The sequence below is a fragment of the Paraburkholderia sp. ZP32-5 genome, assembly GCF_021390495.1.
Taxonomy (GTDB): domain Bacteria; phylum Pseudomonadota; class Gammaproteobacteria; order Burkholderiales; family Burkholderiaceae; genus Paraburkholderia.
This window is the reverse complement of the sequence record NZ_JAJEJP010000003.1, coordinates 1320235-1377905: the sequence shown is the minus strand read 5'-3', so window position 1 is coordinate 1377905 and position 57671 is coordinate 1320235. Positions and strand designations below refer to the sequence as shown.

Annotated in this window: 47 protein-coding genes and 2 pseudogenes (2 of these 49 only partly in view); 29 read left to right on the top strand and 20 right to left on the bottom strand. The window is 62.4% G+C overall.

Annotation, left to right across the window (positions count from 1 at the left end; translation table 11 throughout):
* On the top strand, positions 1-2565 hold the final stretch of the coding sequence (locus tag L0U82_RS38640) for a filamentous haemagglutinin family protein (RefSeq protein ID WP_233839096.1). The gene continues 9975 nt to the left of window position 1, outside the view; only the last 2565 of its 12540 coding nucleotides appear in the window; its start codon lies off the left edge, out of view; it ends in the stop codon at positions 2563-2565.
* A 100-nt stretch (positions 2566-2665) separates the two neighbouring features.
* On the opposite strand, the gene L0U82_RS38635 is transcribed toward L0U82_RS38640, so the two are convergent.
* From L0U82_RS38635 to L0U82_RS38605, 7 genes are all read right to left on the bottom strand, one after another.
* Positions 2666-3472, bottom strand: coding sequence for an isocitrate lyase/PEP mutase family protein (locus L0U82_RS38635; RefSeq protein WP_233839095.1), 807 nt, complete (start codon positions 3470-3472; stop codon positions 2666-2668).
* A gap of 54 nt (positions 3473-3526) precedes the next feature.
* Complete coding sequence (locus L0U82_RS38630) at positions 3527-3886, bottom strand: hypothetical protein (RefSeq protein ID WP_233839094.1); 360 nt, start codon at positions 3884-3886, stop codon at positions 3527-3529.
* A 53-nt stretch (positions 3887-3939) separates the two neighbouring features.
* Positions 3940-5409 carry an efflux transporter outer membrane subunit gene (locus L0U82_RS38625; RefSeq protein WP_233839093.1) on the bottom strand — a complete coding sequence of 490 codons (1470 nt, stop codon included), beginning with the start codon at positions 5407-5409 and terminating at the stop codon, positions 3940-3942.
* Positions 5406-8594, bottom strand: coding sequence for an efflux RND transporter permease subunit (locus L0U82_RS38620; RefSeq protein WP_233839092.1), 3189 nt, complete (start codon positions 8592-8594; stop codon positions 5406-5408). Before L0U82_RS38620 ends, L0U82_RS38625 begins: the two co-directional genes overlap by 4 nt.
* Positions 8591-9841 carry an efflux RND transporter periplasmic adaptor subunit gene (locus L0U82_RS38615; RefSeq protein WP_233839091.1) on the bottom strand — a complete coding sequence of 417 codons (1251 nt, stop codon included), beginning with the start codon at positions 9839-9841 and terminating at the stop codon, positions 8591-8593. The genes L0U82_RS38620 and L0U82_RS38615 overlap by 4 nt, the downstream gene beginning before the upstream one ends.
* Before the next feature lie 50 nt (positions 9842-9891).
* Positions 9892-10629 (bottom strand): 3-oxoacyl-ACP reductase family protein, encoded by a 738-nt coding sequence (locus tag L0U82_RS38610; protein WP_233839090.1) that lies wholly within the window; start codon positions 10627-10629, stop codon positions 9892-9894.
* 446 nt (positions 10630-11075) lie between these two features.
* Positions 11076-11987 carry a LysR family transcriptional regulator gene (locus tag L0U82_RS38605; RefSeq protein ID WP_233839089.1) on the bottom strand — a complete coding sequence of 304 codons (912 nt, stop codon included), beginning with the start codon at positions 11985-11987 and terminating at the stop codon, positions 11076-11078.
* A 346-nt stretch (positions 11988-12333) separates the two neighbouring features.
* On the opposite strand from L0U82_RS38605, the gene L0U82_RS38600 reads away from it, so the two are divergent.
* From L0U82_RS38600 to L0U82_RS38580, 5 genes are all read left to right on the top strand, one after another.
* Complete coding sequence (locus L0U82_RS38600; RefSeq protein ID WP_233839088.1) at positions 12334-14364, top strand: PAS domain-containing sensor histidine kinase; 2031 nt, start codon at positions 12334-12336, stop codon at positions 14362-14364.
* A gap of 126 nt (positions 14365-14490) precedes the next feature.
* Positions 14491-14868, top strand: a complete 378-nt coding sequence (locus L0U82_RS38595) for a response regulator (protein ID WP_233839087.1) — start codon at positions 14491-14493, stop codon at positions 14866-14868.
* 14 nt (positions 14869-14882) lie between these two features.
* Positions 14883-15539 (top strand): response regulator transcription factor, encoded by a 657-nt coding sequence (locus L0U82_RS38590; protein ID WP_233839086.1) that lies wholly within the window; start codon positions 14883-14885, stop codon positions 15537-15539.
* A gap of 226 nt (positions 15540-15765) precedes the next feature.
* The gene (locus tag L0U82_RS38585; RefSeq protein WP_233839085.1) at positions 15766-16989 is read left to right on the top strand and encodes an MFS transporter; all 1224 of its coding nucleotides are present in this window, start codon (positions 15766-15768) and stop codon (positions 16987-16989) included.
* A complete protein-coding gene (locus tag L0U82_RS38580) occupies positions 16986-17786 on the top strand; it encodes an SDR family NAD(P)-dependent oxidoreductase (RefSeq protein ID WP_233839084.1) in 801 nt (266 codons plus the stop codon). The genes L0U82_RS38585 and L0U82_RS38580 overlap by 4 nt, the downstream gene beginning before the upstream one ends.
* Before the next feature lie 49 nt (positions 17787-17835).
* Here the strand turns inward: L0U82_RS38580 and L0U82_RS38575 are convergent, their stop codons facing one another.
* Positions 17836-18837 carry a zinc-dependent alcohol dehydrogenase family protein gene (locus tag L0U82_RS38575; RefSeq protein WP_233839083.1) on the bottom strand — a complete coding sequence of 334 codons (1002 nt, stop codon included), beginning with the start codon at positions 18835-18837 and terminating at the stop codon, positions 17836-17838.
* A 74-nt stretch (positions 18838-18911) separates the two neighbouring features.
* Entirely contained in the window at positions 18912-19610 is a 699-nt protein-coding gene (locus L0U82_RS38570; protein WP_233839082.1) for a cysteine hydrolase family protein, read from the bottom strand.
* Positions 19611-19974: 364 nt separating this feature from the next.
* Between L0U82_RS38570 and L0U82_RS38565 the strand changes: the two genes are divergently transcribed.
* Positions 19975-20778 (top strand): class I SAM-dependent methyltransferase, encoded by an 804-nt coding sequence (locus L0U82_RS38565; RefSeq protein ID WP_233839081.1) that lies wholly within the window; start codon positions 19975-19977, stop codon positions 20776-20778.
* 69 nt (positions 20779-20847) lie between these two features.
* Here L0U82_RS38565 and L0U82_RS38560 read toward each other — a convergent pair whose 3' ends face one another.
* The 4 genes and pseudogenes from L0U82_RS38560 to L0U82_RS38545 form a co-directional block, all read right to left on the bottom strand.
* Positions 20848-21846 (bottom strand): LOG family protein, encoded by a 999-nt coding sequence (locus tag L0U82_RS38560; RefSeq protein WP_233839080.1) that lies wholly within the window; start codon positions 21844-21846, stop codon positions 20848-20850.
* A gap of 100 nt (positions 21847-21946) precedes the next feature.
* Positions 21947-23449, bottom strand: coding sequence for a hybrid sensor histidine kinase/response regulator (locus tag L0U82_RS38555; protein ID WP_233839403.1), 1503 nt, complete (start codon positions 23447-23449; stop codon positions 21947-21949).
* Entirely contained in the window at positions 23446-23898 is a 453-nt protein-coding gene (locus L0U82_RS38550) for a response regulator (RefSeq protein WP_233839079.1), read from the bottom strand. Before L0U82_RS38550 ends, L0U82_RS38555 begins: the two co-directional genes overlap by 4 nt.
* 21 nt (positions 23899-23919) lie before the next feature.
* Positions 23920-25014 (bottom strand): annotated as a pseudogene (locus L0U82_RS38545) (sensor histidine kinase); the annotation flags it as partial.
* A gap of 484 nt (positions 25015-25498) precedes the next feature.
* Between L0U82_RS38545 and L0U82_RS38540 the strand changes: the two are divergent.
* The 4 genes from L0U82_RS38540 to L0U82_RS38525 all read left to right on the top strand — a co-directional run bounded on the left by L0U82_RS38540 (position 25499) and on the right by L0U82_RS38525 (position 30180).
* Complete coding sequence (locus L0U82_RS38540; RefSeq protein ID WP_233839078.1) at positions 25499-25972, top strand: hypothetical protein; 474 nt, start codon at positions 25499-25501, stop codon at positions 25970-25972.
* A gap of 86 nt (positions 25973-26058) precedes the next feature.
* The gene (ppsA, locus tag L0U82_RS38535) at positions 26059-28467 is read left to right on the top strand and encodes a phosphoenolpyruvate synthase (protein ID WP_233839077.1); all 2409 of its coding nucleotides are present in this window, start codon (positions 26059-26061) and stop codon (positions 28465-28467) included.
* A 38-nt stretch (positions 28468-28505) separates the two neighbouring features.
* The gene (locus L0U82_RS38530) at positions 28506-29537 is read left to right on the top strand and encodes a 1-phosphofructokinase family hexose kinase (protein WP_326489798.1); all 1032 of its coding nucleotides are present in this window, start codon (positions 28506-28508) and stop codon (positions 29535-29537) included.
* 193 nt (positions 29538-29730) lie between these two features.
* Entirely contained in the window at positions 29731-30180 is a 450-nt protein-coding gene (locus L0U82_RS38525) for a CBS domain-containing protein (protein WP_233839076.1), read from the top strand.
* A gap of 74 nt (positions 30181-30254) precedes the next feature.
* Here L0U82_RS38525 and L0U82_RS38520 read toward each other — a convergent pair whose 3' ends face one another.
* The 4 genes and pseudogenes from L0U82_RS38520 to L0U82_RS38505 all read right to left on the bottom strand — a co-directional run.
* Complete coding sequence (locus L0U82_RS38520) at positions 30255-31499, bottom strand: ABC transporter ATP-binding protein (protein WP_233839400.1); 1245 nt, start codon at positions 31497-31499, stop codon at positions 30255-30257.
* 115 nt (positions 31500-31614) lie between these two features.
* Positions 31615-33348, bottom strand: coding sequence for an ABC transporter permease (locus tag L0U82_RS38515; RefSeq protein ID WP_233839075.1), 1734 nt, complete (start codon positions 33346-33348; stop codon positions 31615-31617).
* Positions 33349-33363: 15 nt separating this feature from the next.
* On the bottom strand, positions 33364-34470 hold the full coding sequence (locus L0U82_RS38510; RefSeq protein WP_233839074.1) for a lysylphosphatidylglycerol synthase transmembrane domain-containing protein: 1107 nt from the start codon (positions 34468-34470) through the stop codon (positions 33364-33366).
* Between the two features lie 246 nt (positions 34471-34716).
* Positions 34717-34800: pseudogene (locus tag L0U82_RS38505) on the bottom strand (lecithin retinol acyltransferase family protein); the annotation flags it as partial.
* 267 nt (positions 34801-35067) lie between these two features.
* Between L0U82_RS38505 and L0U82_RS38500 the strand changes: the two are divergent.
* The 3 genes from L0U82_RS38500 (at position 35068) to L0U82_RS38490 (ending at position 38446) form a co-directional block, all read left to right on the top strand.
* Positions 35068-37368, top strand: a complete 2301-nt coding sequence (locus L0U82_RS38500; RefSeq protein WP_233839399.1) for an FAD-dependent oxidoreductase — start codon at positions 35068-35070, stop codon at positions 37366-37368.
* Between the two features lie 155 nt (positions 37369-37523).
* Entirely contained in the window at positions 37524-38168 is a 645-nt protein-coding gene (locus L0U82_RS38495) for an NAD(P)H-dependent oxidoreductase (protein ID WP_233839073.1), read from the top strand.
* Positions 38169-38215: 47 nt separating this feature from the next.
* Positions 38216-38446, top strand: coding sequence for a hypothetical protein (locus L0U82_RS38490; protein ID WP_233839072.1), 231 nt, complete (start codon positions 38216-38218; stop codon positions 38444-38446).
* Positions 38447-38676: 230 nt separating this feature from the next.
* Here the strand turns inward: L0U82_RS38490 and L0U82_RS39940 are convergent, their stop codons facing one another.
* Positions 38677-39717 (bottom strand): helix-turn-helix domain-containing protein, encoded by a 1041-nt coding sequence (locus L0U82_RS39940; protein WP_233839071.1) that lies wholly within the window; start codon positions 39715-39717, stop codon positions 38677-38679.
* Positions 39718-40222: 505 nt separating this feature from the next.
* Between L0U82_RS39940 and L0U82_RS38480 the strand changes: the two genes are divergently transcribed.
* On the top strand, positions 40223-40822 hold the full coding sequence (locus tag L0U82_RS38480; protein WP_233839070.1) for a recombinase family protein: 600 nt from the start codon (positions 40223-40225) through the stop codon (positions 40820-40822).
* A gap of 33 nt (positions 40823-40855) precedes the next feature.
* Here the strand turns inward: L0U82_RS38480 and L0U82_RS38475 are convergent, their stop codons facing one another.
* Entirely contained in the window at positions 40856-41440 is a 585-nt protein-coding gene (locus tag L0U82_RS38475; protein WP_233839069.1) for a recombinase family protein, read from the bottom strand.
* Positions 41441-41721: 281 nt separating this feature from the next.
* On the opposite strand from L0U82_RS38475, the gene L0U82_RS38470 reads away from it, so the two are divergent.
* The 14 genes from L0U82_RS38470 (at position 41722) to L0U82_RS38405 (ending at position 57375) form a co-directional block, all read left to right on the top strand.
* Complete coding sequence (locus L0U82_RS38470; protein WP_233839068.1) at positions 41722-42975, top strand: EAL domain-containing protein; 1254 nt, start codon at positions 41722-41724, stop codon at positions 42973-42975.
* A 69-nt stretch (positions 42976-43044) separates the two neighbouring features.
* Complete coding sequence (locus L0U82_RS38465) at positions 43045-43572, top strand: Csu type fimbrial protein (RefSeq protein WP_233839067.1); 528 nt, start codon at positions 43045-43047, stop codon at positions 43570-43572.
* Between the two features lie 9 nt (positions 43573-43581).
* Entirely contained in the window at positions 43582-44310 is a 729-nt protein-coding gene (locus tag L0U82_RS38460) for a fimbrial biogenesis chaperone (RefSeq protein ID WP_233839066.1), read from the top strand.
* 104 nt (positions 44311-44414) lie between these two features.
* Positions 44415-46604 carry a fimbria/pilus outer membrane usher protein gene (locus tag L0U82_RS38455; RefSeq protein WP_233839065.1) on the top strand — a complete coding sequence of 730 codons (2190 nt, stop codon included), beginning with the start codon at positions 44415-44417 and terminating at the stop codon, positions 46602-46604.
* On the top strand, positions 46601-47062 hold the full coding sequence (locus tag L0U82_RS38450; RefSeq protein WP_233839064.1) for a spore coat protein U domain-containing protein: 462 nt from the start codon (positions 46601-46603) through the stop codon (positions 47060-47062). Before L0U82_RS38455 ends, L0U82_RS38450 begins: the two co-directional genes overlap by 4 nt.
* Positions 47063-47689: 627 nt before the next feature.
* Positions 47690-48553: an ABC transporter permease gene (locus L0U82_RS38445; RefSeq protein WP_233839063.1), complete on the top strand. Its 864-nt coding sequence runs from the start codon at positions 47690-47692 to the stop codon at positions 48551-48553.
* A 2-nt stretch (positions 48554-48555) separates the two neighbouring features.
* Positions 48556-49608, top strand: coding sequence for an ABC transporter ATP-binding protein (locus tag L0U82_RS38440; protein ID WP_233839062.1), 1053 nt, complete (start codon positions 48556-48558; stop codon positions 49606-49608).
* A gap of 13 nt (positions 49609-49621) precedes the next feature.
* Positions 49622-50683: an extracellular solute-binding protein gene (locus tag L0U82_RS38435; protein WP_233839061.1), complete on the top strand. Its 1062-nt coding sequence runs from the start codon at positions 49622-49624 to the stop codon at positions 50681-50683.
* 3 nt (positions 50684-50686) lie between these two features.
* Positions 50687-51574, top strand: a complete 888-nt coding sequence (locus tag L0U82_RS38430) for an ABC transporter permease (RefSeq protein WP_233839060.1) — start codon at positions 50687-50689, stop codon at positions 51572-51574.
* An 82-nt stretch (positions 51575-51656) separates the two neighbouring features.
* Positions 51657-52847 (top strand): M24 family metallopeptidase, encoded by a 1191-nt coding sequence (locus tag L0U82_RS38425; protein ID WP_233839059.1) that lies wholly within the window; start codon positions 51657-51659, stop codon positions 52845-52847.
* Between the two features lie 63 nt (positions 52848-52910).
* Entirely contained in the window at positions 52911-54158 is a 1248-nt protein-coding gene (locus L0U82_RS38420; protein WP_233839398.1) for a metal-dependent hydrolase family protein, read from the top strand.
* Positions 54159-54220: 62 nt separating this feature from the next.
* On the top strand, positions 54221-55141 hold the full coding sequence (locus L0U82_RS38415; RefSeq protein ID WP_233839058.1) for a LysR substrate-binding domain-containing protein: 921 nt from the start codon (positions 54221-54223) through the stop codon (positions 55139-55141).
* A gap of 159 nt (positions 55142-55300) precedes the next feature.
* Positions 55301-56365: an ABC transporter substrate-binding protein gene (locus L0U82_RS38410; RefSeq protein ID WP_233839057.1), complete on the top strand. Its 1065-nt coding sequence runs from the start codon at positions 55301-55303 to the stop codon at positions 56363-56365.
* Positions 56366-56397: 32 nt separating this feature from the next.
* Positions 56398-57375, top strand: a complete 978-nt coding sequence (locus L0U82_RS38405) for a N(4)-(beta-N-acetylglucosaminyl)-L-asparaginase (protein ID WP_233839056.1) — start codon at positions 56398-56400, stop codon at positions 57373-57375.
* 123 nt (positions 57376-57498) lie between these two features.
* Here the strand turns inward: L0U82_RS38405 and L0U82_RS38400 are convergent, their stop codons facing one another.
* A protein-coding gene (locus L0U82_RS38400) for an ATP-dependent nuclease (protein WP_233839055.1) crosses the window boundary here: on the bottom strand, positions 57499-57671 show its 3' end. It continues 1429 nt past the right edge of the window; 173 of the gene's 1602 nt are visible here — the last part of the coding sequence; its start codon lies off the right edge, out of view; its stop codon occupies positions 57499-57501.

The following is a 57671-nucleotide window of genomic DNA, read 5'->3' as shown; positions in this document are numbered from 1 at the left end:
ATGAGCGCCGGCGGCAATGTGTCGGTGAATGCAGGGGGCGACATCTCGCAACTCGCGGTGTCGCTGCCGACCACGTGGTATTTGACGAACGCGCAAACAGGTAATCCGACCGTCAACACGGTGGGCGGCGGGAATCTGTCTGTCGCGGCCGGCGGCGATATTCTGAGTGGCGATTACTTCGTCGCAAAGGGTACGGTCAACGTGACGGCCGGCGGGGCGATTGAATCGGGCGTCGCCTTTGCGCCGCCACAGGGCTCGTCTGTTCCGGTCAGCGTTCCGACGCTATTCGCGATGCAGGACGCGACGCTGAATGTCACGGCCCGGCAAGGCGTCGATATCGGTGGCGTATTCGATCCGTCGTATCTGCAGGGCGGTGACATGCAGGGTTATTCGACGACGTCCGCGATCAACGTCGTATCGACCACAGGCGATGTGCAGTTCGGGACGCTGCCGGCCGGAGGCAATGCCCTCACGCTGGGCAGGCTCACCAATACGAGCGCGATCTTGCCCGCAACCGTACAACTGGTTGCGCTGACAGGCGGTATCGATATTGCGTCCGGCGGACAGCTGTTCCCATCCGCGACAGGTAATCTCACAGTCCTCGCGGATCAATCGATCAAGTTTTCCAGTGCCGACGGGCTGGTCGGTAGTGGGCAGCAGTCCGGTAACGTGCTCACCGGATCGGTATTCGGCATGCTGGACGTCGATCCGGCGTCGCTGCCGTCACCCGTGAATCCCAATGCGAACGTGCCGCGGGTGACGGATACGACGCATGCTGCGCACGACACAAGTGCGCTGCATGCGGACGATCTCGACCCCGCGCGCATCTATAGTCTGAACGGCAGCATCGTCGATGGCACGCTGGAGCCCGCGGGCCATCAGAGTGCCGGCTTTTACGACAATCTGGTGACCATCGGGCTGGATAAGCCCGCGCTGATCCAGGCGGGACAGGACATTTTGAACCTTGCATTTCAGGGGCAAAATCTCCGCGCCGCCGATTTCACGCGAATCATCGCGGGGCGGGACATTCTGGACACACCGCTTGTCGCCGGCGCGAGTGTGGTGCCGAGCCTCGTACTAGGTGGACCCGGCAGTTTCGACGTCGAAGCGGGACGCAACATCGGACCGTTGACCAGCCAGCAGCAGGCGTTCGATGCGAAGGGGAGCGGTTTCACTCCTGGCGCGACGGGCATCGAAGCGGTCGGCAACGCGAATAATCCGAACCTGCCGCACGAGAGCGCGGACGTTCAGGTGCTGTTCGGTATCGGGCCCGGCGTCGACTACGCGGCGTTTATCTCGGCATACGTGAACCCGGCCAGCTCGGTGCCGGGTGGATCGAATTCGGCGGATGCACTGGTCGCGTTCATACAGCAATACGACGCGGGACAGGTTGTCGATACCGGCCTGCAGTCCGACAGCAACGCGCTGCAAAACACCGTCAAGGACATGACGGTGCAGCAGGCATGGAAAGAATTCCAGGTACTTCCGTCATACGTGCAGCAGCAGTTCGCGCAGCAGGAACTGTTTAACGTGATGACCGCGGTCGGTAACGACTTCAACAATCCGGATAGTCCGTTTCATGGGCAGTATGCGCGCGGGTATCAGGCGATCAACACGTTGTTTCCAGCGTCGTTAGGTTATACGGCGAACAATCTGAACGGCGGCTCGAACGGCGCGAACCAGTTGCTCGACACCGGGGATCTGGATATTCGCAGTACCACCATTCAGACGCAGCAAGGCGGCAGCGTCACCATCCTCGGTCCGGGCGGTCAGGCGTTGATCGGCAGCACATCGGCGCCGCCCGAGATCGTCAACGGAAATGGCCTGGTCGTGGCAGGCCCGGGCACGCAAGGCATCCTGACGCTCGAGCAGGGTAACGTCGATATCTTTACCGACCGTAGCCTGTTGCTGGCGCAGAGTCGCGTGTTCACCGAGCAGGGGGGCGACATGACGATCTGGAGTTCGAACGGCGACATCAACGCGGGCAAGGGGACGAAGACCTCGGCCGATACGCCGACGCCGCAGTATGTGTGCGACCCGAACCACTACTGCACAGTCGACGCCCGCGGCGAAGTAACCGGCGCGGGCATCGCAACGCTGCAAAGCATCCCGGGCGTACCGCCAGGTACGGTCGATCTGATTGCACCGCGCGGTACGGTCGACGCAGGCGATGCGGGTATCCGGGCAGGCAACCTGAACGTCGCCGCGCTGCAGGTGTTGAACGCGGACAACATCCAGGTGACCGGCAAGTCGACGGGTATTCCGGCGGTGGCCGCGGTGGATACCGGCGCACTGACCGCAGCGGGCGCGGCAACTGCCGCAGTCACACAGATGGCGCAGAACCTGGTGCGCAACAACGCCTCGGGCGTCCCGCAACGCCACTGGACCATCTCCGTCCAGGTCGAAGGCTTCGGCGAATCGCTGGACAACAACGACGGTCGGAAGAAACGCAGGCCAGAAACGGTCAGCTACAACTCATCGAGTCCGGTGTCGGTACTGGGTTTCGGCGAACTCGGCGGCGTGCAGCGGGCTTATCTGACCCGCGATGAAAAAAGCAGGTTGTAAAACAGAATAAGCGCAGAATGAGCGGCCCGCGTACCAGGCCTCGTTGCCTGGCACGCGGGCCGCTTATGTTCGCTCCCGGCTACCGTTCTTCGTCATGAATTCAGCCGCCTGAATTCGCAAACAATCCCTGAATTTCCGAATACGCCATGCCGTTGCCGAGCGGCTCCGATTCGCCGTCATGCAGAAAGCGCTTCGCCAGCGTTCTGGTCTGATCAAAGACGAGTTGCGTGATCGCGCCGCCCGCGCTCAGCCGGCGTACACCGAGGCGGCCGAGCGTTTGCGCATCGGCGAGACCGGGCACGACCATCACGTTCAACGGCGCACGCACTGCCGCGACGATCTTCTCGATGTCGTGGGGTTCCGACAGTGCCGGCAGAAAGAGCCCGTCCGCGCCCGCCGACACATAGCGCTTGCCGCGCGCGATCGATTCGTCGACCTGCAGTGGTTTGTCGACGAGGCTCGCGAGAAATACATCGCAGCGCGCATTCACGTATAGATCATTGCCCGACTTCGCGAGCGCATCGCGGATCGCCGCGAGCTTCGCTTCGAGAAGTGCAGGATCGTCGGGGCCGTCTTCGATGTTGATGCCCGCGATGCCGAGATCGACGAGTTGCATGACGAAGCGCGCGACGCTCGCGGGATCGTCGGAATAGCCATTCTCGATGTCGACGGTAAGCGGCACTTTCAGCACGCGCATGATTCTGCGCACCTCGCCGACCACTTCGTCTGTCGGCAACTGGCGACCGTCAGCATAGCCGAGCGCCCAAGCGAAACCCGCGCTCGTCGTCGCAACCGCTTGTGCGCCGAGCGATTCGATCAAGCGCGCACTGCCCGCGTCCCACGCATTGGGCAAACGAAGTGGAACGACATTGTCATGTAGCTTGCGAAATGCGTCGACGCGCGACATGGTGTTCTCCAGTGAAAAGAAAATCAGACGTTTCTTGTCCGGCGATCTGAGCGCTCACGTCTGGCGCTGGCTGCGCAACGCCGGCGGCAACGGATGACGCTCGCTCGAAAAGCTCGGCGCTGTCAGAGCATTCGTGCCGCCCGCGGTCTGCGTCCATAGTTTCATTCGCTCGAGCGGATCGTCGCTTTCGACCACGTCGTAGCCCGCACTCGTCAACCGGTATTCGGCCGGCGTCGTGCATTCGGTGACGAGTCCCATGTCTTTCAGCAGCGCGAGATGCAGCCGCACTTCCGGCCACGTATGTCCCTCCGACTTACCCACGCCGGTCTCGATGTCTTTGCAGCACTGGGTCGGATCCTTGTCCTCCTGCATGAAAGACAGGATTGCTCGAAGCAGTTCGGTGTTTCTGCGCATGTCGACCTCCACGAAGCGTTGCGTATCAAATGGGCTTTATCAAACCGGCTTGATCAATTCGACTGTGCGACCTGTTGCGGCGCGTCCCAACCGCCGCCCAGCGCGCGATACGTTCTGACCGCCGCGCGCGCGGCGTCGGCTCGCGTCGCGTCGAGGTCGTCGCGAGCCGAAAGCAGTTGACGATCCGCGTCGAGCACGTCGGTCAGCGTGATCGATCCGGCGCGATACGCGCGCTCCGACAGATCGCGCGCGCTGACGAGCGCCGTGACTTCCTGCTGCAATTCCTGCGCGCGTAATTCCGTCTGCGCGAGCGTGACGAACGCATCTTCGACGTCCTCGGTTGCCTTCAGCGCGGCTTCCTTGTATTGCACGAGCGCTTCCGCGTATGCGCCGCGCGCCTGCTTGACCTCGGCATCGACCTTGCCGAAATCGAAGATCCTCCACCGCAGCGCGCCTGTGCCGAGCGGCTGGAACGATTTGGCGTTGAACAGATGATTGCTCGTGATGCTGTCGAAGCCAAGTGCACCAGACAGCGAAATCTTCGGATAGTAATCGGCGATCGCCACGCCGATCTGTTCGTTCGATGCCGCCAGATGGCGCTCCGCCGCGATGATGTCCGGGCGTCGCCGCAACACGTCGATCGGCTGATCGCCGGTGCCGATGGCAGGCACGTCGGGAATCGTTGCGGCGTTGACGCCGAGTTCGGTGGCATACGTGCCGGGCTGCGCACCCATCAGCACGTCGAGCCGATTCAGTTGTGCTTCGAGCGACACGCGCAGTGCCGGCATCGTCGCGCGCGCCTGGCGATACAGCGCTTCGGCCTGCGCGACTTCGCGTTCGGTCGCCGCGCCCGCATGCTTGCGCGCGTTCACGAGATCGAGCAGACGCGCGTCGGTGTCGATCTGATCCTGCGTCACGGCGATGCGCGCCTGCAAGCCGCGGATTTGCAGATACGCGTCCGCCGCATCGGCGACGACGGTCACGCGGGTGCCGAGTTGATCGGCTTCGGCGGCCTGTTCCTCCTCCAGTGCAGCGGCGTGCGCGCGACGCAACCCGCCCGCGAGATCGATTTCCCAGCTCGCGGTCGCGCCGACCACGTATTCGCGCTGATCGCGGCTGTAGTTCGGAAACGCGCTCGCCAACGTGCCGAGTGGGCTCGTCGTGCTTTGATGCAGGATCGTCGCCGACGCGTTCGCATCGATGGTCGGTAGAAGTTGCGCGCCGGCTGCCTGCGCCGCGGCACGTGCCTGTGCGACGCGCGCGATCGCGGCTTGCAGACCGAGGTTTTGATCGAGCGCGCGCTGCACGACTTTTTCCAACTCGGCATCGTGGAATCCAGTCCACCAATGGTCCAATGACGGCGCCGGCAGCGTGGTTTGCCGACTGGCGATCGCGCCGGCATTGTGGAACGGCGCGAGTTCCGTTTTCGGCGCGACGTAATTCGGGCCGACCATGCAACCGGAAATGGCTGCGCTGACGATCAGCGCCGCCACCGAAGCTTCCGATGTTCGCCGCAGGTTCATCGCGTGCCTCCGCTGCCGAGCTTGCGCGGCAAAGGCGTCGTATCGCGCACGCCGAGCTTGCGCACGAACGCGTAGAACGCGGGAGTAAAAGCGAGCCCGAAGATCGTCACGCCGAGCATGCCGAAAAAGACCGTCGTACCCAGCGATTGCCGCATCTCCGAGCCGGCGCCGCTGGCGATCGCGAGCGGTGCCACGCCGGCGATGAACGCAAACGACGTCATCAGGATCGGGCGCAGCCGCACGTGCGCCGCATGCACGGCCGCGTCTTCCGCGCTGACACCGTCTTCGTCCTGCCGCTGCTTCGCGAATTCGACGATCAGAATCGCGTTCTTCGCCGCCAGGCCGACCAGCACGACAAAACCGATCTGCGCGAGGATGTCGATCGGCATGCCGCGAATGTTCAGGCCGATCGCCGCGGCGAGCAGACACATCGGCACGATCAGCACGATCGCGAGCGGGGTCTTCCAGCTTTCGTACTGCGCGGCCAGCACAAGGAACACGAACAACGCGGACGCCGCGAAGATCATCAACGGCGATGTCGTTTGCTCTTTCTGTTGATGCGCCAGATCGGTCCATTCGAACGTGACGCCGTTCGGCAGCACCTGCGCCGCGAGTTTCTCCATGCGGTCCATCGCGTCGCCGGACGCGATGCCAGGCGCCGCCGAGCCCATGATTTCGGCGGCCGGGTACAGGTTGTAGCGCGGCACGCGATACGGCGTCGTCGTGCTCCTGAAAGTCGCAACCGTGCTGATCGGCACCATCTCGCCCGATGCATTGCGCGCTTTGAGGCGACCGAGATCATCGGGTGATTGGCGGAAATCTTCGTCGCCCTGCACGCGCACCTGATACGTGCGGCCGAGGTAGTTGAAGTCGTTCACGTACTGCGAGCCGAGATATAACTCCATCGTCTGAAACACATCGGTGGGCGTCAGGCCGACTTTCTCCGCTTTCAGTCGGTCGACGTCCGCGTAGACCGATGGCGACCCGGCGTTGTAGAGCGTGAACACACCGCCGAACGTCTTGTCCTTGTCCTTGTTCGCCGCCGCGACGAGCGCGTTGGCCGCTTGCGCAAGCGCCTGCGGACCGAGTCCACCGCGATCCTCGAGCATCAGCTTGAAGCCGCCCGCCGCGCCGAGACCTTGCACCGGCGGCGGATTGACGACGATCACGACGGCATCCTTGATGCCGGCGAGCCGCTTTCGCAACGTGACCAGCATGGTCGCCGCCGACACGCCGCGGATATGCTTGCCGTACAGCGACGGCAAGCCGATGAACACCGTGCCGACATTGGGCGCGATCGTGCCGGTCGTTACGTCGAGTCCCGACACCGGCGACGTGTGCTCGATCCCGGGCGTTTTCAGCACGATGTCGTTGATTTCGCGCACCACCGCGTCGGTGCGCTCGAGACTCGAACCCGGCGGCAGGAAGGCAATAATCGCCTGATAGCCGATGTCCTGATCCGGGATGAAGGCGGTCGGCATTCTCGACATCTGGAACGCCGTCGCGGCGATCAAACCCGCGTAGACGATCAGCATCACCGTGGTGGCACGCACGAAGCGTCCGGTCAGACTGCCGTAACGCGACGACAGCCACGCGAACGACGAGTTGAAGCCGTTGAACACGACGTCGTGCAAGCGGCCGAGCGCGCTCGACTTGCCGCTGTGCGCGTGTTCCTTGTCGTGCGGCTTCAGCAACGCGGCGCACAGCGCGGGACTCAACGTGAGCGACACGAAACACGAGATCACCGTCGATGCCGCGATCGTGATGGCGAATTGCTTGAAGAAGAGCCCCGTAATGCCCGACATCAACGCTGCCGGACCGAAGACCGCGCACAGCGTCAACGCGATCGCGATCAGCGCCGCCGACACTTCGTCCATCGTCTGATGCGCGGCTTCGCGCGGCGACATGCCGAGCGCCATATTGCGCTCGACGTTTTCCACCACGACGATCGCATCGTCGACGACGATACCGACCGCGAGCACCAGACCGAATAGCGACAGGTTGTTGATCGACGCGCCGAATGCCGAAAGAATCGAAAACGTGCCGACCAGCGAAACCGGAATCGCAACGACCGGAATGATGGTCGCGCGCCAGTTCTGCAGAAACAGATAGACCACGCCGACCACCAGCAGGATCGCGATGAAAATCGTCTTCACGACTTCTTCGATCGACTGGCCGACGAAGGTGGTCGGATCGTAGATGTCGATGTAATCGATGCCGGGCGGGAAGCTCTTTTTGAGCTCGGCCATCTTCGCCCAGATCGCATGCTCGAGTGCGACGACATTGGTGCCCGGCGTCGCGACGACGAACCACGGCGTGCCGACGAAGCGATCCGCGTACGCCTTCGAGCCGTAGTCGACCGAACCGAGTTCCACACGGCCGATGTCGCGAATGCGCGTGACGCGGCCATTCGGATCCGACTTCACGACGATGTCGCTGAACTGTTCGGGCGTGTCGAGACGGCCGAGCGTATCGACGTTGATCTGATACGCGGCGCCGTTGTTGGTGACGGGAGGCGCGTTCAACGTGCCCGCGGAAACCGGTGCATTCTGCGCGCGCAACGCACTGAGAATTTCGTTTGCGCTGATGTTGTACGCGGCGGCTTTGTCGGGATCGATCCAGATTCGCATCGCGTATTGACGATCGCCGTACAACTGGAAGTCGGCGACGCCTGGCAGCCGCGCGATTTCATCGCGGATACGCAGCATGTAGTTCGCCATGTATTCCGCGCTGCGCGATCCGTCCGGCGAATATACGTGCACGCCGAGCAGCAGCGCCTGAATCGTCTTCTTGACCTGCACGCCTTGCAATTGCACGGCTTCCGGCAGGCGCGACAGCGTATCTTCGACGCGATTGCGCGTGAGCATCAGATCGAGGTTCGCGTCCGTGCCGACCTTGAAGATCACCGTGATCGTCAGCAGGCCGTTGCCGGTCGACTGACTGGTGATGTAGTCCATGTTCTCGACACCGTTGATCGCCTGTTCCAGCGGCGTCGCGACGGTGCGCGCAATCGTGTCCGCCGACGCGCCGGGAAACGCGGTCGTAATCTGGATCGTCGGCGGCACGATGTTCGGATACTGTGCGATCGGCAGCGATACCATCGTCACCAGCCCGATCAGCACCGCGAAGATGTTGAGCACCGCCGCGAAGCGTGGGTGCTCGATGAAGAAGTGCGTCATTTTCACGATTTCTCTCCACCGTCGCTTTGCCGCGTGACGAACTGGATCGCGCCGGCGTGCGGAGAGACTTTCGCGCCCGGTCGAACGGCCGGAATGCCATCGATGATCACGCTGTCCGTCGGCGCAAGGCCCGAGCGGATCACGCGCAGCCCGCCGCGCAGATCGCCGATCTGCACCTGCTTCGGCGTCGCGACATCATCCTTGCCGACGACGTAGACCATGTGGTCGGTCTGATCGGCGAGCACGGCGCCGTCGGGTACCAGCAGCGCGGCTTGCGGTCCGGATACCGCCAGTCGGATGCGCGCGAAGCCGCCAGGCGTCAGAGACAGGTCGCGATTCGGAATCGTCGCCCGCGCGTGAATCGTGCCGCTCGACCGGTCGAGCGAGTTGTCGATGAAGTTCAGCGTGCCTTGCTTCGTGAAACCGGCGTCGCCGGTCGGCGAGATGTACACGGTGCTCGCGAGAGGCCCCTTCTGCGTTTCACGCGCGCGCTGGAACGTCGCGTAATCGCCTTCACTCATATCGAAGTCGAGATACACGGGATCGATCGAAACGATCGTCGCAAGCAGTGTCGTCGGGCTGCTGCCGGCGCGGCTGCCCGAAATCAGATTGCCGACCGACACGAGGTGCGTGCCCATGCGGCCCGTGAACGGCGCGACGATCTTGCAGCGGGTGAGATCGAATTTCGCGTCGCGGATCGACGCGTTTGCATCGTTGACCGCGGCTTGCGCGGTGTGCAGATCGGCGACGCGCTGATCGACGTTTTCAACGGTGCCCGCTTCCGAGCGCTGCAATTCCTGCGCGCGCGCCAGTTGCCGCGTCGCGAGCGCGAGCCGCGCGTTGGCGGCTTCGAGCTGCGCGGTCGTTTGAGCGAGGCGGATCTGATACGGCTCGGGATCGATTTCAAACAGCACGTCGCCTTTGTGCACGACGTCGCCGTCCTTGAAGTCGATTTTCGCGAGCGTGCCGCCGACCTGCGCGCGCAGCTCGACCTTGTCGACCGCTGAAAACTGGCCGAGAAAGCCGAGCCGGTTGTCGATGTCGCGCTGCAATGGTGCACTGACCGCTACCGATGGCGGCGGCGGCGCGGCTGGCGCCGCGGATCGCGAGTCGTGGAAGCGATAGGCGGCTACGATCACGGCGATCAGCACCGCCGCCGCGATGCCTTTCCAGATCCAACGGCGCGCGTCGGGCGTGGCCGAAGCCTGGGGCCCAATAACGTCAGCCTCGACGGGGTCCAGTCGATCATTCATGATGGTCCTCGATGGGTATATCGCTCGGCAGTGCGCTCGAACCGCGCGCGTCAGGCGGTCAATCCGCCATCGACGGTCAGTGACGCGCCGTTGATGTAGGAGGCTTCTTCGCTGGCGAGGAAGGCGACGGCGTTAGCGATGTCGTCGCCGCGACCGTATTCGCCGCCGGGAATCATCGGCTTGGTGATCGACGAGAAATCGCCTTCCGCCGGATTCATATCGGTGTCGATTGCGCCCGGCTGCACGAGGTTCGCCGTGATGCCACGCGCGCCGAGTTCGCGCGCGAGACCCTTGGTGAACGAGATCTGCGCGGACTTCGTCATCGAATAGACAGTCAGATTCGGCCAGTCGACGTTGTTGGCGAAGAAGCTGCCGATGTTGACGATGCGCGCGCCTTGGCCCAGATACGGAATCACTGCTTGCGTCGCGGCGATCGGCGCCTGAATGTTGACCTTCACCATCGCATCGATGTCTTCCTGCGACATCTTTTCGAGCGACTCGACGCGAATGACGCCGGCGTTGTTGACGAGAATGTCGATGCCGCCGAGAAACTCATGTGCCGTCTCGATCGACCGTTTGACCGCGGCGGTTTGAGCGCTGTCGGCCTGAATCGCGAGTGCCGCGCGGCCGCTCGTTCTAATCGCTTCGACGACTTCGTTGGCCTTGGCGACGTTCTTCTCGTACGTGATCACGACATCGGCGCCTTCGAGTGCCAGTTTCTTCGCAATCGCCGCACCGATTCCGCGGCTCGCGCCAGTGACGACAGCCTTCTTTCCTTTCAGCGACATGGTAAAGCTCCTTTGAGTTTGTATAGTCCCGCTCCACCGGCTCGCATGTGCGCGATGGTCTGTTTGTGCCTTCACGCTGCGTTCACGAGAAAACGATACGGCGCGTCAGGTTCATATTTGTTGCGGCGACAGTTATCCAGCCGCCATGACAAATGGAGGAACAGTCAGGTTTCGGGCTTTCTGCACGAGCGCTCGCGAAGCGCTTCGGTCCGGCAAGATGCTTGCGATTACGCCACGCCGATTCGGTAGCGACAATAGACCAAGGTATTGTTTTGTCCGTCTGGTCTCGTTTGCTTTCGATCGCGATCGACGAGACTATAGGGAAGACGGTTGCGGCGCGCTGCGGTCAACAGATGTCCGTTATCGATCGGCGAGGCCATGATTGCCGTGGCCTCGTACCGACTCATCGATAGTTCTGTACTGGCGAGAACCAGAAGACTGTCTGTTCAGACGAACAGCTTTCCGGCTTCGTGAAGCTGCATGCATTCGCGCAAGACCTGAATAAAACCTTCGGCCGCTTTCGAACGCGCGGAGTACTTTGGATAAATCAGATTAATGTCGTAGGTGATCGGCTGCGCAAACGGTTTGACGACCATACCGGGCCAGATGTCCGGACTCGCGACGAACTCATCGGTCAATGCGATGCCGAGCGAACGTCTTGCCAGCGCACACGCGAGTTCCGCGCGTGGTACTTCGAAGGCCGGTGTGATATCGGCGCCCATGCCTTCGAGCGCCGCGCGGATGAAGCGGCCAAATGCAATCTTCGGTGCGGGAAGAATGACCGCATGCCCGGCGAGATCTTCGGCGCTGATCGAATTGCGCGACGCGAGCGGATGATCGCCCATCATTGCCGCGACGATTCTTCCGGTGCCGATTGTCTCGACCGTGAGATTGGGGTTGTTCAACGGAAGCAGCGTGACCGCGAGATCGGTCTTCTTGCTCAACAATTCGTTGGGAACGTCGATCGTCAACGTGGTATAGAAATGGATTCTCAGCTTCGGATTGCGCCGGTGAAACATTTCGATCGCTCGGGGCAACAGGCTTAAACCGAGCGCGGGACTGCAGCTTACGCTGAGCTCTATCGCCGATTGATTCGCCAGGTTTTCGACGAAGCGATCCACGCCGAGCGCGGCGTCGTACACATGCTGCACCTCTTCGAAAAGCGCCACCGCGGAATCGGTCGGCACGAGTTTGCGTCCGACGCGTTCGAACAGTTTGACGCCGATACTGGTTTCGGTGTGAGTCAGCAACCGGCTAATAGCGGGTTGCGAAACATAAAGCATTCGTGCCGCGCCACTTGCGGTGCCGGTGAGCATGACTGCGCGAAACACTTCCATCTGTCGCAGCTTGAATTTCACTACTTGTCCTCGTTCGGCTTATAACGTTCAGTCATGGATTGCCTCAAATCCGCATAAGGAGCGAGGTCGCGGGTTGCTAAAATTATTATTGCAGAGCGTGACCCGGTTTGTATCGAATGGCCAACGGCAATTTCGGCGTCGGTACAACGCGGTGTGAGTCTTCGGCTTTTCGTCGGAAAAAACTCGACCGATGTCTTCGCTCTGTCAATCCCAATCTACTTACCCTGGTACTTGCATGACGAACGCGCGAGCGTGCTTGCGCGACTGCGTTTGCATTAACCATGACGTTGTATTTGATCGAGTTGGTATCCCCGCTTGGACGGGCGCTCTTGTGACGGAAGCGGTCATGCAGCCATATTCGTGTGATGGCACAGTCAGAGCCGGACGGGATGAACAGATCTGCGTCGTGAACACGGGCGCAAGCAACGAATGGTCGTACAAAAATGGCGAAAGCCGATCCGACGACCGTTACGAAGCGCTGGCGGACCTGCTGACGGCGCGCAATGACGACGCTAAAAACGCGATCGATACATTGTTTCGCGGTCTGATCGAAACGTTCGGGCTGGATGTCGTGCAGGTGTCGGTCAAGGACGCAGCACAGGATCTGTTCGTCGAGGCACGGCTGGATCATGTGGGCATGATGCGAGCCGAAACCACATTCCAGTTCGAATTCACGGTGGGCCACAACGCGGGCGTGTTTATCGCGTGCTCCAGCCGCGCCGGTTTCCCGGACAGGGTCGAGCGATTCGCGCTCGCCGTGGCGGCGCGCAATGTCGCGCGCCATGTCGAAGTCTGGTTGCGCGATCGACATCGATCTGTGATGTCCGATCACGATAGAACACCGGTCTATCGGCAGTTGCGCGCAATGCTCGATCTGATGCCGGTAATGGCGTGGAGCAGTCTGCCGGACGGCCATGCCGATTTCTTCAATGACCAGTGGTTCCGCTACACGGCGTTGACGCCAGAGCAAAGCAAGGAGTGGGGCTGGACCGACGCTTTGCACCCCGACGACTATCGCCGGGCGATGGATCATTGGTGCGAGATGATCGGAGCGGATCGACACGACGATGCCGGCTTCGAGGTGCGCCTAAGGCGCGGAGATGGCGAGTACCGCTGGTTCTGGCTGCGTGCGAACAGGGTGCGCGACGAAGCCGGCATGATCCAGCGCTGGTATGTAACGCTTACAGATATCCATGACCGCAAGCTTGCGGAAGAGAGCGGGCGACGCAGTCAGGCCTTGCTGTCGGAAGCGCAGCGGCTGGCGGGCCTGGGCATCTTTTCCTGGCGCGTCGGCGCGGATCACATGTCGTGGAGCGAGACGCTCTATCGCATGTTCGGATTCGAAGCCGCCACGCCGATCGACCGGTCGATCATCGAAACGCGCACGCATCCGGACGATCACGTATTCATGTTCGACAACGTGAAGCGGGAAGACGGACTCGAAAATCTGGAAGACGAGATTCGCCTCGTGATGCCCGACGGCTCGATCCGCTATCTGCACTATTGCGCGTACGTGACGACCGCGTTGACCGGTGAAGCCGAATATGTCGGTACCGTGCAGGACATTACCGAGCGGTATCGCGCGTCCGAAGCACTGGCGCAAGCGCGGGCAGACTTTGTGCAGGCCGCGCGCGCGAGCAGTCTCGGCGTCCTGACCGCGTCGATCGCACATGAAGTGAATCAGCCGCTCGCCGGTATCGTCACCAATGCCAACGTGTGCTTCCGGATGCTCAGCAGCGATCCGCCGAATATCGTTGGCGCGATTGCGACGGCGCAGCGCACGATTCGCGACGGCAAGCGCGCGGCGGCCGTCATTTCGCGGTTACGCACGCTGTTCAATCAGCAGAAGCTCGAATCGAGCTGGTGGGATCTCGACGGTGCCGCGGGTGAAGTGATCGAACTCGTGCAGAGCGAGCTCAGACGACATCGCGTGTCGCTGGTGCCGCGTTTCGAGTCCGGCTTTCGGAAGATCAAAGGGGATCGCATCCAGTTGCAGCAGGTCATCATGAATCTGCTTCGAAACGCGATCGACGCAATCAACCTGACGACCGATGGGCCGCGGGTGATTGTCGTGGAGGTCAAGGATTGCGACGACAGCGCGTGCCTTTCCGTGCGGGATTCCGGCATTGGCTACGACGAAAGCACCGCCGACGACATGTTCAAGGCGTTCTACACGACCAAGGCGAATGGCATGGGCATCGGCCTGTCGGTGAGCCGATCGATCGTCAACGCGCATGGCGGAAAGTTGTGGGCGAAAAAGCATTCGGGACGCGGCGCAACCTTCGGCTTTTCGATCCCGGTCGGACGGGACATGAACAACGAACCCGGCGCGGACAACTGCGATCCGGATTCACGATCCGGGGAACCGACACCTTAGGCTAATGCAGTCCCCGTCAGCGCGGGCTACGCTGACTGATGTTTGATGTCCAGGGCGATGTGACTAAAGACATTGCACGGCGTGGAAGCATGCAGATCGGCTTTAGCGTTCGTGCGGGAAGCCACGATGAAAAGCCGACTGCTGGTATCCGTAGTCGACGACGACGAATCCGTCCGCGAGTCGCTTCCGGACCTCGTTCAGGAACTCGGATTCGAGGTTCGCGCGTTCGCTTCGGGTGAAGCGTTTCTTTGTTCGAACGTGCTCGAAACAACACGTTGTCTGATTCTCGACGTGATGATGCCGGGCATGAGCGGGCACGAACTGATTGCGCAACTGAGAGCGCGCAACGTGACGATTCCCATCGTCTATATCACTGCGTATCAGGACGATGGCTTACGCTGCCAGCTGCTCGCCGAAGGCGCGGTGGCGTGTCTTTACAAGCCCTTTAGCGATGTCGAACTGCTGGACGCGTTGACTGCGGCAATCGCGAAGCGCACTACATAATCGGGAGAAGCATCATGAACGCGCTGCCTGCAAATACCGCGTACGCTGTCGCGCATCGAGCCGTTGGCGCACCGGCCACCGTCTTCGTCGTCGATGACGACGTGTCGATTCGCGAGTCCGTCGAAGCGCTGATCCGTCATGAAGGGTTCGACGTCAGAAGCTTCGTCAGCGCCAACGCGTTTCTCGGTTACCCGCCTACGCATGGTCCCGGATGTCTGATTCTCGATATCCAGTTGCCGGGACTGACGGGACTCGAATTGCAGCAATCGCTGGTTATCGATCGCCCCGCGATGCCGATCATTTTTATTACCGGGCAGGACGACACGCGGACCGTCGTTACCGCGATGAAAGCCGGCGCGGTCGAGTTCCTCGCCAAGCCGTTCGACGACGACATGCTGCTCGGCGCTGTGCGCGCCGCCATTGCGCGTAGCGAAACACTGGTGATTCGCGAAACACACAAGTCGATTCTCAAGACTCGCTATGGGCGTCTCACTCGCCGCGAACGCGACGTGTTTCCGCTGATTGCCGAGGGCTTTCTCAATCGGGAAATCGGCGAACAGCTCGGCATCAGCGAGATCACGGTGAAGGCGCATCGCGGCCAGCTGATGCGCAAGATGGAAGCGGAATCTTTCGCCGAGCTTTTGCGGATGGCCGAAGCTGTCGGCGTCTGATCGGCGCGTAAGCAAGGCAACCGATACCTTCGTCTGATGGCAATGGGTGTCGCGCGTGATGTACTGATGTTGTTCGTGATGCCCTGGTGAGGCGAGCGCTTCATCCATGCGTGCTTTCGCGTTGCGGACGCGGCCGCGAATATTCCCGTGTTTTTTCCCTCTCACCACCTCGAGCGAGTGCATCGTCGAACAGTCGACGTCGGACCGCTATCGCGGAGAAGTGTTCATGTCGACAACAATAACGCACGGTGGCGCCGCGAGATCCGATCGTCCGTGCTGGCGCGGCGTGCTTGCGATCGCACTCGGTGGCCTGGCGCTGGTGGTCATCGAATTTTTGCCGGTCGGTTTGCTGCCAGGCATCATCAAAGGCTTCGGCGTATCGGAAGGGACTGCCGGTCTGACGGTCACTGCGACCGCCGCGTTCGGCTTTATCGCGGCGCCGATCACGGCGTTATCGGTGGGGCGTCTCGATCGACGCATCGTATTGCTTGCTTTATCAGCGCTAGTTGTTGTGTCCGGGATCATCTCCACGCTTGCACCGAATTTCGCGGTGCTGTTGCTCGCGCGTGTGCTACTCGGCATCGGCGTCGGCGGCTTCTGGTCGATCTCGATTATCGCGGCGTCGCGGCTGGTGCCGGCGGACAAGGTGCCCAAAGCGTCGTCGCTGGTGTTCTCGGGCATTTCGGTGGCCACGGTGATAAGCGTGCCGATGGGCGCCTACATCGCCGATCACGCTGGTTGGCGCATCGCCTTCGGTATCGCGAGCGTGCTCGCTATCGCAGTGTTCATATTCCAACTGGTCGCGCTACCGAAGATCGAAACACCGAGCGCCGTTACCTCAGCCGATTTCGCGAGCCTGCTGAAGTCGAGAAAAATCATTGCTGTCTATCTTGCGATCGTCTTTATCGTCGCGGGTCACTTTGCCGCTTATACGTTCGTCACGCCGTATCTGCAGCAAGTTGTCCGTTTCGATGCGAATGAGATTAGCTCTGTTCTGCTGCTCTATGGCGCATTGGCCGTCGTCGGCGCGTTCCTCGCGGGCGTACTTGCCAGCCGCGATCTGCGCAAAACCGTGTACGCGAACGTGGCGCTCTTTTTCGCTTCGTTGATTGCGATGGCCGTGTCGCCGGCTCATTGGTCCATCGTGCTCGTTGGCCTTGTTTTGTGGGCAGTGTGCTGGGGCATGGCGCCGGTCGGCACGCAACTGTGGCTTTTCAATGCGACGCAACATGCGCCTGAAGCGGCGCAGAGCATGAACACCTGCGTCTTCCAGCTCTCGATTACCTGCGGCTCGCTGATCGGCGGTTTGGCGGTCGATCACATCGATCTGCACGCCTCCATGTGGACCGGCGCAGCGATTCTTTTACTTGCCGTCATGGCGGTGCTGGCGGTCGGACGTATCGAATCAGCCGACATGTTGTCGGCCTCTCAAACGGAGAAAGCTAGATGAACACTTCAGTCAAACTCGGCACCGCGCTGATCACGGGCGCGTCATCCGGTATCGGCGCGGCTTACGCGGATCGCCTCGCACGTCGCGGCTATGATCTAGTGCTGGTCGCGCGCAATCAGGCTCGACTCGATCAACTCGCGGATCGGCTCGCAAAAGAAACCGGCCGCCAGATTCGCACGCTTGCCGCGGATCTGAATCACAGCGAAGGCGTGCATAAAGTCGAAGCGCTGATCCGCGATGATCAAACGCTGACGATGCTTGTCAACAACGCCGGCATCGGCAGCGCCGCGCCGTTGCTGCAAGCCGACGTCGATGTGATGGAATCGATGATTACGCTGAACATCACCGCGCTCACACGCCTGACTTACGCGGCCGCGCCTGCATTCGTCGCGCGCGGCGCCGGTACGATCATCAACATTTCGTCGGCGGTCGCGATTGCGCCCGAGATTCTCAATGGCGTATACGGTGCGACCAAGGCCTATGTGCTCGCGCTCAGCCAGTCGCTGAAACACGAACTGGCCGACAAAGGCTTGCGAGTACAAGCGGTGTTGCCGGGTGCCATCCGTACTGAGTTCTGGGACGTTGCAGGTACACCGGTCGATTCGCTTCCCGCGGAGATGGTGATGAGCGTCGACGATCTCGTCGATGCCGCGCTCGCGGGTCTGGATCAAGGCGAATTCGCGACCATTCCGTCGCTGCCTTCGGTCGATGGCTGGAACGCATACGAGGCCGCGCGTGTCGCGCTGGTGCCGCATCTTTCGTTGAGCAAGCCGGGCGCGCGCTACAACGTTCAGTAATCGTCTGTGACGAGGCTCGGACAGAAATGAATGGCCGAGCCTACGGGGATCACTCGGCGCGCGCTGAGTGATCCGGATCCGGATGGAAAATCACCTTGCCTCGGAATTTCGACGCGAGATCGAGAGCTTCGACATACTGCTCGAGTCCGAATGTGGCCGCGATCGGCAAAGTGATCGCACCGGATGCAACCAGCGGTGCCAGTTCGTCGTACAGCACCCCGAGTCGATCCATATTTCCCGGTACCTTCAGCCAGTTCATGATCCAGAAGCCGTGCAGCGACTGCCCATTGAAGATGATCGGAACATTGTTGATCGGCGACGGCTCGCCACCCATACCACTCCAGATGACGAGCTTTCCATAGCGATCGAGGCAATCGAGCAGACGTTGGGTCGTCGCACCACCCACGCCGTCGAGCGCGAGTGGAAACTTCGTCTGACCGGTTGCCGCCGCGATGCGCGCGGGAAGGTCCGGACCGTCGACCAGCACGACGTCGCCGCCGAGCGCCGTCAATTCATCGATCAATTCAGGCCGTCGCACGATATTGACGGTGCGATAACCGCGCCCCTTGGCGATCGCAATGATTGCGCGGCCGACTGCCGAATTCGCGGCCGTCGAGATCAGCCAGTCGCCCCGTTCGAGCTTCGCGAATTCCGTGAGAAGCAGCAACGCCGTCAGCGGATTCATGCCGAGCATGGCCAGTTGATCGACGTTGCCGTCCGGAAGCGCGCGCAACCACGTGGCGTTGGTCTTTACGTATTCCGCCCACGCGTTGCCATTGACCGGGACCAGTGTGCGATCGCCGACCTTCACATGCGCAACGTTTTTGCCGATCGCGACGACACGGCCGACGCCCGTACAACCGAGGAAGTGCGGCAACGCAGGCAATTCGCCGTAGATGCCGGCGATGATGTACTGGTCCGTCGGTTCGATCGCCGACGCTTCCACGCGGATAATGATTTCATTGGCGGCGGGATTGTCGAGGTTCGGTACATCGACGAGCTTCAATACGTCGCGAGGCTCGCCGTAGGCGGTGAGCTGAAGGGCTTTCATGGCATGACCTGTCGCTGTTATGAATCTGGCTGGTGATCAGAGGTGTTGTGCCGGATGCTTCGACGCGGAGGCAATCAGGCCGCCGCTCTCATTGCTTGAACCGCCTGTTCCGTGGTCCACAGCGAATTAGCCATGAAGCGCCAGTTGACCATTGCGGCCTCGTATCCATCGCCTTCTTCGTTGACTGCGCCGCCCACCGCGTCTCGCACCATCGCAACTTCGAAACCCGCCTCGATGATGTCGCGCATATGAGACTCAAGGCAAACATTCGCGGCGGGTCCGGCCATGATGACTTGCGTGACCCTACGCATATGCAACTGCTTGATCACGTCGTTCGACTCGCAGCCGAAGAGCTTGTGTGGCGCGCAATTGCAGGTATGCCCGTCTTTCAGATACTTCTTGAACGGCTCGTAAATGTCGGCACGTGACCCTTCGAATCCTTCGAGATCGATCGGATCCGAGCGGCCGCAAAAGCCGATTCCACCCAGATAGTTGCCGAGCGGACCCGCTGCCTGCACTTTCCACTGCGTGTCGTGCGGATAAAACCAGTGCGGCGAGTGAATGATGTAGTAGCCGAGTTCCTGCGCGGTCTTGAGCAGCATTTCGGTGTTCGCGATCACGTTCCGCTCTTTCAGCGAATGCTCGATCATCTCGTAGTAGGTGCCGGAAGCCTCCTGCAGGAACTCATTCTGCATGTCGGTCAACACGAGTGCGGTATGCGGCTTGTCGAGCTGCATGTCCGGAAGGCGATGAGTGAACTTGAACATTTTCATGACCTCTGCGATTCGTTGAGAGTGGGGAACGTGCGGCGCTGGAAAGCGCGGCGCGTTCTTCAATGGCGTAAGGGTTTGACAGGCACGAGAAAGGCAGCGGCGGCTACTGCGCCATGCCGCTCAGTGCGCGCTTTCCGGCGAGTGCGATCAGCTTAGAGCGGGGAGGGAAGTCGCACATTGCACTAACGTATTGATACTTTGGTATCGCACGCCGGCGCAGACGCGTTGTCGGCCTTAATCCGGCGAGACACGTGACACGGAGAACATGCGGGAATTCATCCGACAGACTGCTGATCAGTTTCGGCGTCTTGCGCAAAAATTCTGGACGCCTGGTCATTCCTCGTCATGACATGCGCGCCGATACTTGCCAGACTTCACCGCCGTCAAGGCCCGTCAACAGACCGCCTGGTCGACGGGCAACTACGCGGTGGTCGGCACCACGCTGCGGATCGTCGGCGAGAACCTCTGCGAAGCACTCGACCTGCGCGCCGGCAGTCGTGTGCTGGATGTCGCCGCGGGAAACGGCAACGCAACGCTCGCCGCCGCGCGCCGCTGGTGCGATGTGACGTCGACTGACTACGTCGCTTCGCTGCTCGATTCGGGCCGGGCGCGCGCGCAAGCAGAGGGACTGCCCGTGCAGTTCCAGGAAGCGGACGCTGAAGCGCTGCCTTTCGCTGACGCCACATTCGACATCGCGATGTCGACTTTCGGCGTGATGTTCACGCCCAACCAGGAAAGAGCCGCGGCTGAGCTCGTGCGCGTGTGCAAGCCTGGCGGACGGATCGGCCTCGCCAACTGGACGCCGGAAAGTTTCATCGGGCAGCTATTCAAGACGATCGGCAAGCACGTTCCGCCGCCGGCAGGCGTGAAGTCGCCGGCGCTCTGGGGCGCGAAGGTGCGCCTCGAAGAACTGTTCGGCGATAGTGCGCGGAGGATCACCGCGACCAGCCGCGATTTCATGTTCCGCTATCGCTCGCCGGCGCATTTCATCGACGTGTTCCGCACGTTTTATGGGCCGATGAACAAGGCGTTTGCTGCGCTCGATGGTGAGCGGCGAGCGGCGTTTCATCGCGATCTGATGGCATTGATCGAGAGCCGCAACCGCTCGGCCGACGCGACACTCGTGCTGCCAGGCGAATATCTCGAAGTCGTGATTGAACGAGGCTGAATGTCGGCGAGCGAGACGACCGCGCGAGGGATCGGTTCGTGCGTCGCCTCGTCGACGAGACCGCCCGGCTCATCGAGCCGATGGATGGCTTGCATGCCATTCGACGATTGCGGACCAGATGTCTTCGGCCGTTTCGCGAAAGACAAACAGTGCGGCATCGTCAGCGGAAATCATGCCTTCGGTCACCATGAAGTCGAAATCGATGGCGCGCCGCCAGTACGACTTACCGACCAGCACGACGGGCAGCGGCCTGATCTTTTTGGTCTGCAGCAGCGTCAACACCTCGAACAGTTCGTCACAGGTGCCGAAGCCGCCGGGAAAGAAAATGGCCGCCTGTGCTCGTTCAAGCAGATGCAGCTTGCGGATCGCAAAGTAGTGGAACCTGAAGCACAGGTCTGGCGTGATGTAGGGATTCGGTTGCTGCTTGTGCGGCAATGCGATGTTCAGGCCGATGCTCGGCGCGGCGCGCTCGTGGGCGCCGCGATTCGCCGCTTCCATGATGCCCGGACCGCCGCCCGTCATGATCGCGAGTGACGAAAGGGCACCGGCATTGCGCGCGCCGCCGACGATGCGGCCCAGCTCTCGGGCCACGTCGTAGTAGCGGCTGAGCGCAAGCAGGCGGGCCGCGGCTTGCAGCGCTTGCTGGTTGCGCCGCGCGCCTGGCTGCTCACGCAGTGCGCGCCGCGCGTCGCGAAGCCGCCGTCGTGCGATGTCGGGCGCTGGAATCCGGGTGCTCCCATACACGACGACCGTATGGTGAATGTCGTGACGTTGCAGCGTTTCCTCGGCCTTCCAGTAATCGAGTTGCAGGCGAACGCCGCACATCTCCGGTCTGCGCAGAAATGCGAGGTCTTCGTCCGCTTGCAGATAAGTGGGGTGTTCGACGAGGCGGCGCGCGGGCGGAGGCAAGCCGGACTGCTCATCACCGGCGTCACGGGCGCGGCGGCGCACTGTCGCAGCCGATCCGGCATGCGCGGGCGTGTCGGCGCGCCGCGCGCCCGGTTGCCGGGAGCGAACCTTGCCGTTGCGCGTCGCTTTCGGCGATAGGGCTTCCTTCGCGCTTGCCATGTGATCTCCGTGCCGCGGTTGTCTTTACTTTACGGTCCCGGATCCGCGATCGTCGTTTTCGGGTTCGAGTCAGCTCGCGCAATTCCGCTGGCACGGCAATCTAGCGCATCTCGTTCGACCGGCCGCAAGCCGCGTTTCCGACGCGGGCTTCGATGATGTCGAGCGGCAACGACACCGTTATCGCAAAGCCCTGATCGGGCGCCGTGCGGATCTGCAGATCGCCGCGCAGGGCCCACGCGCGCTCGCGGATACCCAACAGACCGAACGAGTCCGACGCGGGTCTGCAGTCCGGAGCGCAGCCGCAGCCGTTGTCCGTAATGCGGACCACACAGCGCGGTTCCTCGCGCAGGATTTCGAGTACCACCTCAGTCGCCTGCGCATGCCGGGCAACATTTGTCAGTGCCTCCTGAACGATCCGGAACACGGCTGTTGCGCCGTCGTCGTTGAAATCGATGTTATCGGCGATGCTGCGCGTGACGCGCACGCTATGCCGCTCCGAAAACCGGCTGACGAGCCATTCGAGGGCGGGAATCAGACCAAGGTCGTCGAGCATCGCCGGCCGAAGATCGGTGGCGATTCGACGCACGGACACGACCAGCTGATCGATCAGCTTGTAGACGTTCTGAAGGTCGCGCGCCGCTTCATTGCCAACGCTGCTCGTCACCAGCGTGTCCAGCCGCGCGCACGCGATCTTCAGCGCGACGAGCTGCTGGCCGAAATCGTCATGCAATTCCCGCGCGATCCGGGTTTTCTCTTCCTCGCGCGCCCGCTGGATGCCCGCCGACAGTCGCTGGAGTTCTTCGCGTGAGGCTCGTAGCGCGTCATCGGCGAGCCTGCGTTCCGTGACATCGATGATCCAGCCCAGCATGCGATAGGCCTGTCCGAAATGATTCCACAAGGCCTGCCCGCGTGCATGAACCCAGCGAAATTCGCCGGACTTCGTCCGCACCCGATATTCGGCGTCGTAGGGCCGCATCTGTTCCAAATGTTCGGCGACGGCTGTCTGGACACGGTCGCGATCGAGGGGATGAATGGCTTCGAGAAACGCGTCGGCATCGTCGGGAAATTCATCCGGCTGATAGCCGAGAATTTCCTTGAAATAGGGAGAAAGCCAGATTGCGCCCGATTGCGGGCGCCAGTCCCACAGGCCCGCGCTTGCGCCGCTGACCGCCAGTTGAAACCGCTCTTCGCTTTCCTTCAGCGCTTGTGCGATGCGATGGCGTTCGATTGCATAGCGGATCGCGCGGCTCAGCTCGGAGGGATCGATGTTGCGCTTGACGAGATAATCCTGGGCTCCTTCCTGAATCGCCAGAAGCCCGACCGACTTGTCGTCGAGACCGGTGAGCACCAGCACGGGCAGTTCGGGCGCCCGCTCGCGAAAGCTCCTGAAGGTGGAGATTCCGTGCGCGTCGGGCAGGCCCAGATCGAGAAGGACGATGTCGAAGCGGCTGGCCCCGCAGCGAGATATGGCGTCGGCGAGGCGTTGCACCTGCACGAGGTCGTGCGTGAAATCGTCCACGTCGGCAAGCGCCTCCTCGATCAGCAACGCATCGGTTGGACTGTCTTCGACAAGCAGGATCCGCAGGTGCTGGGTTGTGTTCATGGCCTGGGTGGCGGCAACGTCACGACGCTGAACCAGAAGTCGTTGATTCTGCGCAGGACGTCGACGAACATCGTGAAGTCGACCGGCTTGGTGACATAGCAATTGGCATGCAATCCGTACGTTCTGGCGACATCCTCTTCGGATTTCGACGTGGTCAGCACGACAACGGGAATACTCATCAGATCCGGGTCGGCTTTCAGTTCCTGCAGTACCTCGCGGCCGCTCTTTTTCGGCAGGTTCAGATCGAGAATGATCAGCCCCGGCCGGGGCGCATCGAGATGTCGGCCTTTGCGGCGCAGAAAATCCATCGCTTCGGCGCCGTCCTGCGCAACGTGCAGGGGATTGAGCACCTTATAGTCCTCGAAGGCCTCGCGCGTCATCAGCACGTCGGTGGGACTGTCCTCGACAAGAAGGATGTGAACGGGATTGTTCGTTACCTGTGACAGCATCGGCGGCTCCTCGGGTGGATATTACGTTCGAGCGTTGCCATCCAGCTTCGCATTAAGCGTGAAATAGAAGGTCGATCCGCCCTCGGGCGAGGATTCCACCCAGATGCGGCCGCCATGCTGTTCGACGATGCGCTTGCATAGCGCGAGACCGATTCCCGTGCCCGGGTATTCGACGCGTGAATGCAGGCGCTGGAAAATCATGAAGATGCGTTCGAAGTATTGCGGCTCGATGCCGATTCCGTTGTCCTTGACCGAAACGATCCATTCGTCGCCTGCGCGACGGGCTGCGATGTCGATCCGCACCGGCTGATCGGCGCGCCGGAACTTGATCGCATTGCCGACGAGGTTCTGAAAAAGCAGGGCGAGCTGCGTCGGAATGCCCACCACTAGGGGCAGTGCCTCGCGATTGATTTGCGCATCGGATTCCTGCAGCACGACGCTCAGACTCCTGAGCGCCTGATCGAGCGCCGCCGAACATGCGGTCAATTCCTGCACCGCGCCCGATCTGCCGACGCGTGAGTAGGCGAGCAGATCCTCGATCAGCTTCTGCATGCGTGTTGCACCATCTACCGCATGGGCTATGAACTCGTCCGCGCGGGCATCCAGTTGCCCGTGATAGCGGCGCTGGAGCAGTTGAAGAGGTCCGGCGACGGCGCGCAACGGCTCCTGAAGATCGTGCGACGCGACGTAAGCGAATTGTTCGAGATCGTGATTGGAACGCGCGAGTTCCTCGGTGCGCCTGATCAGCTCCTGCTCCGCGCGCTTGCGTTCCGTGATATCGACGATTGCGGCGAGTACGAAGACTTCCTCCGCGGTGGTGACCGGATTGAGCCCGATCTCCACGAGGACTTCGGAGCCGTCTTTTCTGAGCGCGAAGAGGTCTCTGCCGGTGCCCATCGGCCTGCTGCTGAGGTTGCCGTAATACATCCGGCGATATTCGGGATGCGCGGAGCGAAAACGCTCGGGCACGAGCATATCGACGCTATTGCCGACCAGTTCGTCTCGCACATAGCCGAATAACTTTTCCGCCTGCGCGTTCACCAGTACGATGCGGCCGTCCCGGTCGGCCATGACCATTGCGTTGGGGGCCGCTTCGACCACCTGGCGGAAAAGCTCGTGCGTCGGGCTACTCAAGTGCTTGTAGGGTTCCATTCGGTCTCCGGCGATTCGAAGAGTACCGCCAACGAGCATGCGAAGCTTATTCACTTTATAGCAGCTATTACCGGCCTGAACGGACAATGATCGCAATTCTTGCGCATCGCCTCACGACATTGTATTAACCGCTGCGATAGTACGGATAACGCATAAATACGCTCGCACAGGACGTTAGCCCGGCAACCCGACACGTCCACGGACCAGCCCCGCATCGAGGTCGTGTCTTACAACGAGATCCTCGACCACCGCCGCTCGCGGCACCGCTGGAGTTTGTCGGCACGCTGACAGGTCGCAGGTAAGCCGTTGCGGACCGCGCGCGATTGACCCACGTCAATAAGCGATGCCCAGCGCCGCCTACAGTGAGCGTGAACGGAATGCAATGTGATCGACGGCAGTACGGCGCAGCTTCTGACAGCTCGATACAAGGTCACGGCGGAGAATTCGTATGAACTGGCTTGAAGAATATTTTTCGCAGAAAACGGCGTCATTGTGTCTGTCGATGTGGGCCTACCCGCCGCTGGTTCTCGGCCCCGAAGGGCCAGCCAACCAACAGGTGCACGCGCTTCCGTACCCTGGCGCGACGCTCGTGTTTACGCCCGGCGAGCGGGTCCAGCGGGGCAACTTCGAATACGAGCTTCCCGCACGATTCGACCTGCGGCACGCGTCGTCAGACCGTGACATCAACCTCGAACCTCCTTTGCATGCGTCGCAGTTCTTCCGCTCGGTGACGATCTTCGCACCGTCGCGCTACAACCGCGATTTTCTGATTGCGGTCAACGACGAGTTTGCTTTCGTGCCGGTCTTTTCATCCGATGGCGCGCCGGGGTTCTCGGGCTCGTGTACCGCAAGCAGCGGCGAATCGGCGGCGCGAGGTCAAATGCAATTGCCGTGGACCTTCCAGGGCTATCTCAGCATCTAGTTCGGGCTTTGCCGCATGCGGCATCTCGCGCCGCGCGAATCGACGCGCGCGGCCGGCTCGCCCATAGTCGGGGTAAGGAGCACAACATGGATCAGTCGGTCGCGCAGGTGATCTGGTTCGACGACTTGCGACGCGAAGACGTCGCCCGCGTCGGCGGGAAGAACGCTTCACTTGGAGAGCTGATATCCCAGCTCGACGGCCAGGGCGTCCGGGTCCCCGCCGGCTTCGCAACGACGGCGCAGGCCTACTGGAGTTTCATCGACGCGAATCAGCTGCGCGAACGGATTTCGGCGTATCTCGACGACCTCGGCCAGGGACGCCTCACGCTGGCTGAAGCGGGACAGGCGATCCGTGCGGCTATCGTGCACGGCGACTGGCCGGCCGAACTCGCGCAGGCCATCCGCGCGGCCTATCGGACGCTCGCGCAGCGCTGCGGCGCTGCCGATCTCGACGTCGCGGTTCGTTCAAGCGCTACCGCCGAAGATCTTCCCGATGCGAGCTTCGCCGGCCAGCAGGAAACTTTCCTCAACGTGCGTGGCGAGCGGGCAGTGCTCGATGCGTGCCGGCGCTGCTACGCGTCGCTGTTTACCGACCGGGCGATTGCTTATCGCAACGCCAGGGGATTCGACCATCTGCAGGTAGCGCTGTCGGTTGGCGTGCAACGTATGGTGCGATCGGATCTTGGCGCCGCCGGTGTGATGTTTTCGGTCGATACGGAAACCGGGTTTGACAGGATCGTTCTGATCAATGCGGCCTGGGGCCTGGGCGAGAACGTTGTGCAGGGCACAGTCGACCCGGACGAGTATGAGGTGTTCAAGCCGCTATTGGCCCAACCGGGTTGCGCGCCGATCGTCGGCAAGCGGCGCGGAGAGAAAGCCTGCAAGATGGTCTACGCGAAAGGCGGTCCGCATCCGACCAGAAACGTGCCGACCTCCAGAGCGGAACGCGCGGCGTTCGTGCTCGACGACGCCGAGATACTGTCCCTATCGCGCTCGGCCTGCGCGATCGAGGCACACTACGGGCAGCCGATGGACATCGAATGGGCAAAAGACGGCGCGAGCGGTGAAATGTTCATCGTCCAGGCGCGTCCTGAAACCGTTCAGTCGCGCCGCGAAGCGAGTTCGGTCAGGAGTTACCGGCTGCGCGACGAGGGTCGCCGTCTGCTGAGCGGCGTCAGCGTGGGCGAAGCCATCGCGGCCGGTTCCGTCTGCGTGATCGGGAATGCGCGCGACATGCAGCGCTTCGTCGACGGCGCGGTGCTGGTGACTTCCACGACCGATCCCGACTGGGTGCCGGTGATGCGCCGAGCCGCCGCGATCATCACGGACCACGGCGGACGCACGTCCCATGCGGCCATCGTCAGTCGCGAACTGGGACTGCCCGCGATCGTCGGTACCGGCAACGCCACGCATCTGCTGCACGACGAACAGGAGGTGACGGTCTCGTGCGCCGAAGGCGACGAAGGTTTCGTATACGAAGGCACGGTTGCGTTCGACGTCGAGGACATCGATTTCCGCTCGATTCCGCAAACGCGTACCAGCGTTATGCTCAATCTGGCCAATCCCGCCGCCGCGTTTCGCTGGTGGCGCCTGCCGGCCGATGGCGTGGGTCTGGTGCGAATGGAGTTCGTTGTGAGCCACGACATCAAGATTCATCCGATGGCGCTCGTGCGATTCCACGAACTCGAAGACGCGACCGTCAGGCAGCGCATCGAAGAGCTGACGTCGGGCTATACGGACAAAACGGAGTATTTCGTGGACCGGCTCGCGCGCGGACTCGGCCGCATCGCCGCCGTTCAGTATCCGCGGCCCGCGATTATCCGTATGAGCGACTTCAAGACCAACGAATACGCGCACCTGATCGGCGGGCAGGCTTTCGAGCCGCGCGAGGAGAATCCGATGCTGGGATTCCGCGGCGCTTCGCGCTACTACTCGCCGCGCTATCGCGACGGTTTTGCGCTGGAGTGCCGGGCGATCCGACGGTTGCGCGAGGAAATGGGCCTGCGCAACGTCGTCGTGATGATTCCGTTCTGCCGCACGGTCTGCGAAGCCGATCAGGTGCTCGAAGTGATGGCGCAAAACGGCTTGCGGCGCGGGCAGGCGGGGCTGGAGGTGTACGTGATGTGCGAAATACCGTCGAACGTGATCCTTGCGCGCGAATTCGCGTTGCGCTTCGATGGTTTTTCGATCGGCAGCAACGATCTCACGCAATTGACACTCGGCGTCGATCGCGATTCGGCGGATCTCGCGCAACTGTTCGATGAGCAGGACGAGGCCGTCAAGTGGATGGTCCGCCGCGTGATCGCGCAAGCGCATGGGGCCGGCGCCAAAGTGGGCCTGTGCGGTCAGGCGCCGAGCGATCATCCGAAGTTCGCGGCGTTTCTCGTCGACTGTGGAATCGATTCGATATCGGTGAGCCCCGACAGTTTCATTGCGGTCAAACGCGAAATCGCGGCGGCGGAAGCACGCCTTGCGTCGCGAACCGCCACGGTTTGAGCCGGTTGCGGGTGCTCCGGTACGAGCGGAGATGCCACATGGCGGAAATCCTGACCTTGACACTGAACCCGGCGGTCGACGTAGCGACGTCGGTCGACACCATCGTCGACACGCGCAAGCTTCGTTGTAGCGCAGCGCGGCGCGACCCCGGCGGCGGTGGCATCAACGTCGCGCGCGTGCTGCACAGGCTGGGCGCCGACTGCGAGGCGCTTTACCTGGCGGGCGGCCCGCTTGGCAGGACGCTAGGCGCGATGATCGAAGCCGAAGGAGTGCCGGCCACCTGTGTCGGCATCGCGGGCGAAACGCGTGAGAACTTCTCGGTCCGGGAGAATTCGACCGGACGCGAGTTTCGGTTCGTGTTGCCCGGGCCCGTGCTTGCCGAGGCGGAATGGCAGGCGTGCCTGCGGCACCTCGGCGAACTCGCCATCGCGCCGCGCTATCTCGTGTTGAGTGGCAGCGTGCCGCCGGGCGTGCCCGATGACATCTATGCGCGCATCGCCGGGATCGCACGGCAACGTGGCACCCGTGTCGTGCTCGACAGCTCCGGCGCGCCGCTTGCGGCGGCGCTTGCAGCTGGGGTTTTCCTCGTCAAACCGAGTCTGTCTGAGCTTTGCACGTTGGCGGGGCACGCGCTCGAAGACGACGCGCAGCGGCTCGACGCTGCACGCAGGATCGTGCGCGCCGGCGGCGCGGCGATCGTCGCGCTCACGCTCGGCGAGCAGGGGGCGCTTGTCGTCACCGCGGATCGTGCGTTGCGCGTGCGGGCATTCGCCGTGCCGGTAGCGAGTTCGATCGGCGCCGGAGACAGCTTCGTTGCCGCGATGGTATGGGCGGTCAATCGCGGCATGTCGTTCAACGAAACCTTGCGCTATGCGGTGGCGGCTGCGTCAGCATCGCTGCTCGCGGAAGGCACTCGCCTGTGCGATCGGGATCAGGTCGAACGGATTTACCGCGAGCTCGCGAGCGCCGATCTGGTCGCCGTAGGGGCGCAGCCGTCGACGCGACCGGTCGGCACCGTGGCTGGGTCGGCAACGCTGACGGGCGTTCGTGAGAGCAAAGGCGATCGGTAACCTGTTTCGCGATCGCGCCGATGCTGGCCGACAGTTGGCCGCCGCATTGCGCGAATCCCCTCGGGCTCGACGATCCGGTTGTGCTGACGCTGCCGCGCGGAAATGGAGTACGGGCAGCCTACGGATCAGGCCGGATGACGGCGCAATGGCGGCCCGCATGGCGACGGGCCGTGATGAACGTGGAGTATCTATCGTGAACACAGGATCTATCTGCACACGGGACGTCGCTGTCTGCGAGCGGCACGCGACGATTCTCGACGCCGCGCAACTGATGCGCGAACACCATGTCGGCGACCTCGTGGTGGTCGAGATGAGCGGTGGGCGCCGCGTACCCGTCGGAATGCTGACCGATCGCGACATCGTGTTGGCGATCGTCGCCAAACAGGCCAACCCGGAAAAGATTTTCGTCAACGACGTGATGTCGACGCCGCCCGCGCTCGTCGCCGAGCAGGACGATCTTTGGCTGATCGCGTCGCGGATGCATCTGAACGGCGTGCGGCGTCTGCCCGTCGTCGACGCCGGGGGATGCCTCAGCGGCATCGTCTCGCTCGACGATGTGCTGCAGGCGGTTTCCGCGCTTCTGTCGAAGCTATGGCTCGTGACGGGCCGTCAGCCTCACATCGAGGAAAAGAACCGCGCCTGAAGGCGATGTGTTTGCCAATGGTGACGTTGTCGCGCGGATGGCGCAGGCGCTACGCATATCGCGCGGTGAAGGCATCAGCCGCCGAACGAACGCGTGTGATCGTCATAGCTGAAAAGTCCCGCGTAGCGCCCCCAGTCGATGACGGTGCGCAGCGTGCTGTTGGCATCGTTGCGGTTCAGATGGTCCTGCAACTCCAGTTCGAAACGCTGGCGCGGCGCGCGGTGTCCTTCCCTGTCGTCGAGCACTTCGCGGATGTGCGCGGCAAGCGGCACGAACCGCATCAGATGCTCGCGAAACAGGCGTTTGCGTTCATCGGCACTCGCCTGCGCGAAAACTCGGCCTGCCGCGGTTAGCCTGATGGTCCCTTCATGCAGTTCCGCGAATTCCAGAATATGCATGGCCACCGCGATCGGAAAAAGCTCGTCGACTTTCAGCGTGCTCGAAGCCGCGATCGTGCCGAGCGCGGCGCTGCCACCTTGCAACGTAGCGGCGATCGTGCCGACGAAGCCATCGAGACGATGACTCGACACTTTGGGCAAACGCAGCGCCAGGCCGTGTGAGGCGCTGGCCGCTGCATCGGCCGACGCTGCCAGCCGCGACGTCAGCACGGCGTAGATCTCGTTGACGATCGCGCGAAATTCGGGAGCCAGCCTGTTGCGCGGATACGGCAAGCGTACGTGGATATTCGCGACGACGTGCGCGGGGCTTTCACCCAGTACCTGAATCCGGTCGCACATCAGCACCGCTTCTTCGATGTTGTGCGTGACGAGCAGCATGGCCTTGATCGACAGCTGGCGCTCCAGCCACAGGTCGAGAAAATCGGTGCGCAACGTTTCGGCTGTCAGCACGTCGAGCGCGGAGAACGGTTCGTCCATCAGCAGAAGCGTCGGCTCGCTCACGAGCGCGCGCGCGAAGCCGACCCGTTGGCGCATGCCGCCGGACAGCTCGCGAGGAAAGGCCGATTCGAAACCGGTGAGACCGATCAGATCGATGGCCGACATCGCGCGTTCGCGAGCCGCATCGGCTGGCACGCGTAACGCGTCGAGGCCCAGTTCTACGTTGGCGAGCACGGTGAGCCACGGATACAGCGCGAATGTCTGGAACACGACCGCGATGCCTGCTTCGGGGCCATGCAGCGGCTGACCGCGATAGAACACGCGCCCCTCGGTCGGTTCGACGAGTCCGGCGGCGATGCGCAGCAGTGTCGATTTGCCGGAGCCTGAGCGGCCCAGCAGCCCGAGAATCTCGCCATCGCGCACTTCCATGTCGACATGCGCGAGCACCGGCAGCGGCTCGCCCGACGGCCTGGCGAACGACATGCCGATTTTCTCGAGCGTCACGATCGGCGCGACGGCGTCCGCGCGGGGCGCCGTGCCGGGTTGAGTATCGGCGGAGCAGAGGTTCGACACGCGCTTCTCCCTGGTCGTCGGCATCTCAGTCGAGCCGCGCGCGCCGCTCCGCGAGCGCATAGAGCGGTCGCCACAGCAGCCGGTTGACGGCGATCACGACGATCGACATCGTCGCGATGCCGAGTGCGATGCGCGGGTAGTCGCCGGCGTGGGTCATCCGCGCGATATAGGCGCCGAGACCGCCGGCACTTAGATGAATCGGCCCCCAGCTGACAGCTTCGGAAACGATACTCGCGTTCCATGCGCCTCCGGAGGCCGTGATTGCACCGGTCACGTAGTAGGGAAAAATGCCGGGAAGCATGACCTCGCGCCACCACGCGCGCTGCCGCACCCGGAAGCTCCTCGCGGCCTCGCTCAGATCGCCGGGAAATGCACTTGCACCGGCGATGACGTTGAACAGGATGTACCACTGCGTACCGAGGATCAGCAGCGGACTGAGCCAGATCTTCGGCGCGAGGCCGTAGTGCGCAATGACGAACACGGCAACCGGAAACAGCAGATTCGCGGGAAAGGCGGCGAGAAATTGCGCCATCGGCTGCACGAACTGCGTGAGCCTGGGACGCAGCCCGACCCAGACACCGACCGGCACCCAGATCAGCGACGCAAGCGCGATCAGCACCATGACCCGCAAGAGCGTGAGCAGAGCATCGTGCGCGACAACAGCCAGGTCCGCGAGCGACAGGACGGGTCCGATGAAGCGCGCAGCGGCCACCGCGGCGTAAGCCACGCCCGCGGCGCATGCTGCCAGCCATAGCGCGTCGCCGATGCGCTGCGGCATGCTGGCAAGAGGCCGGCGCGGACCCGCTACGAACGGGAGCCGCGCCCGCGCGGCGCGATGCAGTGTAGCCCCGAGTGGCCTCGCTACCGCCCGCAGCCAGGCCGAGCGGTGAACGAGATCGAGCACCCAGCTGCGCGGCGCCAGCGGGGAAGCCGTCTGCTCGAAACGAAAGCGGTCAGCCCAGGCGACGACGGGCCGAAACAGCAACTGGTCGTAGAGCGCGATCGCGACGGACATCGCGAGAATCGCCCAGCCGACGGCGGCCAGGTCGCGCTCGGCGATCGCGCGCGCCACGTACGAGCCCACGCCCGGCAGCGCGATCTGCAGGTTGCCCACGGAGATCGCTTCCGAAGCCACCACGAAGAACCATCCTCCCGACATCGACATCATCGTGTTCCAGACGAGCCCGGGCATCGCGAACGGCACTTCGAGCCTCCAGAAGCGTTGCCACACCGACAGACGAAAGCTGCGGCAGGCCTCGTCGAGATCGGCCGGTATCGTGCGTAGCGACTGGTAAAAGCTGAACGCCATGTTCCAGGCCTGACTCGTGAAAATCGCGAAAATCGCCGCGAGTTCCGCGCCGAAAACATTGCCGGGAAACAGCGACAGGAAGAAGGCGGCCGTGAACGACAGATAGCCGAGAATCGGCACCGACTGGAGCACATCGAGCAGCGGCACGAGCAGCATCTCGGCGCGGCGGCTTTTGGCGGCCAAGGTGGCGTAGGTCAGCGTGAATACGAGCGAGGCAGCCAGTGCCGCGAGCATCCGCATGACGGTGCGCAGCGTGTAGCCCGGCAGCGCCGTCGGAGCCAGCGAGATCGCCGTCTGATTCGCGATGGCGAGCGGCCCGCTCATCTGCGCGGCGCCCGTGCCGAGCAGGACCAGCAAACCGAGCACCAGCAGCAGACCCGCGAGATCGCGCCAGCCCGGCATGCGCGGGTGCCATTTCCCGCCGCCCAGCAGCTCAGCGTGGTGTTCCACGGCGTCTCCGCAAAGTCAGCATGATTTATCGTCCGGGAAATCGCGCGGTGGCCGTTGATCCCTATCAATCGGAGCAGATTGCCGGCGTCGCGGCGCCGGCGGTCCGGTGGCTGCGGTTTGCGCTTCGACGGCCGCGTTGCGCGAGCTGCCGCGCAACTCGACGCGGGCGAGCCAGACTCCAGGCAGCATCGGCAGCCAGAATGTGAAGCCGCGCAGCAACAAGGTTGCGCCGAGCGCCGCTTCGATCGGCACACCGAGCAGCTTCAACATGCCGACCGAAGCCGCCTCGAACGTACCAAGCCCGACCGGAACCGGACCCACGGTCGCCACCATCGACGCCACGGCGAAACTGGCAAAAGCGATCCATCCCTGCGTGGGTGCGCCGAGCGCGCCCAGCGTCAGCCACAAGGTCCCCGCATCGAGCACGAAGATCGCCAGTTGCAGCATCACGGTGCTCGCAAGCAGGTGGCGGTTCAGTAACAGGTCGAGCGGAACCTCGTTGAACGACTCGATCAGGCGCGACAGATGCAGCCATCTGCCGAGCACCGCGACACGCCGATCGCCGTTCCATCGACGCAGCGCTAACAGCGATAGCGGGACCAGCAGGAGCACGAGCAGGAACATCGCGACGCCGAGCAAAAGCACGCGGCCCGCGGCGTGATGCAGCCACAGCAGCGCCGCGCTGGCGAACACGACCATCAGGAAAGCGATATCGCGCGACAGCAGGCTCGCCAGCAGGGCGGTCAGCGCGATCGGGCGCGGCACGCCGCGGCGCAACAATCCGCGAATCGCCATCAGGCTGCCGCCGAGTCCCGCACTCGGCAGCGCCTGATCGGTAAACAGCTTGACGATGCCGAGCCGCACCAGCACGCGCATCGGCAGCGTGTAACCCGAGTCGCGCAGCGTCTGACGCCAGACGAGCGCGGCGCTGACATAGGTCGCTGACTGGGCCGCGATTGCGATCAACAGCCAGCCGGGACGCGCCGCGCGTGCAAGCGCAAGACTGCGTTCGAACGAAGTGGCGCGGATGACCACGAGCACCAGCATGAGCAGACAGAGCAGGCCGACGCTCCAGGCTGCGCGCGTAGTTCTGCGCGGGGCCAGTGCGAGGGCGCTCCACAAGATACCGCCGGCGCGTTGCGCAACAGACGCGAGGCGCGGCGGCGCGGACCGCTCGCCGTCGGGTCGTGGGCGAGAAGGCGGTGGGCTGGGATTCATCGAAACCCTGTCTGACGGGGGGCGCGGCAGCATCACGACGCGCGCATTGCGTACCGGGCACAGGGGATTTTCCGCGCGGGCCGAGGTGCGGGTTTGATGCATGTCAATGCTGGGACGCGCTTTGTGCTTTGGATGGGCGCGCGCTTTTTCGTCTCCCCATACGCACCATTGACACACATGCTCGCAGTTATTGGTGAGCAGCCTGTAATTGCGCTCGCCGAGCCGCGATGCGGCGACGATGTCGGCTTTGTGCGTGCCGACTGTCTTCCCGCTGACGCATATGGCGATTGACCTGGATCATGAGTCGCGCACCCCGAAGCGCTAGAGTGAAATCGTTACTCACGTCGCGGATCTCGCTATACGCCGCCGACATGCGGATTGCCGATCCTGGATTCACCGTACCTGGGACGAGCCATGAAGGATGCGCACCGCGTCGACTGGCGGAGCGAAACCACGCATCGGCCGGTGCCGGGCAGGCACACCGCGCTCTCATCCGGGCCTATGCGAACGTACGACTTCGTTCTGGTCGGCGGTGGCACGGCGAGTGTCTCCGCGGCGCGCGCATTGCGCCGGGAAAACTCCGACGCCAGTATCGGCTTGCTCGGCGCCGAAACAACGCTTCCCTATTCGCGTCCGCCGTTGACCAAGGACTTCCTGAATGGCGCGCTCAGCGGTCTCCAACTGGCATTGCATCCGTTCGAATTCTACGAAGCGCATCGTATTGAGTTGATGACCGGCGCGCAGGCCGTGCGCGTCGAGCCGGCATCGCACGTAGTCTCCCTCGCCAACGGGCAGCAAATCGGCTACGGCAAGCTGCTGATTGCGACCGGCGCATCGCCGCAGCGTCCGCTGCTGCCGGGACACGAACTGCGCGGCATCCAGTTCATCCACGACATTGCCGACGCGGCGGCATTGCGCGCGGCCGCGGGCATGGCCCGGCGCGCGGTGGTACTCGGCGCGGGCTTTGTCGGCATCGAGGTGGCGGCGGCACTGCGCGCGGCGGGGCTCGACGTGACCTTGCTCGAACGCTCGGCGCGAGTGATGCCGCAACTGCACTCCGAAGTGCTTTCCGCCTGGTTTGCAGATCGTTGTACGGAACAGGGGGTGCGCGTGTTGACGGGCTGTACCGTCACGCGCTTTCTGGGCGACGGTCAGGTGAAGGGCGTGCTGACGCAGACCGGATTGCAGCTGGATTGCGAACTGGTAGTCGCGGCGATCGGCGTGTCGCCCAACTGTTCGTTTCTCGCGGGCAGCGGCATCGAACTCGGCGACGGCGTGCTGGTCGACGAATTTCTGCGCACGTCGGATCCCGACATCTATGCGGCCGGCGATGTCGCGAATTTCTACGATCCCGTATTTGCCGTCAGAAGGCGCATCGAGCATTGGGACAACGCGTTGCGACAGGGCCGCGTGGCTGCGCGCAATATGCTTGGCAACAGCATGCCGTATCGTGACGTATCAATCTTCTACGGCAACGCGTTCGGCACGGGGTATACGTTCATGGGCTACGCGGAGCCCGCGGACGAGACCGAGACGGTCGAACGCGGTACGCGGTCCAATGGCGCGTGGTCCGTGCTTTATCTGCGGCACAACATACTGCGTGCGGTATTCTCGGCGGGCGGCAGCGCCGAGGAAATCGCCGCCGCGGAAGAACTGATTCGCCACCGCGTCGGCCTGCATGCGGCGCGCGCGCGGCTCGCGGACCGCGACTTCTCGTTGACGAACCTGCCCACGCAAACTGTGCTGATCCTGCAAGGTGGGGGAGCGCTCGGCGCATTCGAGTGCGGCGCGATCCAGACGCTCGAAGAGAGGGGCGTGCGGCCCGATGTGATCTCGGCGGTATCGATCGGCGCCTTCAACGGGGCGATCGTCGCGAGTCATCCGGGGAAGGCTGCGAAGCCTCTGGCGCAATTCTGGCGCGATCTGTCGATTGCTTTGCCGGGACGCGTGGCCTCGGCGGCGCACGAAATGCAGGTGCTTTGGCACACGTTCTGGTTCGGTGTTCCGAATTTTTTGCGCCCGCGCTGGTGGAACGGAGAACTCGGCGCAAACGCGCTGCCCTGGTGCTGGACGAGCTACTACGACCCGAGCGCCATCAAGGCGCTGATTCGCCGATATGTCGATTTCGACTCGCTGGTACGCAGCCCGACGCGCCTGCTGATCGGCGCGGTCGATGTCGAAACCGGCGAACAGAAGATATTCGACAGCTACGTTGATCGCCTGACGCCCGAGCATCTGCTCGCGAGCGGGAGCCTTCCGCCCGCGATGCCGTGGACCACGATAGACGGGCGTTCCTATTGGGACGGCGGCATCGTCAGCAATTCGCCTCTGGAGCTGGTTATTGAGCGGTGTGGACGCATCGGCGCGCGGGTGTTCGCGCTCGATCTGTTTTCCGGTGGACGGCCGCTGCCGTCGAATCTGACCGACGTGATGCGGCGACGCGACGAGATCGTGTACACCGATCGCACGCGTAACGATCTGCGCTTCGAGGAATATGCGAACGACTTCAGCGACCTCGTGCTCGAACTGATGCGCGAAGTCGACGCCGGGACTGCACGGCGCTTTCGGCAGCGGCCCAACTACATCCGCCTGATGGGTAACCGCACGCCAATTCACGTGTCGCGGATATCGTTGCGCGACGAGCTGCCCTTTGCCGCCGACTTCGATTTTTCCACCGGCACGATCGAAGCACTGCAACTGCGCGGCCGCGAAGCCGCGCGGCGTGCGCTCGACGAAGCGTCCGCCGGCGAATACGCCGGGTCATTCCGGCTGCGCGAGCTGGGCATCCTCCCATCGATGTAAGAGGCGGTGTGGGGCTCGTCACGCCGCGCGACTGGCATGCCGGTTGTCGAATGAGCGGACATGCCGTGGACCTTCGGGGCAATCTCCATCTTGTTGATATGCGTCAATCGCGGTGGGCGCCCGGACGAGGACGATGATCCTGTCCGTGCGCGGCGGTGTCGCGCGGCGCGTTTTTGAAAGGAGCCCCAGCCATGCAGAAACACCTGATCGTGGTGGCGCACCCGGTGGAAGAGAGCTTCACGATGAGCGTCACGCGCGCCTACCTTGGCGAACTGGTTCGTATCGGCCATGACGTGCGCGTTCACGACCTGTACCGGATGGGGTTCGATCCCGTGCTTTCCGCGCAGGAATTGACCGAGGGATGCGACGCGCGCCTTCGCATGGCCGACGTTTCGATCGCACAGAAAGACGTACTCGCGGCGGATGTCGTGACGGTCGTCTATCCGCTCTGGTGGATGGCGATGCCTGCGATGATGAAAGGCTATATCGATCGCGTGTTTAGCCGGGGTTTCGCGTATGAGGCGCAACCGGACGGTGTGCACGGGCTGCTGTCAGGACGCCGCGCGGTGGTGGTCACCGTCTCCGCCGCGCCACTGGCCACTTTCGTGGAAGACGGTCGCTGGCAAGCGATGCAACTGCTGCAGGATACGCACGTGTTCCGCGCATCCGGTTTCGAGCTGATCGGGCACCTGCATTTCGACGAAGTCGGCCCGGCCATGCCTGCTGCCATGGCGGCCAACCGTTTCACGCAGGTGCGTGAATTCGTTCGCGGGCATTTCGCCGCGGTGCCGGCGGCGTGAATGACAGGTCACGGGCCAGGCGTGGCCGCCATGCAGGGAGCACTGCCATGTATCGCTTCTTTCGCAGATTCGAACGGCTTGCGTTCGGTATCGTGACGGCTTCGGCCATCGTCTGCGCTGGCGTTCTCGTCGCACACCGGGTCGGTGATGTGTCGATACCCGATTTCTCGCCGCGGGACGTCGTGAATGCCGGCTTCCCGTTCGCGTTCGTTTGCGAGGACCTGAACCAGGTGGGCTCGTGCGCGCGATTGCTCGCCGATTGGACGGAAGCGCAATAAACGCTGGAGCACGTGTACACGTGGCCGAAAACCGACGGTTGAAGCGATCGGTGTTCAGGTGCGCGAACGTCTGCACCTACGAACGATGCAGGCGGTTTGCAAAAAAACGTTTGAGCAGTCGCACTAGTCCGACGACGGTTGCGCTCGCCTACAATCGCACCAGAAGCACGTAATCGAAGCAACGGAACCAAACACTACGGCTTTCGTGTGCCCCGATCGATGTCTCCAGTTCAGCTTCGAAGCAGATGCAGCCATCGGTCCATCGAATAGCGAGGGCCGCCCGTGATCGGTATGTGCACGGGGCGCTGCGGTGAGGCCGCGAAAAGCTCGCGGGCGCTGTAACCGAACTGCTCGCGGAATGAGCGGCTGAAGTGAGCGGCTGTCTTGAAGCCGTGCATCTCGGCGATGCGGTGGAGGTGAGGGCGGCGCCCGGCGGAGGTGAGCAGCGTGTGGATGTTGTACAGCCTGCGCTCCTTTATGAAAGCCGCCACGCCGCCGAGTGGTTCGAACATTCTGTATAACGCGCTTCGCGAGATCTTGAAGTGCTTGCAGATGATGTCGGGCGTGAGATCCGGGTTCGTCAGATTCGCCTCGATGAAATGGCGCACCTGACGCATCAGCGTCGCTTCGGCAACCGGCCGTGCCAGCGCGAGGGTATCCAGGGTGGGCGTGACGGCTGCCGCGAGCAACTGAAGCGTCGCGCCTGTTACCGCGGGTAGCTGTTCGCGTGTCAGTCCGCCGACCGTTTGCGTCAGCGTCGTGAGATGCGAAGCGAGCAGCACACTGCATGGGCCATTCAACGTAACACCATGCAAATCGACCGGGCGAGGAAGGAGCGGATCGAGCCGGTCACGCGGAATGATCACGTTAACGGTCGTGCCGCCGTGGACATGCGCAAGCTCCGGCTGGGCCATATGGGTCAGCACCGTTCCGCCTGCTTCCACATGAATAAGGCGGCGTCCAAGGACCATATCGGTGCTGGCGCCGTGTCCGATTCGAAAATGGATCTTGTAATGATCGAGCTGGTCCAGCTTTATCGATCGTTCGGAGCGGTGCAGGATATGTGGGCTACATTCGCGCACGCTCAGCATCATGTCGCCGAGCATCCACATTTCGTTTCGGGCTTTGAACCCCGACGCCGTGAGGCCGCCCGGAAAACTCAACGTGCACACATTGGACAGTGTGCCCTGCCAATAGTCGAGACGCTGATCGGGCAACACGTCCTTCGAGTCGAAACGGACATACGGTATTTGTTGTGAAGCGGGGGACACGGCATCAAACTCCCGTCCTCGCCGGATATGTCGCTAATGGGACGGCCAGGACGCTCAGACAATGATCGGGACGGACAGAACACAATTGGCATTTAAGTGGCTCTAGAATTATGCCACTAGAAGTTTTCTGGACGCTAAGGCCGGTCAACAAGGATCAAGCAGTCAGTGCAACGTTGATTGCTCTCTAATAAGGCGTCGTTTTATCTCTGATCCGAATCGAGACTCATTGGCACGGTACAGCGAGTGTGACCGCAACCAACGCGGTTTGAGCAAACGTTGTCGTGTTTAAGCGCCATATCCGAGACGAAATACGTTCGAGCACCGGGGGGGCACTCGCCTTCAACAGCGCCACGACTGCCTACTGTGCATCCGCACTGTGCCAGCCATCCGTTTGCATGGCGGCAGCCATCGAATGCGAATTCGTCGATCCAGAAACGTGACTTGAACAGCGCATGGCCATTAAAGCTATTCGCGATGGTTTGGCTCGCTCGCAGAAAAACGACGTATGAGAATAGGCTATGCACGTGTATCGACCGATGACCAGCATCTGGACCTGCAAATCGCAGCGCTGGAGCGGGCATCGTGCGATCGCATTTTTACCGACCACGGCGTATCGGGCGCGAAGTTCAAACGGCCCGGTCTCGATCGGGCGCTTCGGGCGCTAAAAAAGGGCGACACGCTGATCGTTTGGCGGCTTGACCGCCTCGGGCGATCGCTGCTGAAGCTCATCGAATTGACGGCCCGTTTCGCAAAAAAAGGCATTCACTTCATCAGTCTGATGGATACCATCGACACCACCACGCCGATGGGTTCTTTCTACTTTCATCTCGTCGCCGCGTTTTCGCAACTCGAGCGCGAGATGATCGGCGAGCGCACTCGCGCCGGCATTGCCGCTGCTCGCGCAAAAGGCCGGCCACATGGTCGGCGTCGAGCACTCACCGACGAGCAATGTCGCGAGGCGCAGCGGCTCCTGCGGGAACTCCCGCGAAAAGTGGTGGCGCAGCGCTACGAGATCCACCCGCAGACGCTGACGCGCAGCCTCATAAGGGTGGGGATCGTGCCGGTTTATAGGCGCGAGTCGCCTGTTGCGGCATCTCACTCCTGAACGCATTGTCATTGTCGTTGTCACTGTCGCTACTCACGCGGAGCAGTCGGTATTCCGCGGAGCGCCTGGTATCTTCTTCGCCAGACGTCGAATCGTCTGGTCGCTCACATTGAAGATCGAGCCCACCTCTTCGAACGAGTGGTTCTCCAGCAACCGGATGGCCGTGTCCCGCTGTTGCGCCGTGAGGGCTGGGGATCGCCCGTGTTGAACGCCTCGCGCGCGCGCCGCGGCGATACCTGCCTTCGTCCGCTCGCTGATCAGTGTGCGCTCGAACTGTGCCATTGACGCCATCAGATGAAAAACCAGCATGCCACCGGGCGTGGTGGTGTCGATGGCTTCGGTCAGCGAGCGGAAGTGAACGCGCTTCACGCTCAGCTTCTCGATCAGCTTCACAAGATGGCCCAGGGACCGGCCAAGCCGGTCCAGGCGCCATACCACCAAGGTGTCCCCGGGCTTCAGACGCGCCAGTGCCTTATCGAGCCCAGGCCGGGACGCATTCTTGCCCGACACGCCATGATCGGCATAGAGCAGTTCGCACTTCGCGTCTTTCAATGCGGTCAACTGAAGGTCGAGGTGCTGATCTTCCGTCGACACGCGGGCGTAGCCAATATTTCTCATGATTCTTCCTTTTTTTCGGGCGATAGGGTAGCCGCCGCCTGACTCAGCGCGGAAGTGCGACATGTAGTCCTGTATCGCTTAAAACACACCTGGCATCTAAGGATTGACGGAAACCTTCCTTTTCGTCACCGTCGTTTCTACCGTGATATGCCAACCGCGCCTCATTGATTTCCTTCCGTTTTTTGCGTAAGTTTCCTGGCAGGCAGAACTCTCGCAGAAACGAACCTTTTCGTCACCGAGCGCTCTTTTGCACCCTCGATCGTTGATGGTCCGGTGCTTGTATGAGCTTCAACCCGCTGCCAGAAACCTCCGGGCTCCGCGCGCTTTTTTCGCGTCTCGACGTAAAGAGCACGCCGGGCCATGCTGCCCGCGAACCCCTGTGCATCGTTGCGTCCATAACAAACCTGCGGCAGATCGAGCAGGCCTACGGTGCGACTTTTGCATCGGTTGTGCGGCACGTCGTCTTTGAGCGCGCACGCGTGCTTTGTGAGGAACGCAGGGGCTCCTGTGCTCCGAGCGGTGATCACATGCTGTGCATTTTCAATGTGCCCGCGCCACGAGTCGTGCAGGACGTCGGCTGTTCGCCAGTGGCGGCAATCCTGCTCGACCGGATACTGGCTGTGCTGGGTGACCGTCCCATCATCAACGGTTCGACCATTGCATTCCCGGCGGTCACGGCGAAGATCGTGCATATCGACGACGACAGGCCCTTCGACCTGTCGGTGATCGCTGCGCCAAGAGTGCAGAATGCGCAGCCTGGAAAGGCGTGGCGCGATCAGTTCATGGCCGACACGGTCGTCGCGGAGCGCGTTTTCGAAGCAATGGCGACTGGCCGTTTGAGCCTGTCGTTCGAGCCGATTCGCGAAGCCAATCGAGCGGGCGCGCTGGTCTACGAAGAAGCGCTGCTTTCCGAAACACCCAAAGGAAGATCCGACCGGATTCGAATCGGTCGCCAGTTGCCGGGTCTTGAACGGCTGGGCTTGATACGTCGCGTCGATCGTTGGGTGGTCGATACGGTCATCAATACCTTGCGCAACGATACGGACGCCTATATCGGCTGCAATATTTCGGCGCAGAGCGCTACGGTCGACGCGTGGTGGGCGCTCACGCTCCTGAAGCTGAGCGAGGCTCCCAAAGTTGCCCAACGGCTGACCGTTGAGATTACCGAAACTGCTCCACTTGACGACTACGCGGAAGCGTCCGACTTTGTTCGCGCGCTGAAGAACGTCGGTTGTCGGGTCGCCCTGGATGATGTTGGCAGCGGATATAGCAGCTTCAGAAGCCTGCTTGCTCTGGGCGTCGATGTCGTGAAGATCGACGGCTCACTTGTCCGTCACGCGCGCCTCGACGCGACGGCGCACGCGAGGTTGACGCAACTGGTGAGCTTCGCGAAAGCGTGCGTACAAACGGTGGTCGTTGAAGGCATCGAGACCGAGACGGACGCACGCATAGCACAGGTCAGCGGGGCGACATGGCTTCAGGGCTATCTCTTTTCCCGGGGTGAGCAAGGCCGCGGCAGCGGCTGCCACGCCTGATTCCGGCATTACCGCAACGCAGCCGCGGCACAGCCGGGGCGCAATTCTCTGAAACGAAAAGGACAATAAATGAAGAACAACCATGTTGTGCCGCGCAAGCTTCTGATCGCATCCCTCGCTGGTGTCGCACTGCTCGGCGCCGCGCCTGTCGCGGTGGCCGCCGGGACGGCGCAAGGCGTACTGGCGGTATCGGCGGACGTCACCGCATCCTGTTCGGTCGGGGCTTCCAGCAACATCAGTCTGTCCAACCTCAGCTTTGCCGCCGACGGCGCGGGTCAAGGCGCGGTGAGCATCACATGCACGATGGGAACGAGCTATAACGTCGGCCTCGATCAGGGCGGTGCGACGGGTGCCACGGTGACAACCCGCAAGCTCACCATCGACGATCAGTCCGGGGCAACGCTTGCATACTCGCTCACCACCGATCAGCCGGGCCAGACGAATTGGGGCAACACGGTCGGAACCGACACGGTGCCGGGAACCGGCAACGGCGCGGCTCAATCGATTCCGGTCTATATGCAGATCCGGGCCGCGGACCTCCAGACTGCCGTTGTCGGACACTATTCCGACACTGTCAACGTCACGGTGACGTACTGATCGATGGTCATGTCGTTTGTTCGGATTGCTTCAGCTGCTGCCTGCGCGCTCGTTCTCAACCTTCCGTCGAGTGCCTGCGCGCAAAGCCTGGAATTGCATCCAGTCTCGATCGAAATACAACCGCAGCGGTCATCAGCGACGCTGGTCATCACGAATCCGTCGGATGACCCGGTAGCGCTGCAGTTGCGCGCTTTCGCGTGGACGCAATCCCGGAGCGGGGCGGACAAGCTGGTCGAGTCGGATGACCTGATCGTGAGTCCCCCGGCAGCCGATGTTGCTCCAGGCAAGTCCCAGATCATTCGTGTGCTGTTGCGTTCCGATCGGCGCGATGTGGAGGGGACGTACCGCTTGCTGATCGATGAACTGCCAACCGAAAGCGCTGCATCCGGTGTGCGCCTTTTGCTGCATTTCTCGGTACCGGTCTTCTTCGAGGCACGGTCCCGCATAGCTGGTGATCTGCATTGGACGCTAGCGATTCCGCGCAATGGTGCTGGCGTGCTGAAGGCCGTCAATGAAGGCGGCCGGCGTGTGCGGATCGGATCGATGTCGATCGGCGGCGCAGGCTTGGTAGCCAACGACGTCAAATTCAATGGAAGTGCGTACGTATTGGGGGGAGCAGAGCGGCGCTGGGAAATTCCGGACGGCTCTGTCTTGCGCACTGCTTCGTCGGCGCAGCTTGAAGTACTGATCGACGGACAGTCGAAACAGATTGCGGTGCCGGTCGTTCAGGTACCGTAGTCGTACCGCTGATGGTCAGGTTCATTGCACGGATCGTGCTCGTCACGCTCGTTTCGGGCAGCGTTGCCTTTGCAGCGGATAAGCAGTTTGTGCTGGAAGTCTTCATGAACGGTAGGGATACGGGGCGAGTCATCGCGGTGAGACAGCGTGGCCCGAAGCTCTTTGCTTCGGGCCATGATCTGCTTTCGCATGGGCTGATGGTCTCCGATTTGCCGACCGATCACTCGAAGGACAGACTCATCGACCTTGACGACATTCACGGAATGTCGTACCGGCTCGATATGCGCTCTCAGGCGCTGTACCTGAAAGCCGGCCGGGGAGTAATCGCCTCGACGCAATTGAGCGCCACGAACGCCGACGTTGCGAAGCAGGTATCCCCGGCGGCACCAGGCATTGTCGTGAACTACGATCTGGTCAGCACGAACGGCGCCGGCATGCATTCGAACGGCGGCACGCTCGATATGCGCGCGTTCGATCGCTTTGGCGTTCTGAGTTCCGGATTGCAGGCGGTCAACAGCAGCAACCATGGCTGGTCGACGTCGCGTCTGGACACTACGTACACGTACTCCAACCCGGGTGGCATGTATCGCTACCGGTTCGGCGATGTCGTCACAGGCGGTCTCGCATGGTCGCAGCCGGTTCGCCTCGGCGGCATCCAGTTCGCGACGGACTTCTCGTTGCGTCCGGACCTGGTGACCTACCCGGTGCCGAGCTTCGGCGGGACGGCTGCCGTGCCGACCACGGTCAGCGTGCTGATCAACGGCGTTCAGCAGATGTCGAAGCCGATTCCCGCCGGGCCGTTCGATATCTCGCAGCTTCCCGTGACTACTGGCAGCGGAAACGTATCGGTGGTCATGACGGACGCGTTGGGTCGGCAAATCGTCCAGACGCTGCCGTTTTATGCGAGTCCGTCGCTGTTGAAACCGGGGCTTGGCTCGCTGAGTGCCGAAGTCGGCTCGGTCCGGCTCGACTATGCTAGCGCGAACGATCATTACGGGTCGGCTGCGGGCGAACTGTCATACCGACGCGGCATCACGCCCTGGCTAACGGTTGAAGGACATGGCGAGGGTTCCGCGGACGTTGCGATGGGCGGTGTCGGCGCTTCGCTATCGGTCGGCGACTTCGGCGTCGTGTCGGTCTCTGCTGCCGGAGCCACGGCGGCGCAGGTGGGCGCGGGCGAGCAGTACATGATCGGCTTCGAGCACATCAACCATGTGTTCAGCTTCAGCGCGTCGACACAGCGCGCGACCGACGACTTCCGCGATATTGCAACGGTGAATGGCGATATTCCGCAGCGACGGCTCGACCGCGCGTCGCTCGGATTCGGGCTGTCGAGATGGGGTTCGCTCGGGGTGACGTATGCGGGTGTGAAGACCAACGAGCAGAACGTGAAGCTCCTGTCGGTCAGCTACTCCGCGCATCTGATCGGATCGGTCTCGGGTTATCTGACGGCCTTTCGCGAGATGGCGGACGGTGCAGGCACGGGTGTGTTTTTTTCGCTCACGATGCCTTTCGGGCAGCGGGGCAGTATCAACGCAGGCACGAGCATTCAGGGCGGGCAGGCAGTCGCGGAGCTGCAGGCGTCGCAATCGGCAAACACGGTCGGCGATGCAGGTTGGAACGTAGCGGTGCAGGGCACGGGAGACGCGCGGCAACAGCACGTTTTCGGCAACGTGGATTACAGGTCGGCCCACGGACTGGTTGGAGTTGGCGTGGACCGGATGGGACGTAACACCTCCGCGCAAGTGTCGGCGCAGGGCGCGGTCGTTCTGTCGGATGGCTCGATCTTCACGGCGAACACCGTGCAGGACGCATTCGCGGTCGTGGAGACCGAGCCGGGCGTCACGGTCTACAACGAGAATCGGTTTGTGGGCAAAACAGGATCGAACGGCCGGGTGCTTATTCCCGATCTTCGTTCGTATCAGCCGAATCATGTTTCGATCGATCCGCGCGATATTCCGGCCGATGCCGATATTGAACAGGCGCAGCATGAAATCGTGCCGGCCGACCGCTCGTCGGTCACGGTGCGCTTTCCTGTCCATCGAAGCCACGGCGCCGTGGTGCGGCTCGTACGGAGCAATGGCACGCCGCTCGTGCTCGGGAGCACCGTGCTTTCGGAGCAGGGCGCCCGGCTAGGCACGGTGGGCTACGAAGGGAAGGTCTATCTGGAAAACCTGGAAAGTCGGAATCGCGTTCGCGTGACCGGTCGCGATGGCTTCCGGTGTGCCGCATCGTTCGAATACAAAGCCGCTCGCGGCGATCTGCCGAACATCGGGCCGGTGACATGCAAATGAAGCGCGTACACATCGCTTTGACGATGACTTCGCTGCTCGCGATGCCGATCGCCGCGAGCGCCGCTGGATGCACGGTGACCGCTGCCGTATTGAATTTCGGCATCTACAACCCGTTGGCGTCGGCCAATGACGACAGCACGGGCACGCTCGATGTCGAGTGTCCGGGACAGACGGTGAGCTATACCGTCGCGGCCACCGCCGGGAACGGAACGTTCACCGAGCGGCAGATGCTCGCCGGCAGCCAGGCGCTTGCCTACAACATCTACATCGACACGCAACGCAGCAAGATATGGGGGGACGGCACGGGCGCTACGTCCGTCATCTCAGGATCCTATCCCCCCGCATCGGGTGGCGGCGCGCTGACGTTTTATGGGCGTATCAACGCGCGACAGACCGGTGTCGTCGCGGGGGCGGGAAATGAGTTCAAGGATAGCCTCGCCATCACGGTCACCTTCTGACACGCGTTATCGACAAAAAGGTGAGGCGAGTTTAGGTGCGGGCTGTATGTGTGTGCCATGTCTGACATGGCCATGAATCTGCTGGGAGCGTTTCTCTCAGCGTGGCTGTGCCTGCTTCACTGCGTACTATGCGACGTTCGCCGCGCTGACATTTCACCGGGTCTGACAGGCTCGACACTGTTTGATGGTGATGACGCTCAGGGTGCCTCAGGGAGATCTAACCCAACAAAATCGGCGAAGCCTGCGACACGGTAGCCTGCCGTAGAAGCTCGCAGCCCGCATGCGACGCGATCTTGTATTCAAGACGTGAACCGGGCCGATTTCTTTTTTTCAACCGGATGCCGCTTTCAAATTGCGACGTGGATTTGCGTCCGGGCACTTTCACCGGCCATTCGGCCCATCTACTTCCCGCCGCGTAAACCCCACCCCACCTCTTTAAAGAACCCGCTTTGCGCATATTTTTGTTCATGCTACTGTGAATCGAAATTGGTGTGGCTATGCAAATTTACATTCCCTACATTTGCAGCGACACTTGGGCGAGCGAACGCGTAATGCGGTCACATCGCCGCCGTACAGCCAGACCAGCACCAGCTCCACGTGTCGTTCCTATCCGAAGGAGAAAGCGCGGTGACGCAGGTTCCGATTGACCGTAGCAATATCGTTTCCGCGCGCGCGTTCTCCCGCCCACGTTTCGTTCCGGCAGCCTGGCTCGTCAGGGCCGGCGTCGCGCTGATCTATCTGTTCATGCTGAGCCCGCTGATCTTCGTGATCTGGCTGAGCTTCTTCAAAGACGCGATCATCACGTTCCCACCGTCCGGCTACACGATGTCGTGGTACGTGAACGCATGGCATAACGATGCATTCGCAAACGGTTTCGTGCTGTCGATGAAGCTCGCCGCAGGCGCGGCGATCGGCGGAGTGGTGCTCGGTGTCGGCGCATCGCTCGCACTTGCGCGCTACCGCTTTCCGGGGCGGCGCGCGGTCGGCAACGTGCTGCTGCTGCCGCTCGTGGTGCCGGGCATCGTCGCCGGCATCGCTACTTATCTGTTCTATCTGCGCGCCGAAAACGTGCTCGATACCGACATCGTCGGCACCTTCGGCGGCCTGCTGATCGCGCATATCTGCCTGACCATTCCCTGGACGATCCGGCTTGTTACCGCGAGCCTCGGCCAGATCGACGAGACAGTCGAGGAAGCCGCGCGCAATCTCGGCGCCGGTCCGTGGCGCACGCTGTGGCGTGTCACGTTGCCGATGCTGCGGCCGGCGATCGTCGCATCCACGTTGTTCGGCTTCATCGTTTCGTTCGAAAACCTCGAGATGACGTTGCCGCTCGTCGGTCCCGGCAAAACCACGTTGCCGATCGCGATCATGCAGTACCTCGAATTCAATCTCGACCCCACCATCGCGGCGGTTTCCGCCGCGCAGATCGTGTTGCTCGGCATCGTGATGCTGATCACCGATCGTTTCGTGAAGCTCGGCAAGGTGATCTGATCATGGCTCAGGTGTCCCTGCGCAATCTGCGCAAGCAATACGGTGCGACGACCGCGGTCGAGAACGTGTCGTTCGATATCGCCGAGGGCGAACTGGTCGCGTTTCTCGGCCCGAGCGGCTGCGGCAAGACCACGACGCTGCGGATGGTCGCGGGTTTCGTCGAACCGACCGATGGCGAAATCTGGATCGGCAATACCGAGGTCACGCGGCTCGCGCCCGACAAGCGCAACACCGGCATGGTGTTCCAGCGCTACGCGCTGTTTCCGCACATGACGGTTGCGCAGAACGTCGCGTTCGGTCTGGAAATGCGGCGCGTGCCGAAGTCGGAACGCGATACGCGGATTCGCGAAGCACTCGATATGGTGCGGCTTACGTCGCTGGCCGAACGTTATCCGCGCCAGTTGTCCGGCGGTCAGCAGCAGCGTGTCGCGATTGCGCGCGCGCTGGCGATTCGTCCCGACGTATTCCTGCTCGACGAGCCACTATCGAATCTCGATGCCAAGCTGCGCGTCGAAGTGCGCGAAGAGATTCGCGCGCTGCAACAACGGCTTGGCCTGACGACGATCTTCGTCACGCACGATCAGGAAGAAGCGCTGGCGATGGCCGATCGCGTGGCCGTCATGCACGATGGACGCGTGCAGCAGATCGGCAGCGCCGACGAGCTTTACGAACAGCCGGCCAATCCGTTCGTCGCGAACTTTCTCGGCCGCATGAATTTCCTCGCGGGGCACGTCGACAACGGTCACTTCATTACCGCAACCGGCGAGCGCATCGCGGTGAACGCGGCCGCGCCGGATGCGAACACGCTCGGCATTCGCCCGGAGCGTTTGCGGCTCGCGGCGGCGCCGGAGCATAGCGAAGTATCGATTCCCGTGAAGCTCGCCGAGCGGATCTATCTCGGCGCGACCGTCGAATTGCGGCTCACCAGCGAACGCGGCCAGAGCCTCGTCGCGCTGGTGCCGAACACCGCGCACGCGGGTGCCGGCGGCTGGTCGCGGGGCGACACGCTGCACGCGTGCTTCAGAACCGAAGACTGCCTGCTTTTTTCCGCCTGAAGGACCACACTAAATGAGCCAACACATCACGCGCCGCACGTTTCTGAAAGCCGCTTCCGGTCTGCTCGTCGCGCCGTCGCTCGGATTCGATCCGCGCATGGCGCTCGCCGCCGATGCCTGTCCCGATGTCGTCGTCGGCACGTGGGGCGGCGACTATCTGAATCTGCTCGAACAGAACATCGGCAAGCCGATCATCGAAGCCGCCGGCGGCAAAGTCACCTACGACTCGGCCGACCAGATCGGCCGCATGACGAAGCTGCGCGCGGAAAAGATGTCGCGTCACGGTACGCTCGACGTCGCCTGTCTCGCCGATATCGACATGTTCGACGTCAATCGTTCGGGCGTGCTCGAACCGCTCGATACGAAGCTGGTGCCGAACTCGGCCCGCACGATCGAAGCACTGCGTCGCCCGTATTCGATCCCGCACATCTTCAGCGCGATGGTGATCGTCTACAACCCGGAGAAATTCCCGACGAAGCCCGATTCGATGGCAGTCGCGCTCGATCCGAAACTGAAGGGACGGGTGGGCTTTTCCGACATTCTGTACAACTTCAACGTGCTGCAATCGTCGCTTGCCGCGGGTCAGCACAATGGCGACACCGCGGCCGGCATCCAGTTTCTGCGTGAAGTGCGCAAGCAGCAGCCGAAGGTCTATCCGTCCAACGAGGCGGTTGCGGCCGCATTGAAGAGCGGCGAGATCTGGATGACCTGCATGTGGAAGGCGCGCGCACTGCAATGGAAGAAGGGCGGCGTGCCGGTCGAATACGTGTTCCCGAAAGAAGGCGGTGTGCCGGTCACGTTCGAGGCCGCGGTGCCGAAGAATGCGCCGTCGCGTGCGTGCGGTTTCAACTATCTGAACGCGATGCTCGACGCGCGCGCACAGGTCGGCTTTGCCGAAACGATGGGCTATGCGCCGACCGTGACCGATGCCGCGTTGCCGCCGTCGTTACAGCAGAGCGTCGGCTTCACGAATGCCGAGCTGGACCGCCTCGTCAAAGTCGACTACGCGCGTTTCACCGCGGAAAAGCCGGCGCTGCTCGACTTCTGGAACAAGGAATTCAAGCCGGGGCTCTGAACCATGACCACCACAGCACTGGACGCCGCGCCGCGGCGCCGCGACTTCGCCGGGGGCATGCTCGCTTCGCCCGCGACGCTGGTCGTGCTATTCGTGATCGTGCTGCCGGGCGTGCAACTGGTGCGCTACAGCTTCAATCATTTCGACTCTGTCCAGATGATGCAGGCGGCGTTCACGCTGCAGAACTACGTGCAGTTCCTGACCGATCCGTACTATCACGCGGTGCTGTGGACCACGATCAAGGTGGCCGCGCTGTGCACGGCGCTGTCGCTCGTGCTCGGCTTTCCGGTTGCGTACGTGCTGGCGAAAACGCAAAGCCGCTACAAGAGCCAGCTCGTGATGCTGCTGGTGTTTCCGCTGCTGGTCGGCAACGTCGTGCGCGCGGCCGGCTGGATGGTGATGCTCGGCAACGCGGGCTTCGTCAACGCGATGCTGATCGCGCTCGGCATCGTCGATCAACCGGTGCGGCTGCTGTATACGCCGTTCGCGGTGGTGGCCGGCACCACCGCCGTGGTGCTGCCGTACATGATTCTGACGCTGCAAAGCGTGCTCGAAGGGCTCGACTTTTCGATCGAGGAAGCCGCGCGCAATCTCGGCGCGAGCTTCGGCCAGACGCTGTCGCGCGTGGTGTTGCCGATGGCGGCACCTGGCATTGCCGCCGGCACGATGCTGGTTTTTATCCTGTGCATGAATGCGTACGCGACGCCGGTGCTGCTCGGCGGTACCGGCATCACGATGATGACGCCGGCGATCTACGACCAGATCGCCAAGGCCAACAACTGGCCGTTCGGCGCGGTGCTTTCGCTGGTGTCGATGATCGTCACCTTCGCACTCGCGCTGCTGTCGCACTGGATCATTCAGCGTCGCTATACGAAGACGATGATGACCTGAATCCGAATCCATCAGGCGCCGCAGGGCTGGCTACTGTGAGAGGCGCCTTTTCTCAATGCGTTACTTCCCGAGGGAATAACCGATGCCCAAGCTCACCCATGAGACCCGCGCCTACCGTCATCGCCTGATGAAGTCGCTGATGGAGCGTCAGCGTGTGGACGCACTGATCTTCACTTCCGCCGACTTCTTCCAGTGGGCGACCAATTTCCATGTCGACGTGCAAACGTGGGAGCGGCCGATCGCGGTGTGCGTGCCGCTATCGGGCGAGCCGTTTGCGATCATGAACGAGCTGTCGACGCATCACGTGATGATGGCGCGCGAGCGCGGTCATCTGTGGCTCGACGATATCGCGTTCTATTCCGAGCATCCGCGCGTGGTCGACCGTCAGCCGCTGCTTGCTGAAGTGCCTGAATTGATCGCCGCGCGTTTGCGCGCCGCCGGCTTGAGCGCATCGCGTATCGGCGTCGAAGCGACGGGCGGTCCTCTCGGTCGTGCGGCATCGCTGCTGCCCGACGCGAAGCTCGTGCCGATGTTGGCCGACTTGCGTTCGCTGCGCTGGGTCAAGCACGCGGAGGAAATCGAGATCATGCGCGCGGCGGCGAGTCTCGCCGACTGGGTGCAGGATCGTTATCGCGAGAACATCCGACCCGGCCGGCTGGTGCAGGAACTCGACTACCAGATGGCCGCGCTGATGGTCACCGAAGGCGGCCGGCGATTCCCCGGCGAGAACCTCGAAGTGATGCGCTGCTGGACGCTGTCAGGCCCCGCATCGGCGTCGCCGCATGGCGACGGTGCATCGTGCGGCGCGAAGATCAACGCGGGCGATGGCCTCGTCAATATCGTGATTCCGCGCTTGAACGGTCTCGTGATCGAGAACGAGCGCACGTGGTTCTGCGGCAAACCGAGCGCCGACCAGGCGCGCTTTCACGAGGTCGCGCGCGCGGCCAACGAGGCGGCGGTCATGGCGGCGGTGACGGGCCAACCGGTATCGGGCATCGATGCAGCCGCGCAGGCCGTGATCGAAAAGGCCGGCTGCGCACAGTACATCCGCCATCGCACGGGTCATGGCATGGGCATCATCGGCCACGAGTATCCGGACGATATGGCCTTCAATCACCGCGCGCTGCTCGACAACGAGGTCTACTCGGCGGAGCCGGGTATCTATGTGTATGGCCTCGGCGGCTTCCGTCTCGACGATTCGGTCGTGACGGGCACGACGCCCGAGTTGCTGACGAATACGCCGCGCACACTGGCTCACGCGACGATCGATTGAGCCGCGCCGCCGGTGCAAACCTACAACGTTGAAGAACCCGGACCATAGCCGGGAGGAGAAATGATGGAGTCGATTCTGTTCTCGCACTGCGCGCTGCTCGACCCGGTTGCCGGCGAGTTGCGTGAGGACCATGCAGTGCTGGTCGAAAACGGCCGCGTCAAGGAAGTATCGGATCGGCCGATCCGCAGCGCGTCGGCGCGCGAAATCGACGTGCGCGGCAAGACGCTGATGCCAGGCCTGATCGATCTGCACGTGCACGTGCATGCGACGCAATTGAATCTCGCGCAGCAGGTGAATCTGCCGAACGTGCTGGTCACGCTGAAGTCGTTGCCGCTGCTGCAGGGCATGCTCAGGCGCGGCTTTACGACGGTGCGCGATGCGGGCGGCGCGGGCTTCGCGCTGAAGCAGGCGCTCGAACAGGGGCTCGCCGAAGGGCCGCGCCTGTTCATCTCGGGCCGCGCGCTCAGTCAGACCGGCGGTCACGGCGATATGCGCACGCGTAGCGACTACCTCGGCATGGATAGCCCGTGCTCGTGCTGCGTGCGCGTCGGCGCGACTTCACGTGTCGCCGACGGCGTCGATGAAGTGCGCCGCGCGGTGCGCGAAGAACTGCAAATGGGCGCGGACCAGATCAAGATCATGGCATCGGGCGGCGTCGCGTCGCCGACCGATCCAGTCGGCGCATGGGGCTATTCGGAAGACGAGATTCGCGCGATCGTGCATGAGGCGCGCGCACGCGGCACCTATGTGCTCGCGCATGCATACACGGCCGAGGCGATCACACGCGCGGTGCGCAGCGGCGTGCGCACGATCGAGCACGGCAATCTGGTCGACGCGGCCGCCGCGCGCGTGATGGCCGAGCACGGCGCGTTCGCGGTGCCGACGCTCGTCACCTATGACGCGCTCGCGAACGAAGGCGAATCGCTCGGTCTGCCGGCCGATAGCGTCGCGAAGATCGAAGACGTACGGCACGCCGGTTTGCGCTCGCTCGAAATATTCCGTGACGCAGGCGTGCCGATGGGTTACGGCTCCGATCTGCTCGGCGAATCGCAGCGTCTGCAAAGCGATGAATTCAGGCTGCGCAGCCAGGTGTTGTCGCCGCTCGAAATCCTGCGCAGCGCGACGCTGGTCGGCGCGCAAGTGTTGGGTCAGGAAGGGCAGTTGGGGCAAATCACGCCGGGCGCTCATGCCGACATGCTGGTCGTCGACGGCAATCCGCTCGCGTCGCTCGACTGTCTGTTGGGCCAGGGCGAGCACATTCCGGTGGTGATGAAGGGCGGTAAAATTCATGCCTTTGATTTGCAGGCGTGACGAGCGGACCGCTCCCACGGGAGCGGAAAGCGCCGGCGGCCCATGCAATCCGGAGAGAACGGATGGACTTTCGGCATATCGACGCGTTCAGGGCGCTGATGCTCACGCGTACGACGACCCGCGCCGCGCAGGTCATCGGCACGTCGCAATCCGGCATCAGTCGCCTGATTACCGATCTGGAACGCTCGATCAATCTGACGCTGTTCGATCGCAGCCGTGGCCGGCTCGAACCGACCAGCGAAGCGCTCGCGTTGTTCGAGGAAGTCGAGCGGCGTTACGCGGGCCTCGACAACATCCGCGAGTTCGCGCTGAGCTTGCGCAATCCGTCGACGGCGGTGATTCGCGTCGGTTCCGTAGTGTCGTTCGGGCTCGGCTATTTCGCGCGCGTGATCGCGAACTTTCATCGCCGTCATCCGGCCGTGCAGATCGCGTTGACGACGGGTGCATCGGCGCTGATTCGCGATCAGGTGGTGTCGCGCCAGCTTGCACTCGGTCTGGTCACGAATACGGTCGACGTCACCGGCACCGATTCGACCGCGTTCGCGCAGCTCGATGCGATCTGCGCGTTGCCGGCCGGGCATCCGCTCGGCAAGCGCAAGGTGATCAGAGTGGCCGATCTGCAGAACCAGCCGATCGTTTCCTACGATCAGCCCAGTCTGGTGCGCTGGGGCATGGATCAAGTCTTCTCCACTGGTCAGTTGCAATCGCAGATCGTGGCGATCGCGCCGTACTCGGTCAACATCGCGACGATGGTCAAGGAAGGTCTTGGCGTGGGTCTGTTGCATCCGGTGTCGGCCTACGACTTTCTCGACTCGAATCTGATTCTGCGGCGCTTCGAGCATGCAATGCCGTTCTATACGCTGAAAATCACGCCGCACGGCGCGGCGCCGGCACCGCATCTGGACGAATTGTCGAGCGTAATGGAGGAGTCGCTCGACGAGGTGATGGCGGCGGTGAACGCGCGGCTCGGTTCGACAGGCTGATTCGCCGCGCGAATCCATCGACACCTGCGTATCCGTGCATGGCCTGCCGCGCACGCGTACGCGCATGGCTGCGTCTTCAACCAGGCACAACATAAAACGATATTCGGAGCGGGCCGCCGAGGCTCGACTTCGTCTTTTTCAAATTTCAGGAGCGAGTGCATGAATAACATCAACAACCCACGCCGCCGTTTCCTACAATCGACAGGGGCGCTTGCCGCCGCATCCGCGCTCGGTTCGTTCGCGCTGAAAGCAAACGCAGCGGGTGCCTGTACCGGCCAGATCGTAGTGGGCACGTGGGGAGGGGACTATCAACGCCTGCTGCAACAGAACATCGATCCGCTCGTCACGCCCGGTGGCGTGACGGTCACCTACGCGGTGGGCAGCGCGCTTGCGCGACAAACCACGATGCGCGCCGAAGCGCATGCGCGGCGCGCGACGCTCGATGTGTCGCTGCTGCGCGATAACGATATGTTCCAGATGTACTCGGAAGGCACGACCGCGAAGCTCGACGAAGCCTTGCTGCCGAATCTCGCCAACGTGATTCCGCAATTTCGCCGCAGCTACGCGGTGCCGCATATCTTCAGCGCGCTCGTGCTCGTCTATGACACCGATCGTGTGCGTACGCGCCCCGACGGTCTCGCCGCGCTGCTCGATCCGGCGTTCAAAGGCAAGATCGGTCTCGTCGACGATCAATACGACTATCTGACGCTGGCGGGTGCGTTGGCGTCCGGTGGCAAGGCCAGCGATCTCGCGCTCGGGCAGAAGTATCTGCGCGCGCTGAAGGAAGCTTCGCCGCGTATCTATCCGTCGGTCGATGCGCTCGCGTCGGCGCTGAAGAGTGGCGAAATCGTCGTGACCGTTACTTGGAAGGCGCGCACGTTGCAATGGAAAAAAGCGGGGCTCAACGTCGACTACGTGTTCCCGAAGGAGGGCGCGTTGCCGGCCACGTTCGAAGCGGCCGTGGCGGCGGGCAGCAAGCAGGCCGCGTGCGCGTTTCCGTATCTGAATGCGATGCTCGACTCGCGTGCGCAGCGCGCGTTCGCCGAGACGATGGGCTACGCACCGACGATCAAGAATGCCGACTTGCCGCCGTCGTTGCAGCAGGCGGTGGGCTTTTCGAACGCTGAACTCGAACGGATCGTACCGGTCGATTTCGCGCTGCTGATGAAGCACAAAACCGACATGCTCGACTTCTGGAACAAGGATTTCCGCGTAGGACTGTAATGGCCTTGCGTATTTTTTTCAGGCGATAGCACATGATTATTCTGACCAACAACGAAGGCAAATCCGGTATCGGCCTGACCGCCGAGATGCTGCGCAATGGCCGCGCCGGACTCGACGCGGTCGAGGCCGGTATCCAGCTCGTCGAAGATGACGAAGAAGTGCGCACGGTAGGCCGTGGCGGCTGGCCGAATCTGCTTGGCGAGGTGGAGCTCGATGCTTCCGTGATGGATGGCTCGACGTTACGCACCGGCGCGGTCGGCGGTCTGAAGGGCTTCCGGCATCCGGTCAGCGTCGCGCGCGCGGTGATGGAGCGGCTGCCGCATGAACTGCTGATCGGCGAAGGCGCCGCGCGCTTCGCGGCTGAAACGGGCGCCGAGCGTTGCGACCTGCTCGCGGATCATTCGCGCAAGGCCTACGCGCGCTGGTTCGATGCTGAAGTCAGTGCGGCCGACAAGGCCGCATGGCCCGACGTGCCGCTCGAACGCTACTGCCAGAACGCGGTCGATCCGGAGATCGGCAAGGACACGACCGTGTTTCTCGCGCTCGACGGCGCGCGCAAGGTGGTGAGCGGCACCAGCACGTCGGGCTGGGGCTGGAAGTATCCGGGCCGTCTCGGCGACAGCCCGCTGATCGGCGCGGGCTCGTATGCCGATAGCCGCTACGGTGCTTGCGCCTGCACGGGCGCGGGCGAGATGACGATCCGCGCGGGTACGGCGCGCGCGGTGGTTCTGTACATGAAGATGGGGATGAGCGTCGAGCGCGCGGTGAATGAAGCCGTCGACGATATGCGCGCGCTGAAGGGCGGCCTGATCAGCCGGGTCACGATCCATGCGATCGATGCGGCCGGCAATCATCGCGTGGTGGCGGTCAATGGTTTGCCGAGCAACCACTACTGGGTGTGGACGCCCGGCATGACGCAGCCGGAGCGCCGTCCGTGCGAATTGATCCAGATCTCGGCCGGCGAGCCGCAGAGTAAGCGGATCGCGATGCAGGTTTATACCGACGTTTGAGTTTGGCTTCGGGCGGGCAGCGGCCGGTTGCGCGCGTGGTGCGCGACTGGCCGACCGCGCATCAGTTGGGCTTCGATCGTGCGTGCAAACAGTCCGCCGGCAGACGAGCCTTTCACACAGCAACTAGGAATTTGCCCGAACAATGCTTTCGTTCAATTTCCAGATCTGATTTGCAGGATTCAGTTGAGTGTTAAATAACTCGTCAAAGCCTTTGTGTTCCATGTCACGCTTATATTTGCGTGCAAGTTCCACCTTCGAGAGCTTGGACCCAATCAGGAGTCGCTCATTGTTCTTGA

What these genes read in the sequence shown, in the direction of transcription:
- L0U82_RS38635 (WP_233839095.1), bottom strand. Translation starts at nt 3,472, where the DNA reads ATGTCGCGCGTCGACGCATTTCGCAAGCTACATGACAATGTCGTTCCA.
- L0U82_RS38630 (WP_233839094.1), bottom strand. Translation starts at nt 3,886, where the DNA reads ATGCGCAGAAACACCGAACTGCTTCGAGCAATCCTGTCTTTCATGCAG.
- L0U82_RS38625 (WP_233839093.1), bottom strand. Translation starts at nt 5,409, where the DNA reads ATGAACCTGCGGCGAACATCGGAAGCTTCGGTGGCGGCGCTGATCGTC.
- L0U82_RS38615 (WP_233839091.1), bottom strand. Translation starts at nt 9,841, where the DNA reads ATGAATGATCGACTGGACCCCGTCGAGGCTGACGTTATTGGGCCCCAG.
- L0U82_RS38610 (WP_233839090.1), bottom strand. Translation starts at nt 10,629, where the DNA reads ATGTCGCTGAAAGGAAAGAAGGCTGTCGTCACTGGCGCGAGCCGCGGA.
- L0U82_RS38600 (WP_233839088.1), top strand. Translation starts at nt 12,334, where the DNA reads ATGCAGCCATATTCGTGTGATGGCACAGTCAGAGCCGGACGGGATGAA.
- L0U82_RS38595 (WP_233839087.1), top strand. Translation starts at nt 14,491, where the DNA reads ATGAAAAGCCGACTGCTGGTATCCGTAGTCGACGACGACGAATCCGTC.
- L0U82_RS38590 (WP_233839086.1), top strand. Translation starts at nt 14,883, where the DNA reads ATGAACGCGCTGCCTGCAAATACCGCGTACGCTGTCGCGCATCGAGCC.
- L0U82_RS38585 (WP_233839085.1), top strand. Translation starts at nt 15,766, where the DNA reads ATGTCGACAACAATAACGCACGGTGGCGCCGCGAGATCCGATCGTCCG.
- L0U82_RS38580 (WP_233839084.1), top strand. Translation starts at nt 16,986, where the DNA reads ATGAACACTTCAGTCAAACTCGGCACCGCGCTGATCACGGGCGCGTCA.
- L0U82_RS38575 (WP_233839083.1), bottom strand. Translation starts at nt 18,837, where the DNA reads ATGAAAGCCCTTCAGCTCACCGCCTACGGCGAGCCTCGCGACGTATTG.
- L0U82_RS38570 (WP_233839082.1), bottom strand. Translation starts at nt 19,610, where the DNA reads ATGAAAATGTTCAAGTTCACTCATCGCCTTCCGGACATGCAGCTCGAC.
- L0U82_RS38560 (WP_233839080.1), bottom strand. Translation starts at nt 21,846, where the DNA reads ATGGCAAGCGCGAAGGAAGCCCTATCGCCGAAAGCGACGCGCAACGGC.
- L0U82_RS38555 (WP_233839403.1), bottom strand. Translation starts at nt 23,449, where the DNA reads ATGAACACAACCCAGCACCTGCGGATCCTGCTTGTCGAAGACAGTCCA.
- L0U82_RS38550 (WP_233839079.1), bottom strand. Translation starts at nt 23,898, where the DNA reads ATGCTGTCACAGGTAACGAACAATCCCGTTCACATCCTTCTTGTCGAG.
- L0U82_RS38540 (WP_233839078.1), top strand. Translation starts at nt 25,499, where the DNA reads ATGAACTGGCTTGAAGAATATTTTTCGCAGAAAACGGCGTCATTGTGT.
- ppsA (WP_233839077.1), top strand. Translation starts at nt 26,059, where the DNA reads ATGGATCAGTCGGTCGCGCAGGTGATCTGGTTCGACGACTTGCGACGC.
- L0U82_RS38530 (WP_326489798.1), top strand. Translation starts at nt 28,506, where the DNA reads ATGGCGGAAATCCTGACCTTGACACTGAACCCGGCGGTCGACGTAGCG.
- L0U82_RS38520 (WP_233839400.1), bottom strand. Translation starts at nt 31,499, where the DNA reads ATGTCGTTCGCCAGGCCGTCGGGCGAGCCGCTGCCGGTGCTCGCGCAT.
- L0U82_RS38500 (WP_233839399.1), top strand. Translation starts at nt 35,068, where the DNA reads ATGCGAACGTACGACTTCGTTCTGGTCGGCGGTGGCACGGCGAGTGTC.
- L0U82_RS38490 (WP_233839072.1), top strand. Translation starts at nt 38,216, where the DNA reads ATGTATCGCTTCTTTCGCAGATTCGAACGGCTTGCGTTCGGTATCGTG.
- L0U82_RS38480 (WP_233839070.1), top strand. Translation starts at nt 40,223, where the DNA reads ATGAGAATAGGCTATGCACGTGTATCGACCGATGACCAGCATCTGGAC.
- L0U82_RS38475 (WP_233839069.1), bottom strand. Translation starts at nt 41,440, where the DNA reads ATGAGAAATATTGGCTACGCCCGCGTGTCGACGGAAGATCAGCACCTC.
- L0U82_RS38470 (WP_233839068.1), top strand. Translation starts at nt 41,722, where the DNA reads ATGAGCTTCAACCCGCTGCCAGAAACCTCCGGGCTCCGCGCGCTTTTT.
- L0U82_RS38465 (WP_233839067.1), top strand. Translation starts at nt 43,045, where the DNA reads ATGAAGAACAACCATGTTGTGCCGCGCAAGCTTCTGATCGCATCCCTC.
- L0U82_RS38460 (WP_233839066.1), top strand. Translation starts at nt 43,582, where the DNA reads ATGTCGTTTGTTCGGATTGCTTCAGCTGCTGCCTGCGCGCTCGTTCTC.
- L0U82_RS38455 (WP_233839065.1), top strand. Translation starts at nt 44,415, where the DNA reads ATGAACGGTAGGGATACGGGGCGAGTCATCGCGGTGAGACAGCGTGGC.
- L0U82_RS38450 (WP_233839064.1), top strand. Translation starts at nt 46,601, where the DNA reads ATGAAGCGCGTACACATCGCTTTGACGATGACTTCGCTGCTCGCGATG.
- L0U82_RS38440 (WP_233839062.1), top strand. Translation starts at nt 48,556, where the DNA reads ATGGCTCAGGTGTCCCTGCGCAATCTGCGCAAGCAATACGGTGCGACG.
- L0U82_RS38435 (WP_233839061.1), top strand. Translation starts at nt 49,622, where the DNA reads ATGAGCCAACACATCACGCGCCGCACGTTTCTGAAAGCCGCTTCCGGT.
- L0U82_RS38430 (WP_233839060.1), top strand. Translation starts at nt 50,687, where the DNA reads ATGACCACCACAGCACTGGACGCCGCGCCGCGGCGCCGCGACTTCGCC.
- L0U82_RS38425 (WP_233839059.1), top strand. Translation starts at nt 51,657, where the DNA reads ATGCCCAAGCTCACCCATGAGACCCGCGCCTACCGTCATCGCCTGATG.
- L0U82_RS38420 (WP_233839398.1), top strand. Translation starts at nt 52,911, where the DNA reads ATGGAGTCGATTCTGTTCTCGCACTGCGCGCTGCTCGACCCGGTTGCC.
- L0U82_RS38415 (WP_233839058.1), top strand. Translation starts at nt 54,221, where the DNA reads ATGGACTTTCGGCATATCGACGCGTTCAGGGCGCTGATGCTCACGCGT.
- L0U82_RS38410 (WP_233839057.1), top strand. Translation starts at nt 55,301, where the DNA reads ATGAATAACATCAACAACCCACGCCGCCGTTTCCTACAATCGACAGGG.
- L0U82_RS38405 (WP_233839056.1), top strand. Translation starts at nt 56,398, where the DNA reads ATGATTATTCTGACCAACAACGAAGGCAAATCCGGTATCGGCCTGACC.